This window comes from Streptomyces sp. NPDC031479 (genome assembly GCF_055581065.1).
The window spans coordinates 1-52655 of sequence record NZ_JBVIKC010000057.1 but is presented as its reverse complement, the minus strand read 5'-3'; the positions used below and the strand labels follow the sequence as shown (position 1 = coordinate 52655).

Annotated in this window: 46 protein-coding genes; 23 read left to right on the top strand and 23 right to left on the bottom strand. The window is 73.4% G+C overall.

The genetic code is table 11. From position 1 onward, the window contains the following. Positions 1-308 precede the first annotated feature (308 nt). Together ACZ5D2_RS36575 and ACZ5D2_RS36570 are read right to left on the bottom strand one after the other, a co-directional pair. Positions 309-1100, bottom strand: a complete 792-nt coding sequence (locus ACZ5D2_RS36575) for a DUF2785 domain-containing protein (protein WP_371677286.1) — start codon at positions 1098-1100, stop codon at positions 309-311. 71 nt (positions 1101-1171) lie between these two features. Continuing rightward, complete coding sequence (locus ACZ5D2_RS36570; protein WP_468935555.1) at positions 1172-2101, bottom strand: cyclase family protein; 930 nt, start codon at positions 2099-2101, stop codon at positions 1172-1174. Positions 2102-2209: 108 nt separating this feature from the next. Between ACZ5D2_RS36570 and ACZ5D2_RS36565 the strand changes: the two genes are divergently transcribed. Genes ACZ5D2_RS36565 through ACZ5D2_RS36555 form a run of 3 tightly spaced genes read left to right on the top strand, consistent with a single transcriptional unit; the run spans position 2210 to position 5395 of the window. Next, entirely contained in the window at positions 2210-3121 is a 912-nt protein-coding gene (locus tag ACZ5D2_RS36565) for an SDR family NAD(P)-dependent oxidoreductase (RefSeq protein ID WP_371677285.1), read from the top strand. A 10-nt stretch (positions 3122-3131) separates the two neighbouring features. Further along, positions 3132-4331, top strand: a complete 1200-nt coding sequence (locus ACZ5D2_RS36560) for an acyl-CoA dehydrogenase family protein (RefSeq protein WP_371677284.1) — start codon at positions 3132-3134, stop codon at positions 4329-4331. Then, complete coding sequence (locus tag ACZ5D2_RS36555) at positions 4328-5395, top strand: Zn-dependent alcohol dehydrogenase (protein ID WP_371677283.1); 1068 nt, start codon at positions 4328-4330, stop codon at positions 5393-5395. Before ACZ5D2_RS36560 ends, ACZ5D2_RS36555 begins: the two co-directional genes overlap by 4 nt. A 267-nt stretch (positions 5396-5662) precedes the next feature. Here the strand turns inward: ACZ5D2_RS36555 and ACZ5D2_RS36550 are convergent, their stop codons facing one another. After that, complete coding sequence (locus tag ACZ5D2_RS36550; RefSeq protein WP_371681193.1) at positions 5663-6274, bottom strand: flavin reductase family protein; 612 nt, start codon at positions 6272-6274, stop codon at positions 5663-5665. Positions 6275-6452: 178 nt separating this feature from the next. On the opposite strand from ACZ5D2_RS36550, the gene ACZ5D2_RS36545 reads away from it, so the two are divergent. Beyond that, positions 6453-7247, top strand: coding sequence for a VOC family protein (locus tag ACZ5D2_RS36545; RefSeq protein WP_371677282.1), 795 nt, complete (start codon positions 6453-6455; stop codon positions 7245-7247). A gap of 8 nt (positions 7248-7255) precedes the next feature. Here the strand turns inward: ACZ5D2_RS36545 and ACZ5D2_RS36540 are convergent, their stop codons facing one another. From ACZ5D2_RS36540 to ACZ5D2_RS36530, 3 genes are all read right to left on the bottom strand, one after another. Then, positions 7256-8068, bottom strand: coding sequence for an enoyl-CoA hydratase/isomerase family protein (locus tag ACZ5D2_RS36540; protein ID WP_468935549.1), 813 nt, complete (start codon positions 8066-8068; stop codon positions 7256-7258). Between the two features lie 162 nt (positions 8069-8230). Next, positions 8231-10465: an acetate--CoA ligase family protein gene (locus tag ACZ5D2_RS36535; protein ID WP_371677280.1), complete on the bottom strand. Its 2235-nt coding sequence runs from the start codon at positions 10463-10465 to the stop codon at positions 8231-8233. Between the two features lie 169 nt (positions 10466-10634). Beyond that, on the bottom strand, positions 10635-11801 hold the full coding sequence (locus ACZ5D2_RS36530) for a flavin-containing monooxygenase (protein ID WP_371677279.1): 1167 nt from the start codon (positions 11799-11801) through the stop codon (positions 10635-10637). Between the two features lie 169 nt (positions 11802-11970). On the opposite strand from ACZ5D2_RS36530, the gene ACZ5D2_RS36525 reads away from it, so the two are divergent. From ACZ5D2_RS36525 to ACZ5D2_RS36515, 3 genes are all read left to right on the top strand, one after another. Continuing rightward, a complete protein-coding gene (locus tag ACZ5D2_RS36525) occupies positions 11971-12741 on the top strand; it encodes a maleate cis-trans isomerase family protein (protein ID WP_371677278.1) in 771 nt (256 codons plus the stop codon). Between the two features lie 117 nt (positions 12742-12858). Further along, positions 12859-13311 carry a DoxX family membrane protein gene (locus ACZ5D2_RS36520; RefSeq protein WP_371677277.1) on the top strand — a complete coding sequence of 151 codons (453 nt, stop codon included), beginning with the start codon at positions 12859-12861 and terminating at the stop codon, positions 13309-13311. Further along, positions 13308-13721: a Zn-ribbon domain-containing OB-fold protein gene (locus ACZ5D2_RS36515; protein ID WP_266840925.1), complete on the top strand. Its 414-nt coding sequence runs from the start codon at positions 13308-13310 to the stop codon at positions 13719-13721. The genes ACZ5D2_RS36520 and ACZ5D2_RS36515 overlap by 4 nt, the downstream gene beginning before the upstream one ends. A 21-nt stretch (positions 13722-13742) precedes the next feature. Here the strand turns inward: ACZ5D2_RS36515 and ACZ5D2_RS36510 are convergent, their stop codons facing one another. Further along, positions 13743-14402: a pyridoxine/pyridoxamine 5'-phosphate oxidase gene (locus tag ACZ5D2_RS36510; protein WP_371677276.1), complete on the bottom strand. Its 660-nt coding sequence runs from the start codon at positions 14400-14402 to the stop codon at positions 13743-13745. Positions 14403-14464: 62 nt separating this feature from the next. Between ACZ5D2_RS36510 and ACZ5D2_RS36505 the strand changes: the two genes are divergently transcribed. Further along, positions 14465-15040: a hypothetical protein gene (locus tag ACZ5D2_RS36505; RefSeq protein WP_371677275.1), complete on the top strand. Its 576-nt coding sequence runs from the start codon at positions 14465-14467 to the stop codon at positions 15038-15040. 157 nt (positions 15041-15197) lie between these two features. Beyond that, complete coding sequence (locus ACZ5D2_RS36500) at positions 15198-15680, top strand: RidA family protein (protein ID WP_371677274.1); 483 nt, start codon at positions 15198-15200, stop codon at positions 15678-15680. A 53-nt stretch (positions 15681-15733) separates the two neighbouring features. On the opposite strand, the gene ACZ5D2_RS36495 is transcribed toward ACZ5D2_RS36500, so the two are convergent. From ACZ5D2_RS36495 to ACZ5D2_RS36475, 5 genes are all read right to left on the bottom strand, one after another. After that, a complete protein-coding gene (locus tag ACZ5D2_RS36495; protein WP_371677273.1) occupies positions 15734-16573 on the bottom strand; it encodes a PhzF family phenazine biosynthesis protein in 840 nt (279 codons plus the stop codon). A gap of 137 nt (positions 16574-16710) precedes the next feature. Continuing rightward, the gene (locus tag ACZ5D2_RS36490; RefSeq protein WP_371677272.1) at positions 16711-17544 is read right to left on the bottom strand and encodes a 2OG-Fe(II)-dependent halogenase WelO5 family protein; all 834 of its coding nucleotides are present in this window, start codon (positions 17542-17544) and stop codon (positions 16711-16713) included. A gap of 105 nt (positions 17545-17649) precedes the next feature. Next, a complete protein-coding gene (locus ACZ5D2_RS36485; protein WP_285526278.1) occupies positions 17650-17841 on the bottom strand; it encodes a hypothetical protein in 192 nt (63 codons plus the stop codon). A gap of 121 nt (positions 17842-17962) precedes the next feature. After that, positions 17963-20944: an alpha/beta hydrolase gene (locus ACZ5D2_RS36480; protein WP_468935537.1), complete on the bottom strand. Its 2982-nt coding sequence runs from the start codon at positions 20942-20944 to the stop codon at positions 17963-17965. 1660 nt (positions 20945-22604) lie between these two features. Further along, positions 22605-23828 carry a thiolase C-terminal domain-containing protein gene (locus ACZ5D2_RS36475; RefSeq protein ID WP_371677270.1) on the bottom strand — a complete coding sequence of 408 codons (1224 nt, stop codon included), beginning with the start codon at positions 23826-23828 and terminating at the stop codon, positions 22605-22607. Positions 23829-24001: 173 nt separating this feature from the next. Here ACZ5D2_RS36475 and ACZ5D2_RS36470 point away from each other — a divergent pair, with 173 nt between their 5' ends. Together ACZ5D2_RS36470 and ACZ5D2_RS36465 are read left to right on the top strand one after the other, a co-directional pair. After that, complete coding sequence (locus ACZ5D2_RS36470) at positions 24002-25249, top strand: acyl-CoA dehydrogenase family protein (protein WP_371677269.1); 1248 nt, start codon at positions 24002-24004, stop codon at positions 25247-25249. Beyond that, positions 25249-25722 carry a nitroreductase family deazaflavin-dependent oxidoreductase gene (locus ACZ5D2_RS36465; protein ID WP_266840939.1) on the top strand — a complete coding sequence of 158 codons (474 nt, stop codon included), beginning with the start codon at positions 25249-25251 and terminating at the stop codon, positions 25720-25722. Before ACZ5D2_RS36470 ends, ACZ5D2_RS36465 begins: the two co-directional genes overlap by 1 nt. Positions 25723-25887: 165 nt before the next feature. Here ACZ5D2_RS36465 and ACZ5D2_RS36460 read toward each other — a convergent pair whose 3' ends face one another. Then, a complete protein-coding gene (locus tag ACZ5D2_RS36460) occupies positions 25888-26535 on the bottom strand; it encodes a TetR family transcriptional regulator (RefSeq protein WP_371677268.1) in 648 nt (215 codons plus the stop codon). Positions 26536-26829: 294 nt separating this feature from the next. On the opposite strand from ACZ5D2_RS36460, the gene ACZ5D2_RS36455 reads away from it, so the two are divergent. The 3 genes from ACZ5D2_RS36455 (at position 26830) to ACZ5D2_RS36445 (ending at position 30825) form a co-directional block, all read left to right on the top strand. Next, the gene (locus tag ACZ5D2_RS36455) at positions 26830-27630 is read left to right on the top strand and encodes a VOC family protein (RefSeq protein ID WP_371677267.1); all 801 of its coding nucleotides are present in this window, start codon (positions 26830-26832) and stop codon (positions 27628-27630) included. Between the two features lie 134 nt (positions 27631-27764). Beyond that, positions 27765-30227, top strand: coding sequence for a protein serine/threonine kinase AfsK (gene afsK, locus ACZ5D2_RS36450; protein ID WP_468935530.1), 2463 nt, complete (start codon positions 27765-27767; stop codon positions 30225-30227). 91 nt (positions 30228-30318) lie between these two features. Continuing rightward, the gene (locus tag ACZ5D2_RS36445) at positions 30319-30825 is read left to right on the top strand and encodes a peptidylprolyl isomerase (protein ID WP_468935527.1); all 507 of its coding nucleotides are present in this window, start codon (positions 30319-30321) and stop codon (positions 30823-30825) included. A gap of 466 nt (positions 30826-31291) precedes the next feature. On the opposite strand, the gene ACZ5D2_RS36440 is transcribed toward ACZ5D2_RS36445, so the two are convergent. Continuing rightward, positions 31292-32020: a GntR family transcriptional regulator gene (locus ACZ5D2_RS36440; RefSeq protein WP_468935524.1), complete on the bottom strand. Its 729-nt coding sequence runs from the start codon at positions 32018-32020 to the stop codon at positions 31292-31294. 86 nt (positions 32021-32106) lie between these two features. On the opposite strand from ACZ5D2_RS36440, the gene ACZ5D2_RS36435 reads away from it, so the two are divergent. Continuing rightward, positions 32107-32922 carry a class I SAM-dependent methyltransferase gene (locus ACZ5D2_RS36435; protein ID WP_468935494.1) on the top strand — a complete coding sequence of 272 codons (816 nt, stop codon included), beginning with the start codon at positions 32107-32109 and terminating at the stop codon, positions 32920-32922. A 10-nt stretch (positions 32923-32932) separates the two neighbouring features. Here the strand turns inward: ACZ5D2_RS36435 and ACZ5D2_RS36430 are convergent, their stop codons facing one another. Then, entirely contained in the window at positions 32933-33376 is a 444-nt protein-coding gene (locus ACZ5D2_RS36430) for an SRPBCC family protein (protein ID WP_468935491.1), read from the bottom strand. 270 nt (positions 33377-33646) lie between these two features. On the opposite strand from ACZ5D2_RS36430, the gene ACZ5D2_RS36425 reads away from it, so the two are divergent. Then, positions 33647-34279: a hypothetical protein gene (locus ACZ5D2_RS36425; protein ID WP_468935488.1), complete on the top strand. Its 633-nt coding sequence runs from the start codon at positions 33647-33649 to the stop codon at positions 34277-34279. On the opposite strand, the gene ACZ5D2_RS36420 is transcribed toward ACZ5D2_RS36425, so the two are convergent. The 3 genes from ACZ5D2_RS36420 to ACZ5D2_RS36410 are packed head-to-tail and all read right to left on the bottom strand — an operon-like array spanning position 34280 to position 36667. Next, a complete protein-coding gene (locus tag ACZ5D2_RS36420; RefSeq protein WP_468935485.1) occupies positions 34280-35056 on the bottom strand; it encodes an enoyl-CoA hydratase/isomerase family protein in 777 nt (258 codons plus the stop codon). Continuing rightward, the gene (locus tag ACZ5D2_RS36415; protein WP_371677259.1) at positions 35053-35505 is read right to left on the bottom strand and encodes a Zn-ribbon domain-containing OB-fold protein; all 453 of its coding nucleotides are present in this window, start codon (positions 35503-35505) and stop codon (positions 35053-35055) included. Before ACZ5D2_RS36415 ends, ACZ5D2_RS36420 begins: the two co-directional genes overlap by 4 nt. A gap of 10 nt (positions 35506-35515) precedes the next feature. Then, positions 35516-36667 (bottom strand): lipid-transfer protein, encoded by a 1152-nt coding sequence (locus ACZ5D2_RS36410; RefSeq protein ID WP_371677258.1) that lies wholly within the window; start codon positions 36665-36667, stop codon positions 35516-35518. 94 nt (positions 36668-36761) lie between these two features. Between ACZ5D2_RS36410 and ACZ5D2_RS36405 the strand changes: the two genes are divergently transcribed. Together ACZ5D2_RS36405 and ACZ5D2_RS36400 are read left to right on the top strand one after the other, a co-directional pair. Continuing rightward, a complete protein-coding gene (locus ACZ5D2_RS36405) occupies positions 36762-38510 on the top strand; it encodes a FadD3 family acyl-CoA ligase (RefSeq protein WP_371677257.1) in 1749 nt (582 codons plus the stop codon). A 100-nt stretch (positions 38511-38610) separates the two neighbouring features. Next, complete coding sequence (locus tag ACZ5D2_RS36400) at positions 38611-39357, top strand: hypothetical protein (RefSeq protein WP_371677256.1); 747 nt, start codon at positions 38611-38613, stop codon at positions 39355-39357. 67 nt (positions 39358-39424) lie between these two features. Here ACZ5D2_RS36400 and ACZ5D2_RS36395 read toward each other — a convergent pair whose 3' ends face one another. Further along, positions 39425-40606, bottom strand: a complete 1182-nt coding sequence (locus ACZ5D2_RS36395) for an alpha/beta hydrolase family protein (RefSeq protein ID WP_371677255.1) — start codon at positions 40604-40606, stop codon at positions 39425-39427. A 176-nt stretch (positions 40607-40782) separates the two neighbouring features. Between ACZ5D2_RS36395 and ACZ5D2_RS36390 the strand changes: the two genes are divergently transcribed. Then, entirely contained in the window at positions 40783-42735 is a 1953-nt protein-coding gene (locus tag ACZ5D2_RS36390) for an exo-alpha-sialidase (RefSeq protein ID WP_468935478.1), read from the top strand. Here ACZ5D2_RS36390 and ACZ5D2_RS36385 read toward each other — a convergent pair whose 3' ends face one another. From ACZ5D2_RS36385 to afsR, 3 genes are all read right to left on the bottom strand, one after another. Further along, positions 42736-43470 carry a class I SAM-dependent methyltransferase gene (locus ACZ5D2_RS36385; RefSeq protein ID WP_371677253.1) on the bottom strand — a complete coding sequence of 245 codons (735 nt, stop codon included), beginning with the start codon at positions 43468-43470 and terminating at the stop codon, positions 42736-42738. Positions 43471-43873: 403 nt separating this feature from the next. Continuing rightward, positions 43874-44074, bottom strand: coding sequence for a hypothetical protein (locus tag ACZ5D2_RS36380; protein WP_371677252.1), 201 nt, complete (start codon positions 44072-44074; stop codon positions 43874-43876). A 184-nt stretch (positions 44075-44258) separates the two neighbouring features. Then, positions 44259-47339: an SARP-family global regulator AfsR gene (gene afsR, locus ACZ5D2_RS36375; protein ID WP_468935474.1), complete on the bottom strand. Its 3081-nt coding sequence runs from the start codon at positions 47337-47339 to the stop codon at positions 44259-44261. A 155-nt stretch (positions 47340-47494) separates the two neighbouring features. Between afsR and ACZ5D2_RS36370 the strand changes: the two genes are divergently transcribed. From ACZ5D2_RS36370 to ACZ5D2_RS36360, 3 genes are all read left to right on the top strand, one after another. Continuing rightward, positions 47495-48715, top strand: coding sequence for an amidohydrolase family protein (locus tag ACZ5D2_RS36370; protein ID WP_371677250.1), 1221 nt, complete (start codon positions 47495-47497; stop codon positions 48713-48715). A 108-nt stretch (positions 48716-48823) separates the two neighbouring features. Further along, positions 48824-49054, top strand: coding sequence for a type II toxin-antitoxin system VapB family antitoxin (locus tag ACZ5D2_RS36365; protein ID WP_371677249.1), 231 nt, complete (start codon positions 48824-48826; stop codon positions 49052-49054). Further along, positions 49051-49467: a PIN domain nuclease gene (locus ACZ5D2_RS36360; protein ID WP_371677248.1), complete on the top strand. Its 417-nt coding sequence runs from the start codon at positions 49051-49053 to the stop codon at positions 49465-49467. Before ACZ5D2_RS36365 ends, ACZ5D2_RS36360 begins: the two co-directional genes overlap by 4 nt. A 16-nt stretch (positions 49468-49483) precedes the next feature. Here the strand turns inward: ACZ5D2_RS36360 and ACZ5D2_RS36355 are convergent, their stop codons facing one another. Beyond that, positions 49484-50581, bottom strand: coding sequence for an alpha/beta fold hydrolase (locus ACZ5D2_RS36355; RefSeq protein ID WP_468935469.1), 1098 nt, complete (start codon positions 50579-50581; stop codon positions 49484-49486). Positions 50582-51035: 454 nt separating this feature from the next. Here ACZ5D2_RS36355 and ACZ5D2_RS36350 point away from each other — a divergent pair, with 454 nt between their 5' ends. After that, the gene (locus ACZ5D2_RS36350; protein ID WP_468935466.1) at positions 51036-52271 is read left to right on the top strand and encodes a glycosyltransferase; all 1236 of its coding nucleotides are present in this window, start codon (positions 51036-51038) and stop codon (positions 52269-52271) included. Positions 52272-52655: the final 384 nt, after the last annotated feature.

Here is a 52655-nt window from a genome sequence, read left to right as displayed (position 1 = left end):
TTCTTGTCCTGCTCCAACGCGTCCAGGTCACCCGTGAACTGCGGAATCGTGCACGGATTGATCGGTACGTGATCCGTCACTTCTGCCCCGCCCCCCGGGAATTGATCGCTTTGACCGATGCCATGTCTACCTGCCGGATTCCGTGAGCGCCAAAGGAGAAACGGGTTGGTGGGAAGGCGTGGCCGAAATGGGAGGGGCGGCAGTTGAAATCCGTCTGGAAAGCGGTGCCGACTGCATTCTTCTTCGGCCCGGTGATGGCGTGGGGTCCGATCGTGCTCGCCCCCGTGCTGACCGCGCCCCGCGCGGGTTCAGCGTTTGACGATGCGGTCGAGGGTGTCGGCGAGGCGGGACTTGAGGGCCTCGCGGTGGCGCAGGGGGGTGCGGGGCGACGTCTGGTCCGGGCGGGCGCCGCGGTCCGCGAGGACGTAGAGCAGGCGCAGGGTGCGCAGGCAGTTGCTGATGTGGGCGGGGACCGGGGTGCTGATGCTGTCGGCGCCGAACGCGGCGGCGATCGGGTCCAGCCACGCCGTCGCGTCGCCCTCGCCCAGGTCCGGCCGGATGAGGACGCGGGCGACGCCCCGCGCCAGCCGGTCGTCCTCCAGCTGGTCGTACACGTGGGCGGTGGGTGCCGTCAGCCGGGCGGCGGCCAGGTGCAGCATCCGCGCCGGGTCCACCTCGGGGTGACCTCCGAGCGTGCCCAGCAGGTCGGCCCCGTGGGCGACGGCGTGGAGCCAGCCCAGCTCCGGGTCGTGGCCGCGCAGGTCCTGCTCCGCGGGGTACCAGCGCTCGAACGCGTCCACCCAGCCGGCCCTGAAGTCCCCCCTGGCCACGAGCATGTCGAGGACGAGGGGGGCGAAGGTGCGGGCCTGGACCTGCGGGTGGCGGAAGCGGGCGGCCATCTCGTCACCCAGCTCCAGCCGCCGGGACGCGCCGATCACCCCGCCCGTTATCCAGGACGCGAGGACGGAGTACGGGGCTCCGTCCCGGATCCGCGGATCAGGGTCCGCCAAGGCCTCGGAGAGCTCTCGTACCAGTTCTTCCAGGGGGCGGTCGGCGGGCGCGGGGCAGCCGGCGGCTTCGATCTCTGTCCAGTCGGTCACGTGCCGGGACGATAGGGCCCGCCGTCGCCGCGCACCACGCAATATCGGCCGCGGGCCCCTTGTCGCGGGGGTCAGAGGATGGCCACCGGGGCCACCGGGGTGCCGGTCCCGCCGACGAAGGGTTCCGGCATCGCGGACAGGAGGAAGGAGTGCCGGCCCGCTTCCGCACAGGCTGTGGACAGTTCCTCCAGGTTCCAGTTCTGGCCCTGGTGCATGCCCATCTCGACCAGGTGGAGGGCGTGCACCGGCAGCCACAGGTCCTCGATCTCCGGCGGGAAGATCTCGAAGGTCAGGGTGTCGTTCGCGACCGCCGCGACGTCGCGGGCGTGGAACCACTGCGGGGTGCGCACCGAGAGCCCGGGGGACGGGAAGCCGTAGCCGTGCTTGTCGCCCGCCAGGTAGACCTGGATCTGGCCGGTGCGGACGAGGACGACGTCGCCCGCGCGGACCTCCACCCCCGCGAACTCCTCCGCCTCCGCCAGGTCCTCCGGCGTGACGGCGTGGCCCCCCGGCAGCCGGTCCAGGCCCTTCGCGCGGGCGACGTCGAGGAGGACCCCGCGCGAGACGATCGGGGTGGCCTTGTCGATGCCGCTGAACTCGGCGCGCGCGTGCGCGGTGATCGTGGACGCCGGGCGGCCGTTGTAGATCCGCCCGGAGTGGGAGACGTGCGTCAGGGCGTCCCAGTGGGTGGCCGACTGGAGCCCCATCGTCACGGCGTCGTCGCTGCACGCCACCGTGCCCGGCCCGAACAGCTCCTGGTTGATCTGGACCATCGTGTGCAGCGGGTTGATCCGCCCGGGGATCATCCCGGCCTGCACCCCGTCCTCCTTGAGCGGCAGGGCGAGCGGGACGCGGCGGCCCGTGCGGACCTCGGCGGCGGCGGCCCGGACGACCTCCCCGGTGATCAGGTTCAGGGTGCCGATCTCGTCGTCGGCGCCCCAGCGGCCCCAGTTGTTGACGCGCTTGGCGATGTCGTGGAACTCGGCGGGCAGGCTGCTCATGGTTTTCATCAGCTCCTGGAGGTGCGGGGGCAACGGGGGCTTGTGCGAAGGGATCTGACTGGTCATAGAATCTAACGGACCGTCAGAAAACGCGGGAAGGGGCCGGACGTGGGGAACTTCTTGGCAGGCAAGGTCGTCGCCGTCACCGGCGCGGGCCGGGGCATCGGGCGGGCCGTGGCACTCGCCGCCGCCGCCGAGGGCGCCCGGGTCGTCGTCAACGACTACGGCGTCGGGATCGAGGGCGGCGAGCCCACCAGCGAGGTCGCCGAGGCCGTGGTCAAGGAGATCACCGCCGCCGGAGGGCAGGCCGTCGCCGTCGCGGACGACATCTCCACCATGGAGGGCGGACAGCGCATCGTCGACACCGCCCTCGCCCAGTACGGGCGCATCGACGGCGTCGTCTGCGTCGCCGGCATCCTGCGCGAACGGATGCTGTTCAACATGTCCGAAGCCGAATGGGACCCGGTCGTCGCCACCCACCTCAAGGGCACCTTCACCGTCTTCCGGGCGGCCTCCGCCGTCATGCGCAGGCAGGGCACCGGCACCCTCATCGGCTTCACCAGCGGCAACCACCAGGGCTCCGTCGCCCAGGCCAACTACAGCGCCGCCAAGGGCGGGATCATCTCCCTCGTCCGCAGCGCCGCCCTCGGCCTCAACAAGTACGGGGTCACCGCCAACGCCGTCGCCCCCGTCGCCCGCACCCGCATGTCCGCGAACGTCCCCATGGAACTCAAGGAGATCGGCGAGCCCGAGGACGTCGCCGCCCTCGTCACCTACCTCCTCAGCGACCGCGCCAAGGACGAGGGCATCACCGGGCAGGTCTACACGATCGCCGGACCCAAGATCGCCGTCTGGGCGCAGCCCCGCGAACTGCGCGCCGGCTACGCCGAAGGCTCCTGGACCCCCGAGAAGATCGCCGACTTCCTGCCCGGCACCGTCGGCACCGACCCGATGCCGATGCTCGCGCAACTGGAGGCCATGGCAAGGGCGGCGGCCGCCAAGGACCGCCCCAACGCGTGAGGGGGAGCCGGTGGACTTCAGCTTCGGGACCGAGGACGGGGAGCTGCGGCCCCGCGCCCGCGCCTGGCTCGCACAGCACCTCACGGGCCCCTACGAACGGGCCGTCGGCCTCGGCGGGCCCGGCAGCGAGCACCAGGAGGTGGCCACCCGCCGCGCCTGGGAACGGGAACTCGGCCGCGGCGGCTGGATCGGCACGGGCTGGGACCTGCCCGCCGGGACCTACGGGCAGCAACGGCTCTCCCTCACCGGCCAGGTCGTCTGGGCCGAGGAGTACGCGGCGCTGCGCGCACCCGGCCGGGTCGGCCACATCGGCGAGAACCTCCTCGCCCCCACCCTGATCGCCTACGGCACCCCCGAACAGCAGGCCCGCCACCTCCCCGCCATCGCCCGCGGCGAGGAACTGTGGTGCCAGGGCTACAGCGAACCCGGCGCCGGATCCGACCTGGCCGGGGTGCGCACCACCGCCGTGCGCGACCCGGCCGACGGGCTGCTGCGCGTCACCGGGCAGAAGATCTGGACCTCCCTCGCCCACGACGCCGACCGGTGCTTCGTCCTGGCCCGCACCGAAGCCGGTTCGCGCCGCCACCGGGGCCTGTCCTTCCTCCTCGTGCCCATGGACCAGCCCGGCCGGATCGAGGTCCGGCCCATCCGCCAGATGTCCGGCACCGCCGAGTTCAACGAGGTCTTCTTCGACGGCGCCGTCGCCACCGACGTCGTCGGCGGGGAGGGCAACGGCTGGACCGTCGCCATGGGCCTGCTCGCCCTCGAACGGGGCGTGTCCACCCTCGTCCAGCAGATCGGCTTCGCGGCCGAACTGGAACGGGTGATCGACGCCTACGTGGCCTCCGCAGCCCCCGACCCCGCCCTGCGCGACGACCTCGTACGCCAGTGGGCCGAGCTGCGGACCATGCGGTGGAACGCCCTGCGCACCCTCGGGACCGCCGGGGACGCGGGCGCGCCGAGCGTGGCCAAGCTGCTGTGGGGCCGCTGGCACCGGCGGCTCGGCGAGCTGGCCGTGGCCGTACGGGGCGCGGCGGCGACCGCCGGACCCGGCCCGTGGTCGCCGCAGGTCCCGTACGGGGCGGGGCTCGACGAGGAACAGCGCCTCTTCCTGTTCACCCGCGCCGACACCATCTACGGCGGCTCGGACGAGATCCAGCGGAACATCATCGCCGAGCGGGTGCTCGGCCTGCCTAAGGAGCCCAGGTGAGAGGCGTCGTGTTCGACGGCAAGCAGGCCCAGGTGGTCGCGGACCTGGAGATCCGGGATCCGGGGCCGGGGGAGGTGCTCGTCGCGATCGGTGCGGCGGGGCTGTGCCACAGCGACCTGTCGGTGATCGACGGGACGATCCCGTTCCCGCCGCCGGTGGTGCTCGGGCACGAGGGCGCGGGGGTGGTGGAGGCGGTCGGCGCCGGGGTCACGCACGTGGCGCCCGGCGACCACGTGGCCCTGTCGACGCTCGCGAACTGCGGGGCGTGCGCCGACTGCGACCGGGGCCGGCCCACCATGTGCCGCAAGGCGATCGGGATGCCGCAGCAGCCGTTCTCCCGCGGCGGGAAGCCGCTCTACCAGTTCGCCTCCAACTCGGCCTTCGCGGAGCGCACGATCGTCAGGGCCGTCCAGGCGGTGAAGATCCCCGCAGACATCCCGCCGGCCTCGGCCGCGCTGATCGGCTGCGGGGTGCTCACGGGCGTCGGGGCCGTCCTGAACCGGGCGAAGGTGGACCGGGGCGAGTCGGTGGTCGTCATCGGCACCGGCGGCATCGGGCTCAACGTGCTCCAGGGCGCGCGGATCGCGGGAGCCACCACCATCGTGGCGGTGGACGCGAACCCGGCCAAGGAGGCGGTGGCCCGGCAGTTCGGCGCCACCCACTTCATCGACGCCTCGGCGGTGGCGGACACCCCGGCCGCCGTCCGCGAGATCCTGCCGACGGGCGCGGACCACGCCTTCGAGTGCGTGGGCAGTGTCAAGCTGATCCGGCAGGCGATCGACCTGCTGGACCGGCACGGGCAGGCCGTCCTGCTCGGCGTGCCCGGCTTCAAGGAGGAGGCGTCCTTCCTCGTGTCGTCCATGTACCTGGACAAGACGATCATGGGCTGCCGGTACGGGTCCTCGCGCCCCCAGCGCGACATCGCCCTGTACGCCGAGCTGTACCGGCAGGGGAAGCTGCTGCTGGACGAACTGGTGACGGAGACCTACCCGGTGGAGGACTTCGCGAAGGCCGTCGACGATGCCCACCACGGACGGGTGGCGCGCGGGGTGCTCACCTTCTAGGCGCGCCGTACGGGGTGGCGGTGAGCAGCAGGGGGCCGGTCACGCCCTGCGCGGCGCAGCCCTCGGCGAGGAACGCGGCCGGCCACCCCAGGGCGTCGAGGGACCGTTCGGAGAGCCCGCCCGTCACCACGATCCGGTGCCGGGCGGGCCCGCCCCACAGCGCGTCGACGGGCGCGGCACCGGGCAGGGCGGCGCCCTCCGGGGCGGCCCCGCTGTCCAGGGTGACGCGTACGGGGACGGCGGCGCCCTCCGCGGCACCCGCGAACGTCAGTCGGCCAGGCGGCCGAAGCGGCCCTTGTGGAAGAGGAGCGGGTCGCCCTCGCCGGCCGCGCCCATGGCCTCGACCCGGCCCACCACGATCAGGTGGTCCCCGCCGGTGTGGACGGCGTGGATCCGGCAGTCGATCCAGGCGGGCACGGCGTCGAGCTGGGGCGATCCGGTGACGGGCGCGGGCCGGTGGGCGATCCCGGCGAACTTGTCGGCGCCGCTCACCGCGAAGGACCGGCACAGTTCGCCCTGCTCGGCCCCGAGGATGTTGACGCAGAACACCCCGGCGCGGGCGATCCGCGGCCAGGTGGTCGACGTACGGGCCACCATGAAGGTGACCAGGGGCGGGTCCAGGGAGAGCGAGGCGAAGGACTGGCAGGCGAAGCCGGCCGGGCCCTCCTCCCCCTCCGCCGCCGGGGCGGTGATGACGGTGACCCCGCTCGCGAAGTTCCCGAGGACGGCCCGGAACTCGGCGGGGCTGACGGGCGCGCGCTCGTCCTCCCCGACGGCCCGCAGGTCGGGGCGGGGCAGGGCGTCGACGCGGTCGGGCTCCGCCCCCGTGGAGGTGGGGGAGCCGACCGACCTGAGGTATCGGACGACGGTGGCCGCCATCCCTGCGTGTCCCATCACGCCACCGATTGAACCTGACGGTTCGTCAGATAGGAAGGGGGGCGCCCGAACGGGTGAAACGCCCCGGCCCTCGTGGCCCGTACGGGCCCCCGCGCGCGGGGGCTCGGCATGGTGGCGGGTGGACTCGTACAGGCGTCCCCGTACTCCAGGAGGAGAAGCCATGCTCGGCACCGACTTCCGCACCGGATCCCCCAACTGGCTCGACCTCGGCAGCCCCGACACCGCGGCCGCCGCCGCCTTCTACGCCCGGGTCTTCGGCTGGAAGTTCGTCTCCGCCGGGCCCGAGGCCGGCGGGTACGGCTTCTTCCAGCTCCAGGGCAAGACCGTCGCCGCGCTCGGCCCGCTCACCGAGGAGGGGGCCCGGTCCGCCTGGATGGTGCACTTCCAGACCGCCGACGCCCGCGCCACCGCCGAAGCCGTCCGGGCCGGGGGCGGGAGCGTACGGATGGAACCCATGGACGTCATGGGGGAGGGCTGGCTCGCCCAGTTCACCGACCCGCAGGGCGTGGAGTTCGCCTGCTGGCAGCCCGGCAAGACCGGTGGTCTGGGCCTGGCCTCCGACGTGAACTCCCTGGTGTGGGTGGAGCTGCACGTGCCGGACCCGGTCGCGGCCGTCGCCTTCTACCGCGGCCTGTTCGGGTGGCGGGCCGCGGAGATGCGGACCCCCGGCATGCTGTACCGGGTGCTCAGCGTCGCCGACGGCGACCAGCAGGAGGGCTCCTTCGGCGGCGTCGCCCCGCAGGGCGAGGGCGCCGGCGGGGGATCGAACATCGTGCCGCGCTGGGTGCCCTACTTCAACGTCGCCGACGTGGACGCCACCGTCACGGCCGTCGAGGGCGGGGGCGGCGAGGTCCTGATGCCGCCCGTGGACGTGCCGGCGGTAGGGCGGATCGCGTGGGCCTCCGACCCGGCCGGGGCGGTGTTCGCCCTGCTGAGGCCGGACCCGCAGATGTAGGCGGGGTCTCAGCGGCCCCGGTACTCGGGCGTGCGGCGCTCCTTGAAGGCGGCCACGCCCTCGTTCGCGTCGGCCGTGGTCATGTTCAGCTCCTGGGCGGTGGCCTCGGCGGCCAGCGCGGTCGCCCGGTCGCTGTCCAGGGAGGCGTTGACCAGCTGCTTGGTCAGCACCAGGGCGCGGGTCGGGCCCTGGGCGAGGCGCTCGGCCCAGGCGCGGGCAGCGGCCTCCAGCCCGTCGGCGGGGACCACCTTGTTGACGAGGCCGAGGCGGGCCGCCTCCTCGGCGGGGACGGCGTCGCCGAAGAACAGCAGCTCCTTGGCCTTCTGCGGGCCGAGGAGGCGGGGCAGGAGGTAGGCGCCGCCACCGTCGGGGACGAGGCCGCGGCGGACGAACACCTCGATGAAGCGGGCGCCTTCGGCGGCGATCACCAGATCGCAGGCGAGCGCGAGGTGGGCGCCGATGCCGGCGGCGGTGCCGTTGACCGCGGCGATGACGGGCTTCTCGCAGTCCAGCACCGCCGTGATCAGGCGCTGTGCGCCGAGGCGGATCATGCGGGATACGTCGCCGGCGGTACGGGGGGCCTGCGGCGCGGTGGGCGTGGCGGGGGTGGTGGGGGGTGAGCTGCGGAGGTCGGCGCCCGCGCAGAAGCCCTTGCCGGTGGCGGTGAGGACGACGGCCCGTACGGCGGGGTCGGCGGAGGCCTCGGCGAGCAGGGCGATGACGTGCTCGCGCTGCTCCCAGGTGACGGCGTTCAAGGCCTCGGGGCGGTTGAGGGTGATCCAGGAGACGCCGCCCTCCAGGCGGTGCAGGACCTCGTCCACGGGGGCTCCGTTCGGGGGGTTGGCGGGTCGGAGGCGATGGCCGGGCGGGCTTCCGGGGCGCGGGGCCGGGTGAAATCCAGCCCCGCCGGCGTTCGAGGCGCGGGGGTCCGGGGGCCGGCCCCCGGGGTGTGGGCGCGGGGCCCCGGGAAACGACCGGCCAGGTCAGCGGCAGACGGCCAGGGCGTCCAGGGCCACCGCCCCCTGGCCCCGGGGGAGGACCATCAGGGGGTTGATGTCCAGCTCGGACAGGACGTCACCCAGTTCCAGCGCCATCCGCTGGACCCGGAGGATGACCTCCACCAGTGCGTCCACGTCGGCCGGGGGGGCGCCCCTGACCCCCTCCAGGAGCGGGTGGCCGCGCAGTTCGGTGAGCATGTGGCGGGCCTGGTCCTCGCCGAAGGGCGGTACGCGTACCGCCGCGTCGTGCAGGACCTCCACCAGGACGCCCCCGAGGCCCACGGTGACGGTGGGGCCGAAGAGGTCGTCCTGGGTGACGCCGACGACCATCTCGACGCCCCGCTCGACCATCTGGCAGACGAGGACGCCGTCCAGAGGGATGTTCTCGTAGCGGGCGATGTCGGTGAGTTCCCGGTACGCGTCGCGGATCTGGCTCGCCGACGTGAGGCCGATCTTGACCAGTCCCAGTTCGGTCTTGTGCCCCAGCTGGGGGCCCGAGGCCTTCATGACGACCGGGTAGCCGACCAGGCCGGCGGCCCGGACGGCCGCCGCCGCGCTGGTGACGAGCTGCTCGCGGGGGACCCGGATCCCGTAGGCGCGCAGGAGCTGCTTGGCCGCGTGTTCGCTGAGCTGCTGGCCGGGCCGCATCAGGGCCTGGGCCTTGCGGAAGGACGGGGAGGGGGTGCGCGGGGCGTCGTCGAAGGGGGAGCGGTAGGAGGCGGTGAAGCGGTGGTGGCCGAGGTAGGCGCGGACGGCGGTGATGCAGTTGCCGAAGGTGCGGAAGGTGGCCACGCGGGAGGAGCCGAGCAGGGTGGTGCGGTAGGCCTCCTCGGTGCCTATGGGGGAGCCCCAGATGACGCAGACGAGTTTGTCCGTCTGTTCGGCCGCGTCCACCAGGTCCTGGGCGAGCCGGTCGCTCATCGGGGGGAAGGGGCCGGTGATCGGGCAGATCAGGACGCCGACGGAGGGGTCGGCGAGGATCGCGTCGATGATCTTGCGGCCGCGCCAGTCGCCGACGGGGTGGCCGCCGTTGTCGACGGGGTTGGCGACGCCCAGGTACTCGGGGATCCACTGGTGGAGTTCCCGCTGCTTGGCCTCGGAGAGGGTGGGCAGGGTCAGGCCCGCCTCGGTGGCGAGGTCGGAGAAGTGGGCGCCGGTGCCGCCGGAGATGGAGTAGACGACCACCCCGTCCGCCCGGGGCGCACGGGCCCGGGCGAGGAGGGCGGCGGTGTCCTGGAGCTCGTCCAGCCCGTCGACGCGGATCACGCCGAACTGCCGCATGGCGGCGTCCACGACGGTGTCGGCCCCGGTGAGCTTGCCGGTGTGGGAGGCGGCCGTACGGGCGCCGGTCTCGGTGCGGCCCACCTTGACGGCGACGACGGGGACGCCGTTGCGGGCGGCCCGGTCGGCGGCCAGGAGGAACTGGCGGCCGTCCTTGAGGCCCTCGACGTAACAGGCGATGGCCCCTACCTCGGGCTGCTCGGCGAAGTACGAGATGAAATCGGAGGTCTCCAGGTCGGCCTCGTTGCCCGTCGGCGCCCAGTGGGACAGGCGGATGCCGAGTTCCTGGAGGGTGTAGACGGGGCGGCCCTGGTGGCCGGACTGGGTGATGAGGGCGATGGCGGGGCCTTCGAGGTCCTCGCGGAACTCCTCGAAGGCGTTGAGGTTGGTGTTCGGCCCCAGCAGGCGCAGGCCGGAGCGCTGGACGGCGGTCGTCAGGCGGGCCTGGGCGGCGGCGCCCGCTTCGCCGGTCTCGGCGAAGCCGGAGGCGAAGGCCACCGCGAACTTCACCTTGGTGTCGGCGAGTTGCTCGATGACGGGGGCCGGGTCCGAGACGAGGAGGACGGCGAGGTCCACCTCTTCGGGCAGGTCGGCCACGGAGGCGTGGCAGGGCAGCCCGAAGACGGTGGCGCGGGTGGGGTGCACGGGGTGGATGCGGGCGCCGACGCGCCCGGCCCAGGCGATGAGCTGCCGCGTGATGCCGGTGTTGGGTCTGCCGTCGGCGTCGGAGGCGCCGACGACCGCCACGGACTCGGGCCGGAAGAACCGGTCCAGGTCGGGCACATCGGAGTGCAGGGGCCGTCCGCTGACGTCCAGTTCGGCCGTGTCCCCGTCGGACGGTGCCGCCGTGGAGTGGACGGCCGTCCTGGGGGTCTCCCCGCAGGCCTCGACACGTGCGCGGAAGTCGGTGGTGAGGGTGCCGTGAGTAGATCCAAGCATCGTTCCGCCCGCTCCTGCTCGATGAACCTCGATGAAATCCATAGCTGACGCGTTGTCAGATTACTGAACTGACGCGCCGTCAGGAACAGGGATGCGCAGGAAAGGTGGTGGAGGTGGTGTGCCTGAACCGTGACAGAGGCCTCCGCGTGCGGTCCAGGCCCGTTTCGGCCTAGACGCAGGACCGCCGCCGCGACAGGGCCTTCGCGATCCGCTCCGCGTCCCGGGCGAGCTCGCGGAGCATGCCGCTGATGGGGTTGGTGAACCCGGTGAAGTACAGGCCGGGGGCCCCGGCCGGGGTGCGGGGCCCGTGGGCGAGGGGGCGTCCGCGCCCGTCCAGTACGCCGAGGTGGCCCACCAGGCCCTCCAGGGCCCGCCCGTAACCCGTCGCCGCGATCACCGCGTCCGGGGTGATCCGCGTACCGTCCGCCAGCACCACCCCGGCCCCGTCGAAGGAGGTGACGGCCGCCACCGGCTCCACCTCGCCCCGGCGCACGGCGTCGATCAGACCCGCGTCCTGTACCGGGATCGCCCCCTGCCGCACCCTGCTGTACAGGCCGGTCGAGGGCCGCGGCAGCCCGTACGCCGACAGGTCCGGGACCGAGGTCCGCGCCACGAGCGCCCCCAGCCGGTCCACGAACCGCACCGGCAGCCTCCGTACGAGGATCCCCGTGCGCTGCGCCGGCCACCCGGCCGTCGAGCGGCGCACGATGTGCGGGGCGGTGCGCACCGCGAGCCGCACCCGCGCGGCCCCGCCCTCCACGAGGTCCACGGCTATCTCGGCGCCGGTGTTCCCGGCCCCGACGACGAGCACGTCCTGCCCGGCGTACGGCCCCGGCTCCCGGTAGGCGGCGGCGTGCAGCAGCCGCCCGGTGTACTCCTCGCGGCCCGGCCAGTCGGGCAGCGCCGGCGTGTGGTTGAAGCCGGTGGCCACGACCACGGCCCCGGCGGCCAGCATCCGCCCGCCCGAGGCGTGCAGGGTCCAGCCCTCCCCGTCGGCGGCCCGTTCGATCCGGGTCACCTCGACGCCCGTGACCAGCTCCAGGGCGTGGAACTCCGCGTACTTCTCCAGGTAGCGGACCACGTCCGCCCGCGCGACCCAGCGCCCGAACCGCCTCGGTATCGCCAGTCCGGGCAGGGCCGACAGGCGCCGGGTGGTGTGCAGGCGCAGCCGCTCGTAGTGCCCCCGCCAGGAGGCGCCGACGGAGCCGGACTTCTCGACGACCACCGCGCGCACCCCCCGGGCGCGCAGCGCGGCGGCGACGGCGAGGCCGCCGGGGCCCGCGCCGATCACGTACACGGGGCGGGGCTCGGTGAGGGTCAGGTCGGGCTCGGACATGAGCAGTGATCGTATCGACACACAGCGTTGATGGGTCTCGGACGAGGAGGGAATCGATTGCGGATCGATCACGGCCGCCCGGACGTCCCTCCCGGCGTTGCTGCGCGGCCGCCGGGCCGCCGCACTGCCACAGTGGAGGGCCCCGGCCCGTCCCCGAGAGGAACGCGCGATGTGGCAGCCCGACGGGTGGGACGTACGCGTCCGCCTCGGAATCCTCACCCCGCACGCCGACGTCGGCCCCGAGTCGGAGCTGCGCGCCATGGCCCCGGCCGACGTGGGCCTGCACACCGCCCGGGTGCCGTTCGCGGCGATGGGGCGCGGGGGTGCGATGGACCCGGTCCTTCCGCTGGCCCCCGTGCGCGCCTTCGCCGAGCCCCCGGGCGTGGACGAGGCCGCCGCTCTGCTCGCCGCGGCGCCGGTGGCGGCGATCGCCTTCGCCTTCACCTCCTCCGCCTACGTCATCGGGCCGCGCGGCGAGGGACACATGCTGGCCCGGCTGGGGGAGCGGGCCCACGGCCTGCCGGTGGTCGCCACCTGCGCCGCCGCGGTCGAGGCCCTGCGGGCGCTGGGGGCCGGGCGGATCGCCCTCGTGGACCCGCCGTGGTTCGACGACACCCTCACCGACCTGGGGCGCGGCTACTACGAGGACTGCGGGTTCGAGGTCGCGTACGCCGCCCCGTGCGGGCTCCCCAGCGGCCAGACGCTGATCGGCCCCGAGGCCCTGCACGACTGGGTGGCGTCGCGCGTGCCCGACGCCGCCGAGGCGGTGGTGATCGGCGGGAACGGCTTCCGCGCCGTCGGGGCGATCGGGGCCCTGGAGGCCACCCTGGGCCGGCCGGTCCTGAGCGCGAACCAGGTCCTGCTGTGGGCCGCGCTGCGCGCGGCGGGCGCGCGGGCGGGCGGTATCGCCGGGTACGGGCGGCTGTTCGCCCACCCCTGAGCCCGGCCGCCGCGCACGGTCCGCCGCCCGCGCCCCGCAGCCCCCTTGCGGGATCGCCGCCGATCCGCTGAACTGACGTACCGTCAGATCAGTGGGTCGAGTGGGGGTGGGTGAGGGATGCAGACCATCTGGCTCAGCGGCGCCGAATGGCTCGCCGTGCTGCGCATCGGGCTCGGCCTGTGGTGGCTGGAGAGCTGGCGCCACAAGGACAAGAAGGGCTGGTTCGAGCGCGGCACCGGCATCGCCTGGGCCGCCGACGTCGCCGGGAAGCACCGCTGGCCCTTCGTGAGGAGCGGCTTCGCCAAGGTCGTCCGGCCCCGCCCGAAACTGATGGCCTACATCGTCGTCTACGCCGAACTCGCCCTGGGTCTGGGCCTGGTGCTCGGCTTCCTGACCCCGGTGGCCTTGATCGGCGGACTGCTGCTGAACCTGCTCTACCTGGTGCTGATGATCCACGACTGGGCCGAGCAGGGCCAGAACGCGATGATGGCGCTCATCTCGCTCGTCGCCCTCTTCGCCATGGCCTGGCAGGCCTGGTCCCTCGACGCGACGATCGGAATCCTCCTGTGAGCACCCCGCGCCACGACCTCCCGGAGCCGGACGAGTTCACCCGCCCCTACTGGGACGCCGCCGCGGCCGACCGGCTCCTGCTGCGCCGCTGCGCCGACTGCGGGCGCGCCCACCACTACCCGCGCGAGTTCTGCCCCTTCTGCTGGGCCGGCGAGGACCGGGTCGCGTGGGAGGAGGCGAGCGGCCGGGCGAGCCTCTACACCTGGTCGGTGGTCCACCGCAACGACCTCCCGCCCTTCGGCGGGCGCGTCCCGTACGTGGCCGCCGTCGTCGACCTCGCGGAAGGGCCCCGGATGATGACGGAGGTCGTCGACTGCCCGCACGACGCCCTCCGCATCGGCATGCCCCTGGAGGTCACCTTCCGGGAGGCGGCGGAAGGCGTCCGCGTGGCCGTCTTCCGCGCGGCCTGACCCCGTACCGCGGGAGGGCGTCTACGGCCAGAGGAGCTCGCGCTCCCACGTCCCTCCGGCCGCGCGCCGGTAGCGCAGGCGGACGTGGCGCCGGGCGGCGTCCCCCTGGAAGAACTCCACCTCGGCGGGATCGAGTACGTACCGGGTCCAGGTCGGGGCGGGCGCGTCCGGTTCGGCTCCGGCCAGCTCCCACGCCGCCGCCGAGGCCCGCGCCAGCTCCTGGGCCGAGTCCAGCACCTCGCTCTGCCGCCCGGTCAGCGCGGCCGCCAGCGCCCCGCGCGAGCGCACCGCCAGGTCCGCCCTGCTCTCCTCGGGCCCGCACGCCCCGACCCGGCCGCGGATCCGGACCTGCCGGCCCACCGCGGGCCAGTAGAAGCAGAGCGCCGCCTGCGGGTGCCGCGCCAGCTGGCGCCCCTTGGCACTGGTGGCGTGCGAGGCGAAGTGCCAGCCGCGCTCGTCGGCGTCGTGCAGCATCAGGATCCGGACGTCGGGCCGCCCCTCGGCGTCCACCGTCGCCAGGCTCATGGTGTGCGGCTCGGTCTGCCCCGACCGGGCGGCCTGGACGAACCACTCCCGGAACAGGGCCAGCGGCCCGTCGGGAGCGGCCTCCGGGTCGAAGGCCGGGAGCTCGGTGTCCCATACCCGCAGGGAGTGCAGGGTGGTGTGGAAGTCGCTGGTCATGCGGCCAGGCTAAGGCCGTGACCCGGTGGGCCGGCCGGGTCCTGGCATTAGGGTGCTCGGCCATGGACATGCACAGAGTTGCGGCGCGGGGGCTGCTGGCCCTCGCCGTGACGGCGGGCGCCGCGGCGGCCGCCGTCCCCTTCTGCGACCGGCCCGGGGGCCTGGCCCTGCTGGCCGAACTGAACCACCCCGTCCTGCTCGCCTGCCTGGCCGCCGTCCTCCTCGCCGGAGCGGCCCTGCTCGCCTCCCGCCGGCCCGGCGTCCGCAAGGGCGCCGGCCTCGCCCTGGCCGGGACGGCCGTCCTGGGCGTGCTCGCCGTCCCCGCGTACGCGGTGGTCGCCGACCCCTTCCCGGACCGCGAGTGGGACGTCCCCGCCCCCGACGGATCCGCCCGCCGCCTGGTCGTGGAACGGGGCATCGGCCTGACCGACCCGGTCTGGCGGATCTACGTGGACGCGGGCCGCTTCCCGAACACCCGTCGGTACCCCGTCGCCGAGTACGCCGCCGATTACCCCCGGGGCGTCCTGGAGGCCACCTGGACGGACCCTTCCCACATCAGGCTGATCGACCTCGACCACACCCACCACGACCTCCGCGTCACCCCCGACGGCCGCCCGCTGGACCCGCTGACCTGGTAGCGGGGCGGGGCCGGGCGGGCGGGGCGGGGCGGGGCGTGGTCCGCGGGGGTACGTAGCAGACCGGGCCCCCCGGCGTCAGCGCAAGGGCCGAGACCGCCCCGGTGCGGCCGCGGCGGTGGGAGCATGGGCCGGCTGGACGAGGCCACCAGGGGGTGCCATGAGCGACGACGTACGCAAGAGGCTTGCCGGACTCGGGCTGCGGCTGCCGGAGGTGAGTCCGCCCAAAGGCGCGTACGTGCCGGCCGTGCGCAGCGGGAGGTACGTCTTCGTCGCGGGGCAGATCCCGCTGACGGACGGCGAGTTGACGCGGACCGGCCGGGTCGGCGCCGAGGTGTCGCCCGAGCGGGCCAGGGAACTCAGCCAGCAGTGCGCGCTGGCGGCCCTGGCGGCCGTGGACTCGGTGGTACCGCTGGAATCGGTGACGCGGGTGGTGAAGGTGGTCGGGTACGTGTCCTCGGCGCCCGGGTTCATCCGGCAGGCCGGGGTGGTGGACGGGGCGAGCGAACTGTTCGTGGAGGTGTTCGGCGACGCCGGCCGGCACGCGCGCAGCGCGGTCGGGGTGGACGTCCTGCCGCTGGACTCGCCCGTGGAGATCGAGATCGTCGTGGAGATCGCGCCCGGAGACGGGGACCCCGCGTAGGGGCGCGTGCGGCCGGGGCGCCCGCACGGGCGCCCCGCCGGTCCGGCGTCCCGTCAGGAGATGGGGACCGCCGTGCCGGTGACCTCGATGCCCGCCGCGGGATCCACCGGCACGCCCACCGTGATCAGGCTCGGGCGCCCCATGTCCACACCCTGGTGGACGGTCAGGCGGGCCGGCGTGGCGATCAGACCGAGGGCGCGCAGGTAGCCGCCGAAGGCGGCGGCCGCCGCGCCCGTCGCCGGGTCCTCGACCACGCCGCCGGGCGGGAACGGGTTGCGGGCGTGGAAGACGGACTCCGACTCGCGCCGCACGAGGGTGATCGTCGTCCAGCCCCGGCGCGTCATCAGCTCGGCGAGCGCCGCCCGGTCGTAGTCCAGGTCCGCGAGCCGCTCCCGGCTCGCGGCCGCGATCACCGGATGCCAGGCACCCGCGTACGCGGCCCGCGGCGGCAGGGCCGGGTCGAGATCGGCGGGGGACCAGCGCAGCGCCGCCAGCAGCTCGGTCAGGTCGGCCTCCGCGAGGGCCTCCGTACGCGGCTCCACACTCACCAGCGTGGCCGTGACGGCGCCGTCCGGGCCGACCGAGGTGGTCACCGGGACCGGTCCCGCCTGGGTGTGCAGCAGCAGGTCACCGGCGCCGTGCCGACGGGCGTGGGCGACGGCGGTGGCGATGGTGGCGTGCCCGCAGAAGGGCACCTCGGCCTTCGGGCTGAAGTAGCGGATGTCGAACGCGCCGTCCTGGCGCGGAACGACGAACGCCGTCTCCGAGTACCCGACTTCCGCCGCGGTGGCGGCCATCGTCGCCTCGTCGAGGCCGGTGGCGTCCAGCACCACCCCCGCCGGGTTGCCGCCCCGGGGGTCGGTGCTGAAGGCCACGTAGCGCAAGAGGTCCATCCCCCGAACGTAGCCGTCCGGCCACGGACCGTCAAAATCCGGTGCAGGCGTTCACGTTGACGGCCGTGCGGCCGGACGGCCGGTCCTCCGCAGGGTCGGTGCGCCGGGCGGTCGGTGCGCCGGTCCGGCGGACCGCTTCAGGCCCAGGTGAGCAGTCGGCCGGACGCGGAGACCCCCACCGCGAACCCCAGTGCGATCCTGCGGTCCCCGTGGCTGGGCCGTACCGCGTGGAAGAAGCGCGGGTCGATCAGCAGGCCCTCGCCGACCTCCGGCGTCAGCTCGATGGACTCGGCGCCGCGCACCACCGCCTCGTCGTACCCGTAGGAGGCGTTCGGCAGCCGGTACGCCTCGTCCTCCGGCTGCCAGCGGTGCCGCCACAGCACCGTCTCACCGCCCGAGGGCGGCACGCTGAGGTAGAGGTTGAAGGCGAACTGGCCGATCAGCGGGGTGTCGAGCAGGTCCTGCGCGTACTCGCGCAAGGCGTCGTCGAAATGGACCTGGAAGCCCTGGTTCGGCTCCCGGGCCACCCCGTCGCCCATCTCCCGGCCGCCCCGCCGGCCCACCGCCACGCCCGGCGGCCAGTGCGTGGCGATCCCCTCGCGGCAGGTGCGGAAGGGGTCGAAGGACAGGCCCAGCCCCTGCCAGGCCTCGCGGTGCCCCTCCAGGGCCTTCCAGTAGCCGTCGGCGACCCCGCCGTCCGCCATGTGGTCGCTGACGCCCACCCCGAACCGCATCACCGGCGGGTGGATGCGGTTCGTCCCGTAGGAGTCAAACTCCCGCTCCTTCAGGGCGGCGAGCACCTCCTCGCAGCGCTCCCGCGACAGGAAGCCGGGCACCCGGACCGCCGCGTACCGGCCGGCGGCGAGGCCGGCCAGCAGCTCGTACGAGAACACCGGGGCGGTGACGGCCCGGAAGAAGGGGTCGTGCGGTGGAGTCGGTAACAGGTGGTCCGTGGATTGCGCTGACGTCATTCGATCGCCCCCCGGTCATCGAGAACAGATGAAGAGAACGGAACAGGAAGCAGCGGCGGTACGGATGTGCGGTGGATACGACTGGACGACCCTACGGATGTACGACTAGCCCGGATGCGCCCCGCTGGTGGCGCGGAACGCGGTCTTGGCGTCGAGTTCGAGCGCCTGCCGCCCCGCCTCCAGCGCCTCCAACGCGATGCGTCTGCCGACCTCCGCCTGCATCTCCTCCAGGTCGCTCCCCGGGGCACCCCACTGCAGGGACTGGTCGTCGTTCGTATCGGTGGGGAGAGCGTTCATCGGCGGACCTCCGAGCATTTCGGTGTGGGACGCGTCACACAGAGTGAGGCACGGCCAGGCTACGCGCAAGCCCGCAACGGCCGGTGGAATTCGGCACGACTGCCCACGAAAGAGGGAGGTTTCAGCCCGGCATCTCCCGCTCCAGCTTCTCCAGCAGCGCCTTGGCCTGCACGGACAGCGGATGCTCCGAAGCCACCACCCGGTCGAGGTCGTGCACCAGCGCGCGAAGCCGCTTCACGGCTTCCGGCGTGCGCCCACGGATCCCGAGGAGCACCAGGACGTAGGTGAACCGGAACCGCATCACCAGATTGGAGTCCGCCGGCTGCGACGCGTCCCGCAGCGCCTCCCGGATGACCTGCTCCGCCTCGTCCTCGCGGGCCTGCCCCAGCAGGGCGTGCGTCAGCGTCTCGCCCACCCGCAGGATCTCGGGCGTGGACGGCGGCCAGTGGTTGCGGCGGCTGATGTCGAGGATCTGCCGGGCCTCCGCCTCCGCGTCCTCGTACCGGTCGCGGGCCAGCATCGCCCGCGCCAGCGTGTGCCGCACCACGAGGGTGTCGTAGTTCTCCGGGCCGCGCACCAGGGTCTCCGCCTCGACGATCGAGCGCAGCATCAGCTCGACCCGCTCCTTCTGGTCCTTGTCCCCCTTCTGCTCGTTGATCGCACGGGCGAGCTTGTGCCGGCTGGCCAGGGTGTCGGCGTCGTTCTCGCCCAGGATCCCGGTGCGCGCCTCCACCACCAGCCGCAGTTCCTCCTCGGCCTCCGTCAGCTGCTCGCGGTCCAGGTGGATGCGGCCCTTCTCGTGGCGCAGCCCCAGGATCTCCCGGTCGTCGACGTCGAAGCCGTAGGAGCCGCAGCCCGTGATCAGGGACTGGACCAGGTCGTACGCGGGCACCAGCAGGCCCATCGCGATCAGGTAGCGCGCCGTCAGCCGGGCCAGCTCCAGGGCCGCGGTGCGCACGGTGCGGTCGTCCGGCCGCTGCTCGCCGAGCAGGATGGCCCGGGAGACCTCCAGCGCGTGCGGGGCGAGCGCGGACCACAGCGGCCAGTTGGCGGGGTGGTCGGGATTGCGGTGGAGGGTGGCCGACAGCACCATCCGCACGGCCAGCCCGTAGTAGTCCGCGGACCGGTTCCGTACCTCCACGTTCTCGCGCAGCACCCCGTGCACCACGGGGTGCAGGGTCAGTACGTGGGCCAGGTCGCGCTCCGCCACGCCCTCGCGCTCGTAGGCGTCGACCAGCCCGAAGTCCTCCAGCCCGGCCAGCGCGGCGTCGGTCTGCGCCGGGGTGGCTCCCGGGAACAGCGGCGACTGGCCGAGCACGGGACCGGCGAGCAGGCAGCGGTAGGGGATCGGGGAGATGCTCAGGCAGGCCAGGACCTTCAGCAGCGTCGCCGACTGGTTCAGCCGGCGCTCGACCAGCAGGTCCAGCGCTATCCCGCAGACCTTGTCCACGATCTCCCGGCCCAGCAGCTCGCTGAGGTCGGGCCCGGTGCGGTCCTCGGTGGTCTCCACCCGCGCCGCGAAGGCCCGGCGGAAGGTCTCGAAGTCCCGGATCTCGCTGTCCAGGGAAACGTGGTTGACGGCCTTGATCGCGTCGGCGGCGTGCCGCAGGGCGAGCGGGAGTCCGCCCAGCTCCCGCGACAGCCTGCGGGCGTCCTCGTTCGTGCCGCCCAGCCCCCCGGTCCGCTCCAGCAGCAGGGAGGCGCCGTCGTCCTCGTGCAGCGGCAGGACCTTGTGGACGCCGACCCAGTCGCCCCACTTCTGCCGGTTGCCCACCCGGCTGGTGACCAGCACCGTGCCGTTGGTGTTCTGCGGCTTGCGCAGCCAGCCGGTCCCATCGGAGACCAGGCCGTCACGGGGGCCCAGCCGGGCGGGGTCATCGGCGTTGTCGAAGATCAGCAGCCAGGGGTCGGGGCAGTCGTTGAGCAGCTTCCACACCAGGTCCATGGCGCTGCCCAGCAGCCAGGCCCGCTCCACGGTGATCGAAGGGGCGCCGAGGTCGTGGGCCATCATCCGCATGCGCAGGCTCAGCTCGGGCATCGACACCCACCACACCCGGTGCCCGGCCCGCTGCGCCCGGTCGGCGACCTCCAGGGCCAGCCGGCTCTTCCCGGAGCCGCCCAGGCCCGCCAGGACGTGCACCTGCTGCCGGGCCTGCCCCGACAGCAGCTCGGCGACCAGGCTCAGCCGGTCCTGCCCCTTGAACTGCCCCTCCTCCAACTGCCCGTACGGAGGCGGCGGGAAGGGCGCCAGGTCCGCCTCCCCGGCGGCGGGCGCCGGAAGCCGCGGCCGCCCGGAATCCCCGCCCGCACCGCGGGGGGAACGGGCGGACGGCAGCACGATGCCCGTGACCCCCGGCCCGCCCCCCTGCTCCTTCTCCTCCTCGGCAGCCGCCCGGGCCACCTCCAGCAGGGCGCCGCGCACGGCCATGTAGGAGGCGGCGGAGCGGTCCTCGGGCTGGATGATCGAGAAGTGGTCCGCGGTCACCACCCCGCCCTTGGGGAAGACCCCGCGGGCCACGACCGGCGGCACGACGTCGTCGGCGGAACCCCCGTAGGCGCGGACCGGGATCGGGCACTCCTGGTCGCCGTACTCGCGGCCGTGGACCACCGCGCTCAGGACGGTGCGCTGCGCCTCGGTCACCGCCCGGTCGAAGGGCCGCAGCTGCTTCTCCTGCGGATTGCGCCACAGCTTGAGGGCCTTGCGGACCGTGAGGAAGAAGCCTGAGCCGGTGTTGGGGCAGGAGAACATCGTGAAGTGCTTGATGCGGGCCAGGTCGCGGCCCTCGCCGGTCCAGAGCTTGCGGGCCAGGAAGCGCTGGACGACGAGGCCGCCCTGGCTGTGGGTGACCAGCACGATCCGCTCGGCGTCGGCGAGCTCGGTCTCCAGGAAGGTCCCGAGCTGGTCGGCGACGTCGTCCGTCTCGGCGACCCGGCGGTCAGGACGCAGACGCACGAAGGGGGAGTCGTACTGGAAGGGGTGGACGCTGACCCAGTCGCAGAGGTCCGGATCGGAGGCGATGAGTGCCTGAAAGGCCTTCCACACCTTCGCCGAGGAGAACAGGCCGTGCACCAGGACGAGATGGACGCGAGTCCGTACCGCCATCGCGAACCTCCGCAGCCAGAAGGTGTGTTGGAGCAGAACGACTTCGGTCGCAGATGAAGAAGCAGCCGCCGTCAATGATGCACGAGGGGCGACCGAAGGGGCCAGAACGAGACACCGCCGACCCGGGTACCGGACGGCGCGCCGGGCGCGCGCCGGGGCGCACTCCTGCACGTCCTACCCGTTGTGCGTCTCGAACGTGACGACGGCCCCGTCCGTCCCCTCCCAGTGGACGCTTACGTCGACGTCGTCGATCCGGCCGTACGAAGGCGGAACGATCGAGAGGGCGAGCCCCTCCGCCGACTCGGAGATGCCGTCGGACCCAGCTCGCGAGTACGAGTGGCGCCGGTCGCCGTGCAGGGAACGGAGCCAGGGGCGGGCGTCGGCCCGGGGGATGTGGAGAGGTGAGGTTCTTGCATGGCTCCCCCTAGATCGTTTCGAACACGTTCAACGATGGGGACGCGGATTTCGAGCGGGTGGTTGCAGGGGTGGGGGCGGGCACCGGGGCTGAACGGGATCGGGGTCGGGGGGCGGCGGGACTTTGGCTGGTCCGTGTCGGGGAGGGTTTGGGGGTTTCCCGTCAGTCTCATCGTCCTTCCGCGTCGGGCCGGGCTGTCAAGGGCGCTCCCTTCGGTCGCGTCGCTTCGCGATGGCCTTCGGCCACCCTTGACAGCCCGTCCCGCCACGGAATGCCAAAGACTGCCGGGAAACCCCCAAAAGAACGGTCCACGGGGAGATCTTCGAGGGGCGGGCATCCCAGAGATGCGCGAGCCATCTCCGCCCAGTCCCGCACTCGGGCCCGCAGGGCCATCGGCCCAAGGCCCGGGGCGTCCAGGCCGCACGAAAGGGTGACCAGACCGCCCGGCGGCCCCCACACGCACCCGATCGCTACGCGCTTCGCACGGCATGGCGTCCGCCGGCCGTCTGGGGCTGGACATAAGCCGCCCACGGCCCGGGGGCCTCGATCTCTCACGCGAGCGCGGGTCGTTTGTCCCTTTTGGTGGCGATGGATGGGCTCCGGAGGGGCGCTGGTGCTGCCTGTCGGACTCTGAGGACGACTTTGTCGTCCTCAGAGTCCGACAGGACACCCGGGGACATCGATAGGCCCCTTCGGGGGCGGGGGTGATGGCCTGCCGGCCGTCAGCCGCCCGACAAGCCCGCCAACCGACCGTCTTGGGCGGCCTATGTCCAGCCCCAGACGGGTCGCAGACGCTATGCCAAGAGAAGCGCGTAGCGATCTGACGCGTGTGCCGTCCCGAAGGCATGGCCGGGCGGTCTGGTCGCCGTTTGGGGTGGTCAGGCAACACCCGGCCCGGAATCAGAACGAGGGGGCCCGTGCCTCGGGTCTGCCCAGGCGGGGAGGGCTCGTACATCTCTGGCTGGCCCCCAGGCCCTCGGTTTCCTCCCGGCCGTTTCCCTGGGGGCTTCCCGACAGTCTTTGGCATTCCGTGGCGGGACGGTCGGTCAAGGGTGGCCGAAGGCCATCGCGAAGCGACGCGACGAAGGAGCGCCCTTGAGGGACCGTCCCGACACGGAAGGACAGTGGACTGGCGGGACGCCCCCAGCCCTCCCCAGACCCGGACCAAGGGCGCACCGCCCACCCCCGACCCCGACCACCCAGCCCTCAGGCCCCCCGGCAGACCCCGCCCCCTACCCCCGCCCCCTACCCCCGCCCCAGGATCACCGCGCCCGAGGAGCAGAACCAGCCTCCCGTGCCCGACGCCAGGGCCACCTCCGGCAGTCGGCCGCCCGGCTTGGTGACCTGGCGGCCCGGGCCCGCTTCGCCGCGGAGTTGGCGTACGGCTTCGACCAGCAGGAACAGTCCGCGCATCCCCGGGTGGCAGGCCGACAGTCCGCCCCCGTCCGTGTTGACGGGGAGCTCGCCCTCCCGCAGCAGGCGGCCCTTCTCCACGTAGGCCCCGCCCTCGCCCTTCGCGCAGAAGCCGAGGTCCTCCAGGGTCACCAGGGTCATGTACGTGAAGGCGTCGTAGATCTCCGCCAGGTCCACGTCCGCCGGGGTCAGGCCGGCCCGTTCGAAGGCCAGCCGGCCCGCGACGGCCGCCGGGGAGACGGTGAAGTCCGCCCACTCCGACATCGTGGTGTGCGAGACGGAGGTGCCCGTGCCCAGCACCCACACCGGGGTCTTCGCCGTGTCGGGCACCAGGTCCTCCGCCACCAGGAGCACCGCGCAGCCGCCGTCCGAGCGGATGCAGCAGTGCAGCTTGGTGAAGGGGTCGGCGATCATCTCCGAGGAGAGGACCTCGTCCACGGTCAGCGGAGTGCGGAACATCGCGTCCGGGTTGGTGGCCGCGTTCGCGCGGGCCTGGACGGCCACCGAGGCGAGCTGCTCCAGGGTCGTCCCGTACTCGTGCATGTGGCGGCGCGCGGCCATCGCGTACTTGGAGATCAGCGTGTGGCCGTACGGGACCTCGAACTGGAGCGGCCCCCGGGCGCCGAAGGAGAGGTTCGAGGTGCGGCGGCGGGCCTTGATGTCGGCGCGGGCGGTGGATCCGTAGACCAGCAGCACGGCGTTGGCGTGCCCCGCCGCGATGGCGTCCGCCGCGTGGGCGGCCATGACCTCCCAGGTCGAGCCGCCGACCGAGGTGGAGTCCACCCAGGTGGGGCGCAGGCCCAGGTACTCGGCCACCTCGACGGGCGCCAGGGTGCCCAGGCCGGCCGAGGCGAAGCCGTCGATGACGGAGCGGTCCAGGCCGGAGTCGGCCAGTGCCCGCCGGGCGGCCTGCGCGTGCAGGGCGTAGGGGGTCGGGCCGTCGACCCGGCCGCATTCCGAGAGCGCGACGCCGGCCACCGCGACCCGGCGGCGGGGGCGGGGTTCGGGTGCGCGGGACAGGGGGCCGGAGGCGGGTCCGGATGTGGGTCCAGGCATGGGGGGACGGTACATCTGACGGTACGTCAGATGCTAGACCGTGTGCCGTCCGGCCCGATCCGCGTCCGGGCCGGCCGACCCCTGTGCTTCTCGATCCCGGCGCCCTAACATGACGCCCCGTCAGATACGCCCCCCGGTCACCGCCGGGAGGCGCCCCCGGGAGGAGCCCGACCATGGACGCCGCCTTCACCGCGGAGCAGGACGAGATACGCCGTACCCTGCGCGAGATCCTGGGCAAACGCTGCGGCCCCGACGAGGTCAAGGCCGCCGCCCGGACCGACACCGGATACGACGGGGAGCTGTGGCAGCGGCTCGCCCGGGAGCTCGGCCTGCCGGGCATCGCCGTCGCCGAGGAGTACGGCGGCGTCGGCTGCACCCCCGCCGACCTGGCCCTGGCCTGCGAGGAGACCGGCCGCGCCCTGCTGCCCTCACCCCTGCTCGCCACCGCCGGGCTCGCCGTCCCGCTGATCGCGGCCCTCGGCACCCCGGCCCAGCGCGCCGCGCTGCTGCCCCCGCTCGCGGCGGGGGAGCGGACGGCGGCGCTCGCGGTCGCGGGCCCCGCCCTGGCCACCGCCCTGGCGCTGACCGGCGAGAACGCCCCGGGCGACTGGGCGGGCGGGGGCCGCGCCGGCGGGGTCCAGGCGCGCGCCGCAACGACGGCCCCACCGGGAGCCCCCGGACCGGCCGGCCCCGCGGGCCCCGCCCCCGCCTGGCGGCTCTACGGCGAGGTCGCCCAGGTGCTCGACGGTCACAGCGCCGACCTGCTGCTCGTCGCCGCGCACACCGGAGGCTTCGCCCGCAGCCGGACCCTGCTGTTCCTGGTGCGGGCGGACGCGCCCGGCCTCGTACGCACCCGGCAGTCCACCCTCGACGAGACCCGCCCCCAGGGCCGGGTCCAACTGCGCGACGTACCGGCGGAACTGCTCGGCGACGACGAAGACGCCGACCCGCTGCCCGCCCTCGCCGCCACCGGACGCACCGCCGCCGCCGTCCTGGCCGCCGAGGCGGTCGGCGCGGCGGACCGGGCGCTGGCCCGTACGGTCGAGCACGTGTGCCGGCGCGAGCAGTTCGGCCGGCCCATCGGCTCCTTCCAGGCGGTCAAGCACCGCCTCGCCGACCTCTACGTACAGATCCAGGCGGCGCGTTCCGCCGCCTACTACGCCGCATGGGACCCGGACCAGGGCGCGCTCGCCCTGGCCCAGGCCCTGGAGGCCCTGCGGGCCACGGCGGGCGAGGCCGTCCAGTTGCACGGCGGCATCGGCTTCACCTGGGAGCACGACGCCCACCTGTACTTCAAGCGGGCGGCAGCCGACGACCTGCTCTTCGGCCCCGTCCACCGGCTCCGCGCCCACGCCGCGCAGCGGTCCGGGCTCTTCACCCCGACCTCCGGCATGACCGGCAACGAAAAGGTGGCCGTCTGATGGCTCCCGGCGTCAAGTTGATCCAGAAGGTCTCCTCGACCCTCCTGTTCGCCAGGATCGCACCCCACTTCATCCCGGCCATGGACAAGGCGGTGCACCGCCTGACCCGTGGAAAGGTCCTGCTCAGCGCCCGGATGCTGCCCGGGGTGATCCTCACCGCGAAGGGTGCGAAGACGGGTGAACCACGGACCACGCCGCTCGCGTGCATGCCGGAGGACGGAGGCGTGAGCTGGCTGCTGATCGGCTCCAACTTCGGCCGCCCCGGCCACCCGGCCTGGACCGGGAACCTGCTCAGGCATCCGGACGCGGACGTGAACTGGCAGGGGCGGGACATCGCCGTGCGGGCGCGGCTGCTGGAGGGGGCCGAGCGCGCGGCGGCGTGGCAGGCGGTGCTGAGGTTCTGGCCGCCGTACGCGACGTACCAGGCGCGCATCGAGCGCGAGATCAGGCTGTTCCGTCTGGAGCGGCGCTGACGGCGCTGATCGCGGACGGGGATTACCGGGAGAACCGGGAGGACGGGGAGAACCGGGAGGACGGGGAGGACGGGGAGGACGGGGAGGACGGGGAGGACGGGGAGGACGGGGAGGACGGGGAGGACGGGCGGGCAAGGCCGGCGGACCCTCGGTGAGGGTCCGCCGTCACTTGGTGGGCTTCTTCCCGGTGATGCCCAGGTGCACGAGCAGCGCCAGGTTGGGCCTGAGTTCGGCCTGCTTGACGCCCCAGGTCTGGAAGCCCTTCTGGTGCGAGGCGACCGCGGCCAGCATTGCGACCAGTGACCCCGCCATGGCCGCCGGGCTGAGGTCCTTGTCGACCTTGCCCTTGGCCTGGAGCTCCTTCATCGACTCCGTGAGGGAGTTGGTGACGGAGTTCAGGATCTTCATGCGGATCTTGTAGAACCGCTTGTCGCCCTCGGCCGCGCCCAGGTCGACCACCCGCAGGATGGCGTCGTTGCGACGCCAGAACTCCAGGAATCCCTCGACGAGTTCCTCGGCGGTCGCCCAGCCGGCCTTGCCGACCCAGTTGCGGCCCTCGACGAGCGCGGTCAACTGCGCGCCCTCCGTGGCCATTTCCTCGGCGATCTCCAGGACGGCGCCTTCGACGTCCGGGAAGTACTGGTAGAAGGTCGCGGGGGAGGTACCGGCCTTGCGGGCGACGTCGATCACTTTGACGTCGCGGTACGGCGAGGAGCTGAGCATCTCACTGAGGCAGTCGAGCAGCTTCTGCCGCGTCGCCTGGCCGCGCCGGCCGGCGACACGCCCGTCGACGGTGCGTACTTGTCCTGTCATGCCGTCAGCTTACCGAGGGGGGATCGGCGCGCTATTCGGCCGCCTGCAAATGGGGTTACGCACCCGCCGACCTGGTGGGATGTGCCCGGGTGGAGCGCCGGGCGGCGAATTCCGGCCGAGGTGGTCCGCCGGTGCGGGCGGCCGGACCCGGGCGTGCGGCCCGTACGGCTCCACCCGTATCGTGGCGTATCCCCCGAATAGTCTTATCAACAGGCTGTGGACAAGTTTTCGTGCGGATCATGTCTGATACGCACGAAAACAGTACGATCCCGGCAACGGAAGGGAATCCGCCCCATGGCCGCATTCGCGGAAGGCTCGCCCTGCTGGGTCGACGCCTCGCTCCCGGACGTCGAGGCGGGCAAGCGGTTCTACGGTGAGCTCTTCGGGTGGACCTTCGGCGACAGCGCGGGACCCGCGTACGGCCACTACACCCAGGCCTACAGCCGCGGCCGCAACATCGCCGCCCTCGCCCCCAAGCCCGACGGCCGCATGCCCACCGTGTGGGGCGTGTACCTGTACACCACCGACGCCTACGCCTGCGCCCAGCGCATCCGCGCCGCCGGCGGCCAGATGGTCATGGACCCCCAGCCCGTGGGCCCCTACGGCACGGCCGCGATGGCCGCCGACCCCGGCGGCGCCGTCTTCGGCCTCTGGCAGCCCGGCACCCACCACGGCTTCGACGCCCAGCAGGAGCCGTACACGTACTGCTGGTCCGAGGTCTACACCCGGGCCCGCGAGGCCGTCGACGCCTTCTACGCCAAGGTCTTCGGCTACGTCCCCGAGGACCAGGACGACCCCGAGACCGGCATCGCCTACCGCGTCTGGTCCCCGCCCGGCGCCGCCCCCGGCTCCGACACGGCCGTCCTCGGCCGCACCCTGATCACCGACGCGTTCCCGGAGATCATGCCGGCGCACTTCCTCGCCTACTTCGCCGTCCCCGACTGCGACCAGAGCGTCGCCACCGTCCAGCGGCTCGGCGGACGCGTCACGGCCGACCCGTTCGACACGCCGTACGGGCGGATCGCGGTCGTCGCCGACAATCAGGGAGCCGTGTTCGGACTGCTCTCGGAGCCCCGCGTGAAGACCGGCGCGTGAAGGCGGGGGCGGGAGCCGGGGCCGGACCGGGCGCGGGCCTGACAGAATCGAGCATGCGCGACCGCGGGCCCCGCCCGCGGTGAGGTGGAGCGGGTCCGGCAGGTGACCCGTACGGGGAGGTGTGGAGGCGAGTGGTGGAGCAGCTGACGCAGCACGACCCGAGACGGATCGGCCCCTTCGAGGTGCTGGGACGGCTCGGCGCCGGCGGCATGGGGCTGGTCTATCTCGCACGGTCGGCATCCGGCCGCAGGGTGGCCATCAAGACGGTGCGCACCGAGCTCGCCGAGGACCAGCTGTTCCGGGTGCGCTTCACCCGCGAGGTGGAGGCGGCGCGCGCCGTCTCCGGCTTCTACACGGCCGCCGTCGTGGACGCCGACCCGCGGGCCGCCGTCCCGTGGCTGGCCACCGCGTACGTCCCGGCGCCCTCCCTGGAGGAGATCGTCAACGAGTGCGGGCCCATGCCCGCCCAGGCCGTACGGTGGCTCGCGGCCGGCATCGCCGAGGCCCTCCAGTCCATCCACGGCGCCGGCCTGGTCCACCGCGACCTGAAGCCCTCCAACGTGCTCGTCGTCGAGGACGGCCCGCGCGTGATCGACTTCGGCATCGCGAGCGGGGTCTCCAACACCCGCCTGACCATGACGAACGTGGCCGTCGGCACCCCCGCCTACATGTCGCCGGAGCAGGCGAAGGACTCGCGCAGCGTCAAGGGCGCCAGCGACATCTTCTCGCTCGGCTCCACCCTCGTCTTCGCCGCGACCGGGCACCCGCCGTACCACGGGGCCAACCCCGTCGAGACGGTGTTCATGCTGCTGCGCGAGGGTCCCAACCTGGAGGGCCTCCCCGACGAGCTGCGACCGCTCATCGACTCCTGCATGCAGATGGACGCCACCCTGCGTCCCACCCCCGCCGACCTCCAGGCGCAGCTGGCCCCGCACCTCTTCGAGGGCGGCGACGAGAGCGGCACCGCCTCCGCGTGGCTCCCGGAGCGGGCCGTCGCGATGATCGAGGCCCGCCGCGCGGGCCACCGTACGGCCGCCACCGCGCCCGCCGTCCCGGCACAGCCCCCGGCCGGGCCGCGCTCCGGTCCGCAGTCCGGGCTCCGCTCCGGCCCGCAGCCCGGTCCGCAGTCCGGGCAGGGGTCCGAGGGCGCCACCCACCGCCGGCCGCGCGGCGCCGCCGACCCCTGGGTCGACCCGCGCACCGGGCAGGCGCTCCCGCCGCGCCCGGACCGTCCGCCGATGGCCCCGGTCGCCGCCTCCTCGGCGCCCGGCGCGCCCGTCCTGGTCGGGGGTTCCCCGGTCCCGATCGGGCCCGGCCCGCGTGCCGCGGCCTCCGCCCCGGCCGCGCACACCGGCGCCGACTCCGCCACCGGCTGGGTCCGGCCGCCCGCGGGCACCCCGGCCGCCGCCTCGCAGGCGCCCGTCTCCTCGGCCTCGGTGCCGGCCCCCGGGCCGTCCCCGGACAGCGGCCGCTGGCGCCCGTGGCGCTTCCGCATGTCCAACGAGGTGTGGGGCACCCCGACCGTCGCGGGCGACCTGCTCTACGTCACCTCCTTCGAGGTGCACGCCCTGGACGTCGGCAGCGGCCGCCGCCAGTTCAAGACGCGCGACGTCGCCTGGTCCATGGCCGTGGCCGACGGCCGCATCCACGCCTCCGACGGCCCCTCCCTCTACGCCCTGGACGCCACCGACGGCTCCGAGCGGTGGCGGCTGTCCACCGACGCCTGGGTGTACGCCCTGCGCGCCGAGCGGGGCACCGTCATCACCGCCACGCGCGGCGGCGGCGTACAGGGCTGGGAGGCCTCCAACGGCCAGAAGCTGTGGGAGCTGACCGGCGCGCAGTCCGACTTCGAGACGCCGGAGGCGGCCCCCGTCCTGCGGGACGGCACCGTCTACGTCTGGCAGGACGCCCGGCTGCGCGCCCTCGACGCCCGCTCCGGCCAGGAGGCCTGGTCCTACCCGGTCGGCGACGCGGCCTCCTGCGGCAACGTCCCCGTCCGCGTCACCCCGGCCGCCGACGGCAACGTCTACGTCAGCGCCGGCACCCGCGTCCTGTCCGTCGACCGGGCCTCCGGCCGGGTCCGCTGGCACTTCGAGGCCCCGGCCGTCTTCCTGGCGCCCCCGGCCTTCGCCCCCGGCCCGGCCGTCACGGGCGGCGGGGTCTACCTCGCCGACTACCTGGGCACCGTCTACGCCCTCGACGCCGCCACCGGCAAGGACCGCTGGCGCATCGCCACCGAGCCGCGCCCGGCCGCGGACCCGGTGCTGGTCGCTGCGGGCAACGTGCACCTGGGCGCGGGCAGCGCCCTGTACACCCTCGACGCGGTCACCGGCACCCCGAAGTGGCGGTTCGCGGCGGGCGGCGAGATCACCGGCTCCCCGGCGGTCGCGGACGGCCGGGTCCACTTCGGCTCCGCCGACCACTGCCTCTACACCCTGGACGCGGCGGGCGGCCAGCTCCGCTGGAAGCTGGCCACGGGCGGCGAGATCACCGGAGCCCCGGTCGCGGAGGCGGGCGTGGTGTACGCGTGCAGCAAGGACCGCTGCGTGTACGCCCTGGACGCGGCGAAGGGCACGGGCACCCGTACCTCCTCCTGAGCTCCCGGCGGGTCCGACGGGGTCGCCTTACGCGGTGCGCGTAAGGCGACCCGCCCCCCTCCAGGTAGCGCACGGCACCAGGAGTGACAGGATGGACCCCATGAGCAACGTCTTCTTCGACATCAACATCAACGGCGCCCCGGCCGGCCGCATCGTCTTCAACCTGTTCGACGATGTCGTCCCGCAGACCGCGCGCAACTTCCGCGAGCTGGCCACCGGCCAGAACGGCTTCGGCTACGCCGGCTCCGGCTTCCACCGCGTCATCCCGCAGTTCATGCTGCAGGGCGGTGACTTCACCAACCACAACGGCACCGGCGGCAAGAGCATCTACGGCGAGAAGTTCGCGGACGAGAACTTCAACCTGAAGCACGACCGCCCGTACCTGCTGTCGATGGCGAACGCCGGCCGCAACACCAACGGCTCGCAGTTCTTCATCACCACCGTCGTCACCCCGTGGCTGGACGGCAAGCACGTCGTCTTCGGCGAGGTCGTCGAGGGCCAGGCCCTGGTCGACCAGATCGAGGCCCTGGGCTCCCAGTCCGGCGCCCCCAAGGGCAAGGTCGAGATCGCGGCCTCCGGCGTCGTCGACGCCGCCTGACCCCACCCCTCCCCGGCCGGCCCCGCCCCCCTCACCGGGGGGGGCCGGGGCCGTCGCCGTTTCAGGGCGGTGAGGGGGCGGCGGATCCGCGGATGCCGCCCTCCCGGCATCCGGTCGTGGTACTCCGTCGCTCCGCCGCACGTAACGGGTCTCGATCTCCCGGTCCCGCGGTGTGGTGGCATGCCGTACCGCGTTGGTGAGCAGCTCGGACGCCACCAGCAGCGCATCTCCCTCCAGCTCGGAGAGTCCCCAGGCGGCCAGAGCCTTGCGGAGCTCGGCCCGTGCCAGCGGTACGCACCGCGTCTCGCGCCGCCATCGCCGTACCACTTCGACGTGCCCCACCGGTAAACCGATAAAATTCTCCATGCTGACGCTCCTTCGAAGCGCTGGCCATGCCCCCGGACCGTTGGCGCGGTCGCGGGGGTTTATCCGTGCATCGAGAGACTGGACCGGTGGACCGGTCCAGTCAACCCCCCTGGCCCATCGCATAGTTGTCCGTGCGCTCCCACAGGCCCTCCGGAGTGACGCCTTCCTCGCAGACCAGGACCCCTCCTGCTGCGTCATGGGCGGTGTGCAGGACCACCGCGACGGCGCAGGGGCGTTTCACCTGAAGGAGTTCCGCCTCCGCGGTCGTCGCCAGGCGCACCGACGTCGTATCGGTCCCGCTGACCGGCAGCCGTCCCGTGGAGCGGCGCACGTAGTGGGTCGTGCCTTCGGCGATCGGCCCGTTCTGGTGCAGGCGCGGGCAGGCGTCCGCGATCTCCGGCGCGAACCAGGCGACCACGTGCGAGTGCGGTCCGCCGTCCTCGGTGAGGATCAGCCGGGCCCGGTGCAGGGCCCGCAGGCCCGGTGCCAGACCGAGGGCATCGGCGACGTGGGACGGCGGCACCAGCATCTCCGGCGTACCGAGCCGACGGCACGGGGCGGCGCCCTGGAGCCGGCTGGTTCCCGTGCCCCGGCCTCCCGCCGGCCGGGCCAGCGGCGCCTGCGTCAGGACGAATCCGCGGCCCTGGTGCGGCACCACGAGCCCATCGGCTCGCAACACCTCCATGGCCTTGATGGCCGTCGCCCGCGAGACCGCCCACTGCTCGCACAGGTCACGGCTGGACGGGAGGAGGTCCCCGGGACCGAACTCGCCGTCAGCGACCCGGCGTCGCAGGCTTTCCGCGATGTGTTCGTACTTCAGAAGAGGCATGTGCGTTCCTCGATGCGAAGGGCCAACCGGTTGACCGGTCAGGCTAGGGGGTACCGCGCCTTGCGGCCAGCGTCGAGAATCGGGACATGCCTCCCTACTCCGTTGGCCCAGAGATCATCGCCTTCTACAGCGAGACGATCGACGAATCCGACCGGCTGAGCACCAGTGCGGACGGGGTGCTCGAAATGGTGCGCACCCAAGAGCTGCTGAGGCGTCATCTTCCCGACGCGCCCGCCCGGATCATCGACATCGGGGCAGGCCCCGGAGCGCACGCCCGGTGGCTCACCCGGGACGGGTACGACGTCGACCTCGTCGACCCCGTGCCGCGCCACGTCGAGGAGGCCACGGCCGCCGGATTCCGGAGTGCGATCGGCGACGCCCGCGCGCTGGCGGCGGCCGACGACTCGTACGACGTCGCGCTCGTGCTGGGCCCGCTGTACCACCTGATCGACCGCGCCGACCGGATCCGGGCGCTGCGCGAGGCCGCCCGCGTCGTCCGTCCCGGCGGGACCGTCGCGGCCGCCGCCATCGGGCGGTACGCGTCCCTCTTCGAGCACGTCGCCACCACCAGGCTGGCGATCGGCGCGGTGCGGGACGCCGTCGCCGACGTCCTCGCGAGCGGCATTCACGAAGCGGGCCGCAAGGGCTTCACCAGCGCCTACTTCCACACCGGCGAGAGCCTGCACGGGGAGATGCGCGAGGCCGGACTCCGGACGCCGGTCGTGTACGGCGTCGAGGGCCCGGCCTGGTCCGCGCTGAAGGCGGCCGAACAGTACAGCGGGGACGCTCTGGCCGGCTCGAAGCTGTTCGAAGCGGCGCTGGCCGCGGCCCGGCTGGCCGAGCCGCATCCGGAGCTGCTCGCCGCGAGCTCGCACATGCTCGCCGTGGCCACGGTGCCGTAGCCGTCGCCGTTTACGGGGTGCTGCGGGCCGATTCGGCGCGGGTGCGCAGGGCCTCGTTCATCGTGGTGAGGTTGCGGGCGGTGGCGTTCAGGGTCTTGGTGCGGAAGGGGACGAGCAGGCCGCGGAAGCGTTCGCCGTGTTCCAGGCGGGTGGTGCGGTTCGGGCCCTCGGCGAGGCGGAAGTAGTGCCGGCGGTCGAAGAGCCCCCGGACCGGGAGGCGGCGGGCCCAGCGGAACTCGACGTTGCGCGCGACCAGCAGGACGGTCGGCCGGAAGGTGGTCGGCCTGCCCGATTCCGGGTACTCCGTCAGCTCCAGCCGGGTGCCGGGCACGGCCTCGCCGACGGCCTGGCGGATGTACGGGTTCCAGACGCAGTAGCGGGGCAGGTCGATCAGGGTCGCCCAGACCTCTTCGGGCGTCGCGTCGATGGTGATCTCGGTGGCGATGGTGCGCACTGGTGCCGTGCTCCTCGTGGTGGTCGGTGCTCACCGAAGGGACGCGGGGACGTGCGGGTGCCGCCGGGTTCGGGTGTCTGGGGATGGAACCACGGTTTGGGGGGTCGTGAGGTGCGTCCCGGGGACGTCTTCGCTGGTGGCGGAGAGAGTGGAGAAAGGCACTCCGGTTGTTGGGCGGTGTGTGCGGATACGTCGGGCGGATGCCCGAGCCGTTCCCGTCCAGGCTTGATAGCGTGACCCGCCATCGGTCTCAGGGGGAGGGTCCACGTCATGCTGGCTGGAACGGCGCGCCGCATCAGGTTCGGCACGGTGCTCGCGGTGGTGGTCCTGAGCCTGACCGGGTTCTCCACCCATGGCGGGAGCAGTGGCAACAGTGGCGGGGGCGGCTGCTCCAGCTCGAAGAGCTCCGGTGACGGCAAGAGCGGCAGCAAGACCAGCGGCAAGACCACCGGCAAGAAGAGCTACGGCGGCGGCACCGACGCCACCCCGGCCGCCTCGGCCTCGCCCACCGGACCCCCCGCCACGACCACCCTGATCTCCTGCGGTGACGTGACCCAGCCGTCCACCACCATCGAGGTGACCTCCCTGCTCGACCGGGCGGCCACCTTCGAGGTGTCGATGTACCGCGAGGAAGCGGGCGGCGCCGTCATCGAGACGGCCACCGGCAGGATCACCCTGAAGGCGCGCGGGACCGGTACGACCGTCATCGCCATGAAGAACCCGGCCCGGGCCGGCGCCGTCGCGGCGTGCCGGATCAGCTCCGTGCACGTCGTCGCGGACCCGAGCGCCACGCCCAGCCCCACGCCCACCTCCGTGTCCGGCCCGGTCAAGCCCGGCTCCAAGCCCACCCCGAAGCCCACGCGGAAGGTCACCGGCAAGACCGACGCCACCACCCGCCCCTGATCAGCGCAGCCGGAACCCCGCCCCCGCCCGCCGGGACCCGAAGAGCTCGGCCTGCCGCTCCGGCGGCAGGTTCCCCAGGGCGATCAGCGCCGGCGCCTGGTCCAGGGCCTGCGCCAGTGCGGCCCGCTTCGCCGACCACAGCGCCCGCACCGTCCCCTGTACGGCCTCCGTCGGGAACCCGGCCAGCGTCCGCGCCGACCGCAGCGCCGCCTCCAGCAGCTCCCCAGGCTCCGCCAGCTCCGAGACGAGGCCGATCTCGTGGGCCCGCCGCGCGGAGAGCCGTTCCGCCGTGCCCATCAGGGACATCCGGGCGGCCTCCCCGAAGGGCATCCGCTGCGCCATGTACACGGCCTCGTAGGCGCTGACCATCCCGTAGGAGGTGTGCGGGTCGAAGTAGGTGGCCGCGGTGGAGGACACGATGAACTCCGCCTCGCCCAGCAGGTAGAAGGCCCCGCCGCAGGCCATGCCGTTGACCGCGGCGATCACCGGCTTCCACAGGTCGCAGGCCTTCGGCCCGATGGTGAGCAGCGGGTCGTCCACCGAGTACGGGGAGGCGGGCTGCGGCACGCGCGCCGAGCGGTCGATGCCGGTGCAGAACGCGGCCGTCCCCGCACCGGTGAGCACCACCGCCCGTACGTCCTCGTCCGAGCGGAACTCCCGCCACACCGCCACCAGTTCGGCGGCCGTGTCGAGGTCGATGGCGTTGTGCCGGTGCTCGCGGTCCAGGGTGACGACGGCGACCCCGGCCTCCTTCTCCCGCTCCACGCGTACCGTCACGCCTTCTCCAGGATCCAGCGCGGCACGGTCACCCCGCCCGTCTCGGCGAAGACGACCTGGACCCTGGCCCCGATGCGCAGCCGGGCCGGGTCCACCGAGTCCAGCGGTGCGTCGGCGGAGGTGACCAGGTTCCCGGCGAGCCGGATCCCGGGGGCCTCGGCGAGCTCCACGAGGATGACGTTGTACGGGGCCTGCGCGGCGTACGCGGGCAGCAGCGGGGGGTGCGGCCGTACGTAGGACCAGATCCGGCCCCGCCCGCTCATCGGGCGCCACTCGCTCTCGAAGGACTGGCAGTGCGGGCAGCAGGGGCGGGGCGGGAACCGCAGGCGGCCGCAGGCGGCGCAGGCCTGGACGCGGAGTTCGCCCCGGGCGGCGTACTCCCAGAAGGGGGCGCCGTCCTCGTCGGGGACGGGCAGGAGCAGCCCGTCAGCGGGCGCGGTCGTCGTCATGGTCGGCTCCTCAGGCTCGCAGCAGGATCGCGGACGTCGGGACACCCTCGCCCGCCGTCACCAGGCAGGTCGCGGCGTCCGGCACCTGGGCGGTGGAGATGCCGCGCAGCTGCTTGACGCCCTCGTTGATCAGGTTGAATCCGTGCACGTACGCCTCGGAGAGGCCGCCGCCGCCGGTGTTGATCGGGAGCCGGCCGCCCATCTCCAGGGCGCCGCCCTCGGTGAAGGCCGCGCCCTCGCCGCGTCCGCAGAAGCCGTAGCCCTCCAGGGAGAGCGGGATCAGGGGGGTGAAGGCGTCGTAGATCTGGGCGACGTCGATGTCCTGGGGGCCGAAGTCGGCCTGCTTCCACAGGTGGCGGGCGGCGGTCCAGGCGGGGCCGGAGAGGGGGTCGTCGTTCCAGTAGTTGACCATCCCGTGGTGCTGGGCGGGCAGGCCCTGGGCGACGGAGTGCACGTAGACGGGCTTCTGGCGGCAGTCGCGGGCCCGCTCGGCGGAGACGATCACGCAGGCCAGGGCGCCGTCCGTCTCCAGGCAGTTGTCGAAGAGGCAGAGCGGCTCGCTGATCATGCGGGAGGTCATGTACATCTCGCGGGTCAGCGGGCGCTCGTACATCATCGCGGCCGGGTTCTCGTTGGCCCGGTTGCGGCAGGCCATCGCCACGTTGAAGAGGTGGTCGCGGGTGGCGCCGTACTCGTGCATGTAGCGGCGGGCCAGCATGGCGATCTCGTCGGCGGGGCGCAGCAGGCCGAAGGGGCGGGTCCACTGGCCGGGGGTGGGGAGCTGGACGGCGGTGTTCTTCCAGGGGCGGGGGCCGGAGCCGCGCTTGCGGGAGCGCCAGGCGACGCCGACGGTGGCCTGGCCGGTGGCGACGGCGGCGGCGAGGTGGCCGACGGTGGCGCAGGAGCCGCCGCCGCCGTAGCCGACCTTGGAGAAGAAGGTGACGTCGCCGGCGCCTATCGCCTTGGCGACCTCGACCTCGTCGGTCTCCTCCATGGTGTAGGAGGCGAAGGCGTCCACCTCGGCGGGGGCGATGCCGGCGTCGGCGAGCGCCGCGAGGATGGCGCGGCAGGCCAATTCCTTTTCGGACTGGGGCAGTTGTTTGGCAAAGGCGGTCTGGCCGATGCCGACGATTGCCGTAGCGTCCTTGAGCGTTGCCGCCATCGCCACCTCCGGGGTGTGCCAGTACTGACAGCCGCGAAGGCTACAGCTAATCTGACGGATAGTCAGCTACTGGGATCGCGGGGAGGGGCGGGCGATGGGCGAAGTCGCGGGTGCGGAGGGGTGCGGGCACGACCGGGGGGCCGGAGCCGGGGCGGCGGAGGCGGTCGGGGTCGGGGCCGGGGCGGGGGAGGCGGCGGACGCCGGGGGAGGGCGTCACGTCGACGTCCCCGACCCCCGCGGCGACCTCCGCTGGGGCACCATCGCCGGCCTCGTCCGGGACGCCGCCACCCGCTACGGCGACCGGGAGGCCGTCGTCGACGGACGCCTGCGCCTCGACTACGCCCAGCTCGGCGAACGGGTAGAGCGCGCAGCCGCCGCCTGCCTCGCCGCCGGCGTCGAACCCGGCGACCGCGTCGCCGTCTGGGCGCCCAACACCCTCGACTGGATCGTCTCCGCCCTCGGCGCCGTCAGCGCGGGAGCGGTGCTCGTCCCCCTCAACACCCGCTTCAAGGGCGCTGAAGCCGCCTACGTGCTCCAGCGCAGCCGCGCCCGCCTGCTCTTCGTCACCGGCACCTTCCTCGGCACCTCCTACGTGGCCTCCCTGCGCCGCGCCGCCGCCGAAGGCACCGGCACCGGACCCCTGCCCGGCCTGCCGCACCTGGAACAGGTCGTGGTCCTGGCCGACGACGCCCCCGAGGACTTCCGCACCTGGAAGGACTTCCTCGCCGCCGGCGACGCCGTCCCCGCCGAGGCCGTCCGCGCCCGCGCCGAGGCGATACCGTCCGACGCCCCCTCCGACATCATCTACACCTCGGGCACCACCGGCAGCCCCAAGGGCGCCGTCATCACCCACGCCCAGACCCTGCGCTGCTACGCCGTCTGGAGCGAACTCGCAGGCCTCCGTGAGGGCGACCGCTACCTCATCGTGAACCCGTTCTTCCACACCTTCGGCTACAAGGCCGGGATCATCGCCTGCCTGATGCGCGGCGCCACGATGGTCCCGCAGCCCGTCTTCAACGTGGACACCGTCCTCGCCAACGTCGCCGCCGAGCGGATCTCCGTACTCCCCGGCCCGCCCACCCTCCACCAGTCCCTCCTCGACCACCCCCAGCGCGACCACCACGACCTGTCGGCCCTGCGCCTGGTCGTCACCGGGGCGGCCGTCGTCCCCCTCCGGCTCGTCGAGCGGCTCCGCGCCGAACTGCACATCGCCACCGTGCTCACCGCCTACGGGCTCTCCGAGGCCAGCGGCATCGTCACCATGTGCCGCCGGGGCGACCCGGCCGAGGTGGTCTCCGAGACCTCCGGACGCCCCATCCCCGACACCCGCCTGCGGATCGCCGCCCCCGACGGCACCCCACGGCCCGTCGGCACCCCCGGCGAGGTGTGGGTCGGCGGACACCACGTGATGCGGGGCTACTTCGAGGACCCGGACGGCACCGCCGGCGCCATCACCCCCGACGGCTGGCTGCGTACCGGCGACGTGGGCGTCCTCGACGCGGACGGCAACCTCCGCATCACCGACCGGATCAAGGACATGTTCATCGTCGGCGGCTTCAACGCCTACCCCGCCGAGATCGAGCAGCTCCTCGGTCTGCACCCGGACGTCGCCGACGTCGCCGTCGTCGGCATCCCCGATCCCCGCCTCGGCGAGGTCGGCAAGGCGTACGCGGTCCGGCGCCCCGGCTCCACCCTCACCGCCGACGACCTGATCGCCTGGTCCCGCCGGGAGATGGCCAACTACAAGGTGCCGAGGGAGGTGGAATTCGTCGCGGACCTGCCGCGCAACGCGAGCGGCAAGGTCCTCAAGACCGAACTCCGCTCCCGCCGCCGACCGGTGTAGGAGGCACCCGACTCGGCGGTTCTGAAACGGTCATGACAGCTCTTCAGGATTCGTCAGTACCCTGTCCCCTCGAAGATCACATCGTATGAGGATGGGCAGGATGAACAGCGAAGAACCCCGTCAGGGCTGGCCGACACCTCCGGGGTACCCGCCGTCCGGTCCGGCGTACGGAGCTCCCGGCGGCCCGCCGCCGGCGGCCCCGCCCGTCACTCCGCCGAGCGCCTCCTCGCACCGGGGCGCCTGGATCGGCGCGGGAGCCACCCTGGTGGCTGCCGTGATCGGCGTCGTCGGCACCTACCTGGCGGCCGGCGGCAACAGCCCGGCCCCCGCCGCGAAGGCCCCGGCCGTGACCGCCGCCACGCCCGGGGCGCAGACCCCGGCCGGCGCGGCCGGCCCGTCGGACCCCGCCCCGCCGCAGTCCTCGCCGTCCCCGGCGGCGTCGGCCCCCCGGACCCCCTCCGGGAAGCCGCCCGGCACGGTCCAGTGGGAGGGCGCCCTCGCGATCGAGTACGCGAAGCCCAAGGACCTGGACGTGGCGCCGCCGGTGGAGTCCGAGGTCAACAGCGACAACGACTTCTCCGTCTTCTCGTTCGGAAACCAGCGGCTGCGCCCCGAGGGCGGGGCCAAGGCGCTGGTGTGGGAGGACTCGTCGAAGACACCCTCGTACGAGGACTGCGCCGGTGTCGTCGACACGCTGGGGACCACGAAGGACATGGACCTCAAGACCGGCAGGGTCTTCTGCGGCAAGACGAAGGAGGGCCGGGTCGTCCGGCTGACCGTCAAGCAGTTCGGCGGCGGGGGCGGCGACACCAACGGCACGTTCGACGTCGTCGTCTGGGGCCGGTGACCACGGCCGGGGCGGAGACCGGGGCCGGGGCGGAGACCGGGGTCCGCCGGGCGGCGGCGTACCCGGCCTACGGCCGGTGGAAGCGGACCTCCGGGAAGGCGGCTGCCGGACCGTCCAGCAGCGGTGCGCCGCGCCCGCGCAGGTGGGTGTCGACGAAGGCGGTCACGTAGGACCTGGTGATGGTGTCGGCGCGGTCGCCGTCCAGCGCCTGGAGGGGCCTGCCGAGCTGCTTGGCCAGCGGAGCCAGGTCGGTGAAGGACAGGTGCTCGGTGCCGTCGACGCTCAGCCAGCGCTTCCAGCCGGTGAACTGCTTCCAGGTGCTGTCCCAGGTCGGGTCGCCGCCGCCGGGTACGTGGCCGGGGTTGCCCAGCATCAGGAGCGGCCGGTTCACGGGCGTCTCGTGGTCCGGGTAGCGGAAGTTGCCGTCCATGTTGACCCCCGCCTTGACCCGGGGGTCCTTCAGCATGGCCGGGACGGTGCTGAAACCGCCGGCCGAGTGCCCGACGACGGCGATCCGGCCGGGGTCGAGGGCCACGCCGTGGTCCCGGGCCGCCCGCTTCCCGGTCAGCTCGTCGATCACGAAGGAGATGTCCTCGGCGCGGACGGCGCCGGCCTTCTCGAAGACCTTGTCCCGGTCCTTCTCCTCGCACGCCACGCAGGAGGTCGTGTGGCCGTCGGGGAAGGTGATGCCGTCGGCCTCGTAGTTGTGCCCGATCCCGGCGACGGCGTAGCCGCGGCTCGCGAGCTCCTCGGCCAGGCCCGTCAGGGTGGCGCGCGGCATGCCGAAGCCCGGGGACAGGATGACCAGGGGCAGCCCGCCGCGCACCCGCTCCGGCCGGGCGTCGGCCGACGCGTGGGTCACCACCGTGGTGAACAGGTCCTTCGGCACGCCCAGTCGACCGGCCTCGACGTACCGCTCGGACTCCCCGGACGTCATGTACGGCGCGGGCGTGCCCGAGGGGGCGACGGCCGGGTACCAGAGGGAGACCATCAGCTCCCGCTTCTCCGAGGGAACCCACGGGTCGGGCCGGCCCTCGTCCTTCAGGTGGACCGTGGTCCTGCCGACCGGCTGGTGCCCGGAGGGCGCGGGCAACGCCGGAGCGCCCGAAGCCGGTTGTGCCGCGAGGGTGCCGCCCCGGGTGCCGGCCCGGGTGTCGGCCCGGGTGTCGGCGTGGGCGGTGGTGGTGCCGAGGGTGCCGGCCAGGGCGGCGGCCACGGCCGCGCCCGCCAGGAACGAGCGTCGCTTCACGTTCTCTCCGTCCGTGTTCCGTGGAGTCCGGCCCGGTCCGGGCCGACACCTCGAACGCTAGGGCGGGCGGGCGCGTCTGCCATCAGCCTGTGGATCTACGTCCGTACCGGCCGTACATCCCCGGGGTGACATCCCCGGGGCGGTTGTGGTGATCGCACCCGCGTTAGCCTGCACGGGTGAGCGCGAACCAGCCGGTTGTCCGATTTCCCCGAGGTCCCCGGGCCCGGCTGTGGGCGGCGGCCGGGGCCGTCGCCGCCCTCGCCGTGGTCCTGCTCCTCGCCCTCCTGCCCGGCACGCCCGCCGGCCCTGACGGTCCGGGCGACGACGGCGACGGCGGCGGGGGCGGCCGCCGCGGGCTGACCGCCGCCGTGTCCGCGCCCTTCAGCGCCTTCACCGAGGGCTACGACTGCTACCGCATCCCCACCCTCGCCACCACCAAGGACGGCACCCTGCTGGCCATCGCCGAGGCCCGCACCGCGAGTTGCAACGACATCGGCGACATCGACCTCGTCATGAAGCGCTCCACCGACGAAGGCCGCACCTGGGGCCCGATGGAGATCATCCGCGGCACCGGCGATCCCGGCGCCTACGGCAACCCCGCCCCCGTCGTCGACTCCTCCTCCGGGCGGATCTCCCTCCTCTACGCCTACAGCACCTGGGCCCCCGACGCCGCCGGCAACCGCGTCCGCGGCCCCCGCGAACTGCGCCTGGCCCACAGCACCGACGACGGCGCCCACTGGACCTCCGAACCCGCCCCCCAGCCCCAGCTCAAGGGCGCCGACTGGGCCTGGGTCTCGGTCGGCCCCGGCCACGGCATCCAGCTCACCCCGACCCGCCCCGACCGCCCCGGCCGGCTCGTCGTCGGCGCCGACTACCGCACCGAGTCCAACGAATCCGGAGCCCAGCTCCTCTACAGCGACGACGGCGGCGTCACCTGGCAGGCCGGCGCCCGCTGGGGCGCCCCCGAAGGCACCCCCGCCCCCAACGAGCCCGCCCTCACCCAGCTCCCCGACGGCCGGATCTACGTCAACGCCCGCTCCACCGCCACCTGCGGCACCGACGACCACCGCATCGCCGCCCTCGTCGACGACGCCGCCGCCCCCGCCTTCCCCGCCCCCGGCTTCGCACCCGTCACCGGGCTGATCGCACCGCCCGCCTCCGGATCCCTCCTCCAGCTGCCCGGCGGCCCCCTCCTGCTGTCGGCGCCCAGCCGTCCCGGAGCCGAGTTCTCCGACCGCTGGACCCTGGCCGTACGCACCTCCGAGGACGGCGGACGCACCTGGTCCAAGAGCGGCGCCGTCGTCCTGCGCGAACGCGCCGGCTACTCCGACATGGCCGTCCTGCCCGGCGGCCGGATCGGCATGCTCTACGAGACCGCCAACGGCACCCCGCACGGCTACATCAAGTTCACCGCCTTCGGCCCCCAGGAACTGCGCGCCGCCGCCGAGGACCTCACCCCCCGGCACACCCCCGACACCAGCGCGGGCCACCACGACGCCGTCGTCCACGGCGCGCCCCGCCTCGGCAACCGGCCGGACGGCGGGAAGACCATGCGCTTCGACGGCAAGGACGACTTCCTGCGCCTCACCGACTGCCCGGAGGCACTGCGCGTGGGGGACGGGGACTTCGCCGTCGCCACCTGGGTCAAGTACAAGACCCGCGGCCAGGACCGGGAGAGCGGCCTGCGCCAGCCGCTGCTGTGGGCCTACGGCCAGGGCCCGACCGCCAGACAGCTGCGCATCGAGGCCGACCCGGAGACCGGCCGCCTCGAAGCCACCGCCAACGACGGGACGGGACCCGTCTCCGTGGCCGCCGCGATCCGGACCGACGACGACGCCTGGCACCACGTGGTCTTCCAGCGCAAGGGCGACCGCCTCGAACTGTCCGTGGACGGCGGACGGGCCGCCACCGCGCCGCTGGGCCCCGGCCGGCCCGACTTCCGGCCCACCGGAGCCTTCACGATCCACATCGGCACGCAGCCCGACTACAAGGCCTTCTACGCGGGCGCCCTGGACGACGTACGGATCTACGGGCGGGCCCTGTCCGGCAACGACACGGCCCGGCTGCGCGACGGCAGCGACGTCACCGACCAGGAGCGGGTCCGGCTCGCCTTCGACACGATCCGGTGATCAGCCGGCCGGGCCGGACTTCCGGGCCAGCAGCAGCCGCCAGCGCGGGCTGCCGTCCTCCCGGTACCCGAAGTGCTCCAGCGGGACCGTCTCCACACCGAAGCCCGCCGCCGCCAGGTCCGCGCGGACGGGGCCCAGCGGGAAGGTGCGGTAGTACATGACGAAGGGCGGCCGCCAGACGGCGTTGCGCACCCGCATCGCCGCGTCGAACCCGGCCACCGCCCACCACAGGGGCGAGGAGAGCGGGATCGGGGCGCCCACGGGGAAGGCGAAGACCCCTCCGGGCCGCAGCGCCCGGTGCACGCCCGCGAACAGGGCGGGCCGCTCGGCCGGCAGGAAGTGCCCGAAGGCCCCGAAGCTCACCGCCAGGTCGTACGAGTCCGTGAGCGCCTCCGGCAGCGCCAGCGCATCGCCCCGCAGGAGGTCCACCCCCTCGGGGTGCCGACGCGCGGCCTCGGCGAGCATGCCCGCGCTGAGGTCGACCCCGGTGACCCGCTCCCGGCACAGGCGGCGCAGCATCGGCAGGCCCGCGCCGGTGCCGCAGCACAGGTCGAGGCCGTCGGAGAAGGAACCCTCCCGCTGGGCGAGGGCCTCCTCGACGGCGTCGAGCATCCGGTCCGGGGTGCGGAACGGGGTGTGGTCGAACTTCGGGGCGAGCAGGTCGTAGCCGTGCTCGACGGAGGAGAGGGCCTGGACGGCCAGTTCGCGCAGGCTCGGGCCCTGGGAGGTGAACACGCTGCCAGCGTAGTCACCGGCGGGCCGCGGGGGCCGGTTTCCGGGAGGGTCCGGCCGTCCCGGAAGTGGTCTTCTGTCGCCGTGCGGCAGGAATCATCCCTTCCGGCCCGGACCCCGGCCGGCCCGGTACCGCGCCCGGACGCGGGCGTGCGACGGCCGCGGTGGTCCCCCTCCTGGCCACCGCGGCCGCCGTTCCCCCGTGTTGCTCCCCCGTACGTCTTCCCCCGCGGGTCCCCCGTACGTCCCCCGTACGTTCCCCCGGGGGAGGATCCCCCGTACTTCCCCCGTACTTCCCCCGTACGTCCCGCGAGCGGCCCCCGTACGTTCCCCCTGTACGCCCGCCCGCGGGTCCCCCGTACGTTTCCCCCGTACGTCGTGCCGTGCGGCCCGAAGGCCGGTGGTGCTACGGGAGGGAGCCGGACGCGTGGTTGTCCAGCGTCACGATCTCCTCGCCCGAGGCGTGGTTGTCGAGCGGCTTCTCACCCGGCTGCTTCGGGGCCGGAGGGTCGAGCGGATCCAGAGGATTGATCTCGACGCCCGAAGCGTGGTTGTCGAGCGGTCTGATGTCGCCGTCGAGCGGCAGGCTGTTCTCGTTCGTCGTCATCGGATCTCCTGATGGATGAGTCGGGCCCGTTCGGCGATTCCCCCGCGGACCGCCGAACGGGTAGTCCTCCAGCCGGCCCGGGCGTCCCCCGATGCACCGGGTCGATGCATCCATCGTGGCGGGTGGCGATAAACGAACGATGAACGCGGCCGTCCATCCGGACCGGGACCCGCATCCGCCCTCGTCAGGCGGCCAGCTCCGCCGCCAGCAGGGCCTGAACCTCGGCCAGTTCGGACGAGCCCAGCTGCGTGAACACCGTCTCCGCGTCCCGCCAGCAGGCCTGCGCCCGGTCCGGCTGGCCGAGCCGCCGCAGCGCCTTGCCCAGCACGGTCAGTACCGTCGCCCGGCGCCACTCCCCGCCGATCCCGCGCAGCGCGATCGCCTGTTCGGCGTGCTTGGCGGCCAGGGTGGGCCGCCGGGCCGCCAGGTGCGCCTCGGCCAGCCGGAAGTGCGTCACGCCCTCCCACAGGGGCTGGCGGTTGTCGTGGAACAGCGACAGCGCCTCCCCGAGCTGCGTCAGCGCCTCCCGCAGCCGTCCGGCCTGGGTCAGCGCGATGCCCAGCGCGTAGCGGCCGTTGGCCAGGCGCAGGGTCAGGCCCATCCGGTCGTAGATGGCGATGCCCTGCTGCGCCAGGTCGATGGCGCTGGGCAGGCGGCCCAGCTCGACGTGGATCCGGGACAGGTTGCACAGGGCGCTGGCCTCGCCGATGACGTTCGCGTCGGCCCGGAACTTCTCGATGGCCTCCAGCAGGTAGCGCTCGCCGTCCCGGTGCCGGCCCTGGTAGAGGGCGATGATCCCGCGGTCGTTGGGCGCCCAGCAGCTGGGCAGCGGGTCGCCCGCCTCGCGGGCCAGGTCCATGGCCTGGCGGGCCTCCTCGTCGCCCTCGGTGAAGCGGCCCGCGACGAGGTGGACCATGGTGAGCGTGGTCCGGGCGCGGCCCTCGGCCCGAGGGTCCTTCGCCGCCCGCGCGGCCTCGCGCAGGGTCAGCGCGGCGGACTCGTACTGCTTGGAGTTGGCGCCGGACTCGGCGAGGTCCTTGGCCGCCCACAGCAGGTCCACGGCCCTGCGCAGCGCGGCTGGCCGCCCGGCCGCCTGCCGTACGCAGGCCAGCAGCGGGTCGGCCTCGGCGAACAGCCAGTCCAGGGCGGCGCGGGGTTCGGTCAGGATCAGGCCGGGGTGGCGGGTGGGGGAGAGGTGGGCCGGGAGCCGGTCGCCGGGACGCTCGACCGCGTACACCCGGGAGGCGGTGGCCAGGTAGAAGTCGAGGAGCCGGTCGAGGGCGGCGTCCTGCCCCAGGGAGGGCTGCTCGTCGCGTTCGGCGCAGGCACGCGCGTAGAGGCGGACGAGGTCGTGGAAGCGGTAGCGGCCGGGCGCGGCCGATTCGAGCAGGGAGCAGTCGACTAAAGCTTCGAGGAGGTCCTCGGTGTCGTGCTCGGGCAGGTCCAGGACGGCGGCCGCGGCGGAGAGGGAGATGTCGGGGCCGTCGGCGAGGCCGAGGAGGCGGAAGGCGCGTTGCTGGGCGGGCTCCAGCTGGCCGTAGCCCAGCTCGAAGGTGGCCTTGACGGCGAGGTCGCCGGCCTGGAGCTCGTCGAGGCGGCGGCGTTCGTCGGCGAGTTTGGCGGCGAGGACGGAGACGGTCCAGGTGCGGCGGGCGGCGAGCCGGGAGGCGGCGATGCGGATGGCGAGCGGCAGGAACCCGCAGGCGCCGACGACGTTGAGGGCGGCCTGGCGTTCGGCGCCGACCCGCTCGGCGCCGACGATGCGGGTGAACAGCTGCAGGGCCTCCTCGGGGCTCATCACGTCGAGGTCGACGAGATGGGCCCCGGCGAGGCCCGACATCCGGACCCGGCTGGTGACGAGGGCGGCGCAGCCCGCGGTGCCGGGCAGCAGCGGACGGACCTGGGCGGCGTCGCGGGCGTTGTCGAGCAGCACCAGGACGCGGCGGCCGTCGAGGACCGTGCGGTAGAGGGCGGCCCGGTCGGCGGCCGAGTCGGGGATGGAGCTGTCGGGGGTGCCGAGGGCGCGCAGGAAGGAGCCGAGGACGGCCTCGGGCTGCGCGGGGCGGGGGTCGGTGCCCTGGAGGTCGGCGTAGAGCTGGCCGTCGGGGAAGTGGGGCCGGGCGGCGTGCGCGACGTGCACGGCGAGGGTGGTCTTGCCGACACCGCCTATGCCCGCGAGCGCCGAGACGGCCATGACCTGTCCCCCGGCGCCCGCGAGGATCTCCCCGAGCTCGCTGACGAAGGGGGCGCGGCCGGTGAAGTCCGGGACTGTGGCGGGCAATTGCGCGGGCCTTACGGGTGCGGGGGCGGCGGCGGTGGCGGGGTCCTCGGCGCGGGCGAGCTCGGCGTCGGCGTTCAGGATGCGCTGCTGGAGGGCGGAGAGTTCGGGCCGCGGGTCGACGCCCAGCTCCTCGGCGAGGAGACGGCGGGTGTCGGCGTAGACGGCGAGGGCCTCGGCCTGGCGGCCGCTGCGGTACAGGGCCAGCATCAGCAGTTCGCGCAGCCGCTCCCGCAGGGGGTGGGCGGCGGTGAGGGCGGTGAGCTCGGAGACGGCCTCGGCGTGGTGGCCGACCTCCAGGTCCAGGTCGAGGCGGGTCTCCAGCAGCTGGAGGCGCCACTCGGCGAGGCGGGTCCGCTCGGTGTCGGCGTGCGGGCCGGGGACCCCGGCGAGGGGTTCGCCGTCCCAGAGGTCCAGGGCGCGGGCGAGGAGGGTGCGGGCCAGCGCGCGGTCGCCGGCGGAGCGGGCCGTTTCGGCGTCGGCGGCGAGGCTGCGGGCGATGCCGAGGTCGAGGGCCTCCTGGTGGCGCAGCCGGATCGCGTAGCCGCCGGCGTCGCTGACGAGCAGCCCGGGGTGGAGCACCTTGCGCAGCCGGGAGGCGTACGTGCGGATGGTGGCCAGGGCCTGCGGGGGCGGGTCCTCGCCCCAGATGGCGTCGATCAGCTCGGGGGCGGTCGCGGTGCGGCCGTCGCGCAGCAGCAGTACGGCGAGCAGGGCGCGCTGCTGGGGGCTGCCGGAGGGCAGCGCCTCGGGGCCGCGCCAGGCGCGGACGGGGCCGAGGACGGCGAACCGGTTGTCGGCGGGGGAGGGCTCCGGGGGCCGTGGGGCGTGCGGGGGCTCCGCGGCGTGCGGGGCCGGGGGGTGCGGGGCCGGGGGGTTCTCGGGAGGGGCGGGGGGCTCGGGGGCTGCGGGCACGTCGGCGGAGTTCCGGGACCGGGCTGCCTCGGGGTGGTTCCGCTGGTGCGGGATGGCCGGTATGCCGTCCATCTGTCGTCCCCCCTGCCTTCCGTCGGTTTAAGGGTCAGTCTGCCCTGTCTTGCACGCACACGTCAGCCCGCAGCGGAGGCGGTCACTCCTCGTCACAACGGCGAGTGTGGGACAGATAGCTGACGGTTCGTCAGATCAACGCTACCGTGGAGGGCATGGAGACCTTCCCGAAGATCATCTCGGTGGACGACCACACGGTGGAGCCCCCTCACGTCTGGCGGGACCGGCTCCCGTCGAAGTACCGCGACACCGGGCCCCGGATCGTCCGGGCCCCCCTCAAGGAGATGACCTTCCTCGGCGGGAAGTTCGCCCCCGTCATGGGGGCCAAGGGGGACGACGGCCCGATCGGCGACTGGTGGGTGTACGAGGACCTGCACCGGCCGCTCACCCGCCTCGACACCGCGGTCGGGTACGACCGCGACGAGATCAAACTGGAAGTCATCACCTACGAGCAGATGCGCCCGGGCTCCTTCTCGGTTCCCGACCGCCTCGCCGACATGGACGTCAACCACGTCCAGTCCGCCCTGTGCTTCCCCACCTTCCCGCGCTTCTGCGGCCAGACCTTCACCGAGGCCAAGGACCGCGAGCTCGGACTGCTCGGGGTGCGGGCCTACAACGACTGGATGGTGGAGGAGTGGTGCGGCCCCGAGGCCCGGGGCCGGCTCATCCCGCTCACCCTCGTTCCCCTCTGGGACGCCCGCCTGGCCGCCGCCGAGGTCCGCCGCAACGCGGCGCGCGGGGTCCGGGCGGTCGCGTTCTCCGAGATACCGCCGCACTTGGGGCTGCCGTCGATCCACACCGACGACTGGGACCCCTTCCTCCAGGCCTGCGACGAGACCGGCACGGTCATCGCCATGCACATCGGCTCCTCGTCGCGGATGCCCTCCACCTCGGCGGACGCCCCGCCGGCCGTCGGGTCCACCATCACCTTCGCCAACTGCTGCTTCTCGATGGTCGACTGGCTGATGAGCGGCAAGTTCGAACGCTTCCCGAACCTGAAGATCATGTACGCGGAGGGGCAGATCGGCTGGATCCCGTACATCCTGGAACGCGCGAACGTGGTCTGGGAGGAGAACCGGGGCTGGGGCGGCGTGGCCGACAAGGTCCACCGCCCGCCGTCGGAGCTCTTCGCCGAGCACGTCTTCGGCTGCTTCTTCGACGACGCGTTCGGCCTGCGGAACCTGGACGCGATCGGGGTCGGCAACGTCCTCTACGAGACCGACTACCCCCACTCGGACTCCACCTGGCCGAAGTCTCGGGAGGTGGGCGAGTCCCAGATGGGCCACCTGGCGCCGGACGTGGTCGACCGGATCGTGCGCGGCAACGCGATCGACCTGCTCGGTCTCACGGGGGAGGGGCTCTGGGCGGGGGCTTAGGGGGAGTGTGGGACCTCCTCGATCCGCAGAAACGATATCTCTCGGCGGCGGTCTTGATATCGTTTAAGTGTGACCAGGGCAGGTCGCCCCGCGCTGAGGAGGTTTCCCATGGCCAGAACCGTGATCGACGTGGACGATGCCCTGCTGGCGGAGGCCGCCGAGCTCTTCGGGACGAAAACGAAGGTTGCCACCGTGAATGCCGCACTCCAGGACGTCGTCAACCGGCGTAAGCGGGAAGAGTTCCTGACGTGGCTGGCCGAGGGCGGGCTGCCGGACCTGACGGGCCCGGTGGAGCAGTCTTCGGCCGAGGCCGAACGAGTGCACGAAAGGGCAGCGTGAACGGGCGCTTCCTGATCGACAAGTCCGCCCTCGCGCGCTATCCCAAGCCGGCCGTGCACGCTGTCGTCAATCCGCTGCACGCTGCGGGGGTGCTGGCCGTGTGCGGAGCGGTGGAGCTGGAGGTGCTCTACAGCGCCCGTTCGAAGTCGGACGCGGACCGGGTGCGGGCGGGTCTCGGGGCCTTCGCCTGGCTCTCGACGCCGGACGAGGCGTGGGATCGTGCCTTGGAAGTGCAGGAGCAGCTCATCGTGGCGGGGAAATGGAAGGCGGTGTCCCTTCCGGATCTGATCATCGCGGCGACCGCCGAGCGGCACGGCGCCACCGTGCTGCACTACGACGGCGACTACGACATGATCGCCGAGGTCACGGGCCAGCCCACGCGATGGGTCGTACCGCCGGGTACGGCCGACTGACCTGCCCCCGGGACGCTCAGACCGTGGCGTTCCGCCCCGCCGTCACCGCCGGGCGGACGTGCTGGAGCAGCAGCTCCAGGAACCTCTCCGGGCGGCGCAGCGCCGCGAAGTGGCTCGCGTCCCCGATCAGCTCGAACGCCTTCACCGGTGCCTCGACCGCGTCGAAGAACTCCCGGGCGCGGGCCGCCGGCGTGATCACGTCCCGCTCGCCCTGGAAGATGAAGAACGGCACCTCGAAGCGGGTCCCGTCGGCGAAGTCGTCGAAGTCCCCCGTCCCCTCGGTGACGGACTCCGAGAAGCCCTGCCCCTTGAAGTAGGCCTTCGCCCGCCCGAGCGAGTACAGCGGCGACAGCCACAGCGAGCCCACGATCACCTTCTTCACGGTGTCCAGCGTCAGCGGGTCGCTGCCCGCGCACAGCTTGTCGTACGAGGACCGCTGCGACGAGGTCCACCGGCGGGGGTCGGACCCCATCGCCTCGACGGTGGCCACGTCCTTGGCCTTCCCCGCGGCCCGCAGTCGCTCCAGGGTGGCGTCGTAGGCGGAGGTGTCCCGGCCCGCCTCCTGGATCTTCTGGTCGGTGCCGACGTAAGCGGAGTACAGCTCGGGGTGGTTGCGGGCCAGCCGCAGCCCGAAGACCGTGCCGAAGGAACTCGGCATCAGCACCACCCGCTCCACGCCCAGCCGCGCCAGGACGTGCCGGGTGACCTCGACGGCGTCCTCGTGGAGCCGCTCGAAGGTGACCTCCCCCTGACCGTCCGCGCCACCGTGCGCGAAGGTCAGACCGGCGCCGCGCATGTCCCAGCGGACCAGGGTGAAGTGCTTCTCCCAGGACCGGGTGCGGGCTCCGTAGGGGGAGTTGGCCGCGCCCGGCCCGCCGTGGATCTCCAGCAGGACGGGGTTGGCGCGGTCCTCGCCGCGCACCGAGATCCACTGCTCGATCCCGCCGATCCGGACGAAGCCCTGCTCGTCGATGCCGTCCGGCGTCCCGATCCGCATCATCCGGGCGTTGCCGACCCGGCGCACGGCCCGATGGGCGAAGAGACCCACGACGGGCGCGGCGAACGCGGCGGCGGTGATGGCGCTGATGGCGGTGGTGGTGGCGATGCCGCTCATTACTGTTTCCCCCGGATACTGTTTTTGTGTTGAGGGGGAGCATACGTGAAAGCGGGGGGATGTAAAGGGGGTTGGGGAGGGGGGAGGGGGGAGGGGCGGGTAGCGCAGCGATGTGCGAGCCATCTCCGCCCGGTCCCGCATGCGGGACCGAATGGCCATGGGTCTTTGGCCCGGGGTGCGCCAGACCACCCGACACTACGACCACAGTGACCAACGGGCCCCACGCGCGTCAGATCGCTACGCGCTTCACTCGGCAAAGCGTCTGCGGTCCGCCCGGGGCTGGACATGAGCCGCCCACGGTCCGGGGGCCGAGTATGGGCTGTGTGGGGAAAGGGGGGAGTGGTCACGCCCTTCCACTCTCAAGGTATAGCGGGCAGGGGGGATTGCGGCAAGGCCCCGGGGGTGCCGCAGAATCGTCAACCTGAGCCACAGTCAAGGGAAATGGGCGTCACGGATGCGTGTGTTGTTGTCTGCGTACGATTCGCGCGGGGGAGTCGAGCCGCTCGTGGGACTCGCGGTGCGGTTGCTGGAACTCGGTGCGGAGGTGCGGGTGTGCGCGCCGCCGGACGAGGAGTTCGCGAAGCGACTGGCGGCGATCGGTGTGGAGATGATTCCGACCGGACAGTCGGTGCGCGACTTGGTGACCGGGAAGACGCCGCCCTCGGCGGGGGGCGTACCGAGGCGGGCGGCCGAGCTGGTCGCCGCGTTCTACGAGCAGGCGAGCGTCGCTGCCGAGGGGTGCGACGTACTGCTGGCGACCGGCCTCGTGCCGGCCGTGGCCGGCGTGAAGGCCGTCTCCGAGAAGCTGGGGATCCCCTACGTCTACGCCAGCTACCAGCCGGTGAGCCTGCCGTCCCCGCACCATCCGCCGATGGCGCGCCCGGGACGTCCGCTCGCGCCGGACGTGACGGACAACGGCGAGCTGTGGGAACAGGACGCCCGCGACGCGCAGGAGGTGTTCGGGGAGGCGATCAACACCCATCGGGTGTCGATCGGCCTGGCGCCGCTGGACAACGTCCGCGACCACGTCTTCACCGACCGGCCGTGGCTGGCCACGGACCCGACCCTGGCCCCGTGGCGGCAGCCGGCGGATCTCGATGTCGTGCAGACCGGTGCCTGGGTCCTTCCGGACGAACGCCCCTTGCCCGCTGACCTGGTGGAGTTCCTGGACGCCGGTACGCCGCCGGTCTACGTGGGCTTCGGAAGCATCCCCATGCGCGATCCGCAGGACGTCGCCCGCGTTGCCATCGAGGCCATCCGCGCGCAGGGCCGCCGCGCGGTTCTCTCCCGTGGCTGGGCCGACCTGGGCCTGATCGATGACCAGGACGACTGCTTCGTCGTCGGCGAGGCCAACCACCAGGCCCTGTTCCGCCGCGCGGCCGCCGTCGTGCACCACGGCGGCGCGGGCACGACGGCCACCGCCACCTGGTCCGGCGCACCCCAGGTGATCGTGCCCCAGGGGGCCGACCAGCCCTATTTCGCCGGCCGCGTGGCCGACCTGGGCATCGGCGCGGCGCACGACGGCCCGACCCCGACGGTCGATTCCCTGTCCGCCGCACTCAAGACCGCCCTCACCCCCGAGACCAGCGCCCGAGCGACCGAAGTGGCCGCCGCCTTCCAAGCCGACGGAGCAGGGGTAGCCGCCAAACTCCTCTACGACACCGCCCACCAAACCCCCGCCGGACCCTGAAGACGACGAACTCGTCCTCACACTCCGACAGGCCCCGCCACAGTCCCTTTGAAGCCCATCCAGCACCCCAAGAGGAACGAACGATCCGCACTCGCGTGAGAGACCGAGGCCCCCGGGCCGTGGGCGGCTTATGTCCAGCCCCGGACGGTCGCCGGACGCCATGCCGTGCGAAGCGCGTAGCGATCTGACGCGTGCGGGGCCTGCCGGACGCTCTGGTCGTCGTGTCGGGCGGTCTGGCTTGCCCAGGCTTTGGACCGACACGCATAGGGGGCCGGATCAGCGGCTTGGCCGGAGACGGCTCGCGCATCTCTGGGATGCCCGCCCCTCGAAGATCTCCCCGTGGACCGTTCTTTTGGGGGTTTCCCGGCAGTCTTTGGCATTCCG

Bases quoted from the DNA above. Each gene is read 5' to 3' on its own strand.
- ACZ5D2_RS36570 (WP_468935555.1), bottom strand. From the start codon at position 2,101: ATGAGCAGCCTGCCCGCCGAGTTCCACGACATCGCCAAGCGCGTCAAC.
- ACZ5D2_RS36550 (WP_371681193.1), bottom strand. From the start codon at position 6,274: ATGGCGGCCACCGTCGTCCGATACCTCAGGTCGGTCGGCTCCCCCACC.
- ACZ5D2_RS36545 (WP_371677282.1), top strand. From the start codon at position 6,453: ATGCTCGGCACCGACTTCCGCACCGGATCCCCCAACTGGCTCGACCTC.
- ACZ5D2_RS36535 (WP_371677280.1), bottom strand. From the start codon at position 10,465: ATGCTTGGATCTACTCACGGCACCCTCACCACCGACTTCCGCGCACGT.
- ACZ5D2_RS36530 (WP_371677279.1), bottom strand. From the start codon at position 11,801: ATGTCCGAGCCCGACCTGACCCTCACCGAGCCCCGCCCCGTGTACGTG.
- ACZ5D2_RS36525 (WP_371677278.1), top strand. From the start codon at position 11,971: ATGTGGCAGCCCGACGGGTGGGACGTACGCGTCCGCCTCGGAATCCTC.
- ACZ5D2_RS36520 (WP_371677277.1), top strand. From the start codon at position 12,859: ATGCAGACCATCTGGCTCAGCGGCGCCGAATGGCTCGCCGTGCTGCGC.
- ACZ5D2_RS36510 (WP_371677276.1), bottom strand. From the start codon at position 14,402: ATGACCAGCGACTTCCACACCACCCTGCACTCCCTGCGGGTATGGGAC.
- ACZ5D2_RS36505 (WP_371677275.1), top strand. From the start codon at position 14,465: ATGGACATGCACAGAGTTGCGGCGCGGGGGCTGCTGGCCCTCGCCGTG.
- ACZ5D2_RS36500 (WP_371677274.1), top strand. From the start codon at position 15,198: ATGAGCGACGACGTACGCAAGAGGCTTGCCGGACTCGGGCTGCGGCTG.
- ACZ5D2_RS36495 (WP_371677273.1), bottom strand. From the start codon at position 16,573: ATGGACCTCTTGCGCTACGTGGCCTTCAGCACCGACCCCCGGGGCGGC.
- ACZ5D2_RS36490 (WP_371677272.1), bottom strand. From the start codon at position 17,544: ATGACGTCAGCGCAATCCACGGACCACCTGTTACCGACTCCACCGCAC.
- ACZ5D2_RS36485 (WP_285526278.1), bottom strand. From the start codon at position 17,841: ATGAACGCTCTCCCCACCGATACGAACGACGACCAGTCCCTGCAGTGG.
- ACZ5D2_RS36480 (WP_468935537.1), bottom strand. From the start codon at position 20,944: ATGGCGGTACGGACTCGCGTCCATCTCGTCCTGGTGCACGGCCTGTTC.
- ACZ5D2_RS36475 (WP_371677270.1), bottom strand. From the start codon at position 23,828: ATGCCTGGACCCACATCCGGACCCGCCTCCGGCCCCCTGTCCCGCGCA.
- ACZ5D2_RS36470 (WP_371677269.1), top strand. From the start codon at position 24,002: ATGGACGCCGCCTTCACCGCGGAGCAGGACGAGATACGCCGTACCCTG.
- ACZ5D2_RS36465 (WP_266840939.1), top strand. From the start codon at position 25,249: ATGGCTCCCGGCGTCAAGTTGATCCAGAAGGTCTCCTCGACCCTCCTG.
- ACZ5D2_RS36460 (WP_371677268.1), bottom strand. From the start codon at position 26,535: ATGACAGGACAAGTACGCACCGTCGACGGGCGTGTCGCCGGCCGGCGC.
- ACZ5D2_RS36455 (WP_371677267.1), top strand. From the start codon at position 26,830: ATGGCCGCATTCGCGGAAGGCTCGCCCTGCTGGGTCGACGCCTCGCTC.
- ACZ5D2_RS36445 (WP_468935527.1), top strand. From the start codon at position 30,319: ATGGACCCCATGAGCAACGTCTTCTTCGACATCAACATCAACGGCGCC.
- ACZ5D2_RS36440 (WP_468935524.1), bottom strand. From the start codon at position 32,020: ATGCCTCTTCTGAAGTACGAACACATCGCGGAAAGCCTGCGACGCCGG.
- ACZ5D2_RS36435 (WP_468935494.1), top strand. From the start codon at position 32,107: ATGCCTCCCTACTCCGTTGGCCCAGAGATCATCGCCTTCTACAGCGAG.
- ACZ5D2_RS36425 (WP_468935488.1), top strand. From the start codon at position 33,647: ATGCTGGCTGGAACGGCGCGCCGCATCAGGTTCGGCACGGTGCTCGCG.
- ACZ5D2_RS36415 (WP_371677259.1), bottom strand. From the start codon at position 35,505: ATGACGACGACCGCGCCCGCTGACGGGCTGCTCCTGCCCGTCCCCGAC.
- ACZ5D2_RS36410 (WP_371677258.1), bottom strand. From the start codon at position 36,667: ATGGCGGCAACGCTCAAGGACGCTACGGCAATCGTCGGCATCGGCCAG.
- ACZ5D2_RS36405 (WP_371677257.1), top strand. From the start codon at position 36,762: ATGGGCGAAGTCGCGGGTGCGGAGGGGTGCGGGCACGACCGGGGGGCC.
- ACZ5D2_RS36400 (WP_371677256.1), top strand. From the start codon at position 38,611: ATGAACAGCGAAGAACCCCGTCAGGGCTGGCCGACACCTCCGGGGTAC.
- ACZ5D2_RS36380 (WP_371677252.1), bottom strand. From the start codon at position 44,074: ATGACGACGAACGAGAACAGCCTGCCGCTCGACGGCGACATCAGACCG.
- afsR (WP_468935474.1), bottom strand. From the start codon at position 47,339: ATGGACGGCATACCGGCCATCCCGCACCAGCGGAACCACCCCGAGGCA.
- ACZ5D2_RS36370 (WP_371677250.1), top strand. From the start codon at position 47,495: ATGGAGACCTTCCCGAAGATCATCTCGGTGGACGACCACACGGTGGAG.
- ACZ5D2_RS36365 (WP_371677249.1), top strand. From the start codon at position 48,824: ATGGCCAGAACCGTGATCGACGTGGACGATGCCCTGCTGGCGGAGGCC.
- ACZ5D2_RS36355 (WP_468935469.1), bottom strand. From the start codon at position 50,581: ATGAGCGGCATCGCCACCACCACCGCCATCAGCGCCATCACCGCCGCC.
- ACZ5D2_RS36350 (WP_468935466.1), top strand. From the start codon at position 51,036: ATGCGTGTGTTGTTGTCTGCGTACGATTCGCGCGGGGGAGTCGAGCCG.